The 56,285-nt window shown below is 66.7% G+C and carries 57 protein-coding genes and 2 tRNA genes (2 of these 59 only partly in view); 14 read left to right on the forward strand and 45 right to left on the reverse strand.

Annotated features, from left to right (window positions below):
* The 11 genes from LRQ07_RS10210 to LRQ07_RS10260 form a co-directional block, all read right to left on the reverse strand.
* Nucleotides 1-199 carry the beginning of an NUDIX hydrolase gene (locus tag LRQ07_RS10210; protein WP_256534514.1) on the reverse strand. The gene continues 215 nt to the left of window position 1, outside the view, so 199 of the gene's 414 nt are visible here — the first part of the coding sequence; it begins with the start codon at nucleotides 197-199; its stop codon lies off the left edge, out of view.
* 120 nt (nucleotides 200-319) lie between these two features.
* Entirely contained in the window at nucleotides 320-1,588 is a 1,269-nt protein-coding gene (clpX, locus tag LRQ07_RS10215) for an ATP-dependent Clp protease ATP-binding subunit ClpX (protein ID WP_047524015.1), read from the reverse strand.
* A 169-nt stretch (nucleotides 1,589-1,757) separates the two neighbouring features.
* Complete coding sequence (locus LRQ07_RS10220) at nucleotides 1,758-2,609, reverse strand: aldehyde dehydrogenase family protein (RefSeq protein ID WP_256534515.1); 852 nt, start codon at nucleotides 2,607-2,609, stop codon at nucleotides 1,758-1,760.
* Entirely contained in the window at nucleotides 2,606-4,048 is a 1,443-nt protein-coding gene (locus tag LRQ07_RS10225; RefSeq protein ID WP_232761667.1) for an aldehyde dehydrogenase family protein, read from the reverse strand. Before LRQ07_RS10225 ends, LRQ07_RS10220 begins: the two co-directional genes overlap by 4 nt.
* 13 nt (nucleotides 4,049-4,061) lie before the next feature.
* The gene (deoC, locus tag LRQ07_RS10230) at nucleotides 4,062-5,063 is read right to left on the reverse strand and encodes a deoxyribose-phosphate aldolase (protein WP_153244346.1); all 1,002 of its coding nucleotides are present in this window, start codon (nucleotides 5,061-5,063) and stop codon (nucleotides 4,062-4,064) included.
* Nucleotides 5,060-5,995 (reverse strand): sugar-binding transcriptional regulator, encoded by a 936-nt coding sequence (locus LRQ07_RS10235; protein ID WP_047524019.1) that lies wholly within the window; start codon nucleotides 5,993-5,995, stop codon nucleotides 5,060-5,062. The genes deoC and LRQ07_RS10235 overlap by 4 nt, the downstream gene beginning before the upstream one ends.
* Nucleotides 5,996-6,151: 156 nt before the next feature.
* Nucleotides 6,152-6,793, reverse strand: a complete 642-nt coding sequence (locus tag LRQ07_RS10240; RefSeq protein WP_047524020.1) for an ATP-dependent Clp protease proteolytic subunit — start codon at nucleotides 6,791-6,793, stop codon at nucleotides 6,152-6,154.
* Nucleotides 6,794-6,813: 20 nt separating this feature from the next.
* Nucleotides 6,814-7,410, reverse strand: coding sequence for an ATP-dependent Clp protease proteolytic subunit (locus tag LRQ07_RS10245; protein WP_017830295.1), 597 nt, complete (start codon nucleotides 7,408-7,410; stop codon nucleotides 6,814-6,816).
* Nucleotides 7,411-7,491: 81 nt separating this feature from the next.
* Nucleotides 7,492-7,989 (reverse strand): tetratricopeptide repeat protein, encoded by a 498-nt coding sequence (locus LRQ07_RS10250; protein ID WP_256534516.1) that lies wholly within the window; start codon nucleotides 7,987-7,989, stop codon nucleotides 7,492-7,494.
* Nucleotides 7,990-8,057: 68 nt separating this feature from the next.
* Nucleotides 8,058-9,533 carry a trigger factor gene (gene tig / locus LRQ07_RS10255; protein ID WP_256534517.1) on the reverse strand — a complete coding sequence of 492 codons (1,476 nt, stop codon included), beginning with the start codon at nucleotides 9,531-9,533 and terminating at the stop codon, nucleotides 8,058-8,060.
* 62 nt (nucleotides 9,534-9,595) lie between these two features.
* Nucleotides 9,596-9,669, reverse strand: a tRNA-Pro gene (locus LRQ07_RS10260).
* 108 nt (nucleotides 9,670-9,777) lie between these two features.
* Here LRQ07_RS10260 and LRQ07_RS10265 point away from each other — a divergent pair.
* Nucleotides 9,778-9,848, forward strand: a tRNA-Gly gene (locus LRQ07_RS10265).
* A 124-nt stretch (nucleotides 9,849-9,972) separates the two neighbouring features.
* A complete protein-coding gene (locus tag LRQ07_RS10270; protein WP_256534518.1) occupies nucleotides 9,973-11,199 on the forward strand; it encodes a hypothetical protein in 1,227 nt (408 codons plus the stop codon).
* 72 nt (nucleotides 11,200-11,271) lie between these two features.
* Here the strand turns inward: LRQ07_RS10270 and LRQ07_RS10275 are convergent, their stop codons facing one another.
* The 11 genes from LRQ07_RS10275 to LRQ07_RS10325 all read right to left on the reverse strand — a co-directional run bounded on the left by LRQ07_RS10275 (nucleotide 11,272) and on the right by LRQ07_RS10325 (nucleotide 23,189).
* Entirely contained in the window at nucleotides 11,272-11,625 is a 354-nt protein-coding gene (locus LRQ07_RS10275; protein ID WP_017830291.1) for an RNA polymerase-binding protein RbpA, read from the reverse strand.
* A complete protein-coding gene (secG, locus tag LRQ07_RS10280) occupies nucleotides 11,625-11,873 on the reverse strand; it encodes a preprotein translocase subunit SecG (protein WP_047524024.1) in 249 nt (82 codons plus the stop codon). Before secG ends, LRQ07_RS10275 begins: the two co-directional genes overlap by 1 nt.
* Before the next feature lie 81 nt (nucleotides 11,874-11,954).
* Nucleotides 11,955-12,746, reverse strand: a complete 792-nt coding sequence (tpiA, locus tag LRQ07_RS10285; RefSeq protein WP_047524025.1) for a triose-phosphate isomerase — start codon at nucleotides 12,744-12,746, stop codon at nucleotides 11,955-11,957.
* A complete protein-coding gene (locus tag LRQ07_RS10290; RefSeq protein WP_047524026.1) occupies nucleotides 12,737-13,951 on the reverse strand; it encodes a phosphoglycerate kinase in 1,215 nt (404 codons plus the stop codon). Before LRQ07_RS10290 ends, tpiA begins: the two co-directional genes overlap by 10 nt.
* Before the next feature lie 10 nt (nucleotides 13,952-13,961).
* Nucleotides 13,962-14,972 carry a type I glyceraldehyde-3-phosphate dehydrogenase gene (gap, locus tag LRQ07_RS10295; RefSeq protein WP_047524027.1) on the reverse strand — a complete coding sequence of 337 codons (1,011 nt, stop codon included), beginning with the start codon at nucleotides 14,970-14,972 and terminating at the stop codon, nucleotides 13,962-13,964.
* A 116-nt stretch (nucleotides 14,973-15,088) separates the two neighbouring features.
* Nucleotides 15,089-15,715, reverse strand: coding sequence for a superoxide dismutase (locus LRQ07_RS10300; protein WP_017830287.1), 627 nt, complete (start codon nucleotides 15,713-15,715; stop codon nucleotides 15,089-15,091).
* A gap of 185 nt (nucleotides 15,716-15,900) precedes the next feature.
* Nucleotides 15,901-16,878, reverse strand: coding sequence for a DNA-binding protein WhiA (whiA, locus tag LRQ07_RS10305; protein ID WP_017830285.1), 978 nt, complete (start codon nucleotides 16,876-16,878; stop codon nucleotides 15,901-15,903).
* 67 nt (nucleotides 16,879-16,945) lie between these two features.
* Nucleotides 16,946-17,818, reverse strand: coding sequence for an RNase adapter RapZ (gene rapZ, locus LRQ07_RS10310; RefSeq protein WP_047524029.1), 873 nt, complete (start codon nucleotides 17,816-17,818; stop codon nucleotides 16,946-16,948).
* A gap of 34 nt (nucleotides 17,819-17,852) precedes the next feature.
* Nucleotides 17,853-19,760 (reverse strand): excinuclease ABC subunit UvrC, encoded by a 1,908-nt coding sequence (gene uvrC, locus LRQ07_RS10315; RefSeq protein ID WP_232761662.1) that lies wholly within the window; start codon nucleotides 19,758-19,760, stop codon nucleotides 17,853-17,855.
* Nucleotides 19,760-22,648, reverse strand: a complete 2,889-nt coding sequence (uvrA, locus tag LRQ07_RS10320; RefSeq protein WP_047524031.1) for an excinuclease ABC subunit UvrA — start codon at nucleotides 22,646-22,648, stop codon at nucleotides 19,760-19,762. Before uvrA ends, uvrC begins: the two co-directional genes overlap by 1 nt.
* 97 nt (nucleotides 22,649-22,745) lie before the next feature.
* Nucleotides 22,746-23,189, reverse strand: a complete 444-nt coding sequence (locus LRQ07_RS10325; RefSeq protein ID WP_256534519.1) for a MarR family winged helix-turn-helix transcriptional regulator — start codon at nucleotides 23,187-23,189, stop codon at nucleotides 22,746-22,748.
* 45 nt (nucleotides 23,190-23,234) lie between these two features.
* Here LRQ07_RS10325 and LRQ07_RS10330 point away from each other — a divergent pair, with 45 nt between their 5' ends.
* Complete coding sequence (locus LRQ07_RS10330) at nucleotides 23,235-23,477, forward strand: hypothetical protein (protein WP_081997077.1); 243 nt, start codon at nucleotides 23,235-23,237, stop codon at nucleotides 23,475-23,477.
* Between the two features lie 2 nt (nucleotides 23,478-23,479).
* Here LRQ07_RS10330 and LRQ07_RS10335 read toward each other — a convergent pair whose 3' ends face one another.
* From LRQ07_RS10335 to rpsA, 11 genes are all read right to left on the reverse strand, one after another.
* Nucleotides 23,480-23,830, reverse strand: a complete 351-nt coding sequence (locus LRQ07_RS10335; RefSeq protein ID WP_256534520.1) for a TfoX/Sxy family protein — start codon at nucleotides 23,828-23,830, stop codon at nucleotides 23,480-23,482.
* 15 nt (nucleotides 23,831-23,845) lie between these two features.
* Nucleotides 23,846-25,918 carry an excinuclease ABC subunit UvrB gene (gene uvrB, locus LRQ07_RS10340; RefSeq protein WP_153244353.1) on the reverse strand — a complete coding sequence of 691 codons (2,073 nt, stop codon included), beginning with the start codon at nucleotides 25,916-25,918 and terminating at the stop codon, nucleotides 23,846-23,848.
* Nucleotides 25,919-25,996: 78 nt separating this feature from the next.
* Nucleotides 25,997-27,214 carry an MFS transporter gene (locus tag LRQ07_RS10345; protein WP_256534521.1) on the reverse strand — a complete coding sequence of 406 codons (1,218 nt, stop codon included), beginning with the start codon at nucleotides 27,212-27,214 and terminating at the stop codon, nucleotides 25,997-25,999.
* Entirely contained in the window at nucleotides 27,211-27,810 is a 600-nt protein-coding gene (gene coaE, locus LRQ07_RS10350; protein ID WP_256534522.1) for a dephospho-CoA kinase, read from the reverse strand. Before coaE ends, LRQ07_RS10345 begins: the two co-directional genes overlap by 4 nt.
* Nucleotides 27,811-27,841: 31 nt before the next feature.
* Nucleotides 27,842-28,426, reverse strand: a complete 585-nt coding sequence (locus LRQ07_RS10355) for a CoA-binding protein (protein WP_256534523.1) — start codon at nucleotides 28,424-28,426, stop codon at nucleotides 27,842-27,844.
* Nucleotides 28,423-29,727 carry an O-acetylhomoserine aminocarboxypropyltransferase/cysteine synthase family protein gene (locus LRQ07_RS10360; RefSeq protein WP_232761656.1) on the reverse strand — a complete coding sequence of 435 codons (1,305 nt, stop codon included), beginning with the start codon at nucleotides 29,725-29,727 and terminating at the stop codon, nucleotides 28,423-28,425. The genes LRQ07_RS10355 and LRQ07_RS10360 overlap by 4 nt, the downstream gene beginning before the upstream one ends.
* Entirely contained in the window at nucleotides 29,724-31,733 is a 2,010-nt protein-coding gene (acs, locus tag LRQ07_RS10365; RefSeq protein ID WP_256534524.1) for an acetate--CoA ligase, read from the reverse strand. Before acs ends, LRQ07_RS10360 begins: the two co-directional genes overlap by 4 nt.
* A complete protein-coding gene (locus LRQ07_RS10370) occupies nucleotides 31,724-32,575 on the reverse strand; it encodes an ABC transporter permease (RefSeq protein ID WP_372491392.1) in 852 nt (283 codons plus the stop codon). The genes acs and LRQ07_RS10370 overlap by 10 nt, the downstream gene beginning before the upstream one ends.
* A gap of 2 nt (nucleotides 32,576-32,577) precedes the next feature.
* On the reverse strand, nucleotides 32,578-33,618 hold the full coding sequence (locus LRQ07_RS10375; RefSeq protein WP_248540629.1) for an aliphatic sulfonate ABC transporter substrate-binding protein: 1,041 nt from the start codon (nucleotides 33,616-33,618) through the stop codon (nucleotides 32,578-32,580).
* Nucleotides 33,615-34,463, reverse strand: a complete 849-nt coding sequence (locus LRQ07_RS10380) for an ABC transporter ATP-binding protein (protein WP_256534525.1) — start codon at nucleotides 34,461-34,463, stop codon at nucleotides 33,615-33,617. The genes LRQ07_RS10375 and LRQ07_RS10380 overlap by 4 nt, the downstream gene beginning before the upstream one ends.
* A gap of 144 nt (nucleotides 34,464-34,607) precedes the next feature.
* Nucleotides 34,608-36,062, reverse strand: a complete 1,455-nt coding sequence (gene rpsA / locus LRQ07_RS10385; RefSeq protein WP_047524042.1) for a 30S ribosomal protein S1 — start codon at nucleotides 36,060-36,062, stop codon at nucleotides 34,608-34,610.
* Between the two features lie 236 nt (nucleotides 36,063-36,298).
* Between rpsA and LRQ07_RS10390 the strand changes: the two genes are divergently transcribed.
* Nucleotides 36,299-36,847 carry a hypothetical protein gene (locus tag LRQ07_RS10390; RefSeq protein ID WP_256534526.1) on the forward strand — a complete coding sequence of 183 codons (549 nt, stop codon included), beginning with the start codon at nucleotides 36,299-36,301 and terminating at the stop codon, nucleotides 36,845-36,847.
* Between the two features lie 5 nt (nucleotides 36,848-36,852).
* On the opposite strand, the gene LRQ07_RS10395 is transcribed toward LRQ07_RS10390, so the two are convergent.
* Nucleotides 36,853-37,008, reverse strand: coding sequence for a hypothetical protein (locus LRQ07_RS10395; protein WP_256534527.1), 156 nt, complete (start codon nucleotides 37,006-37,008; stop codon nucleotides 36,853-36,855).
* 78 nt (nucleotides 37,009-37,086) lie between these two features.
* Between LRQ07_RS10395 and LRQ07_RS10400 the strand changes: the two genes are divergently transcribed.
* Complete coding sequence (locus tag LRQ07_RS10400) at nucleotides 37,087-37,587, forward strand: hypothetical protein (protein WP_256534528.1); 501 nt, start codon at nucleotides 37,087-37,089, stop codon at nucleotides 37,585-37,587.
* A gap of 59 nt (nucleotides 37,588-37,646) precedes the next feature.
* Nucleotides 37,647-38,585: a 5'-3' exonuclease gene (locus LRQ07_RS10405; RefSeq protein WP_256534529.1), complete on the forward strand. Its 939-nt coding sequence runs from the start codon at nucleotides 37,647-37,649 to the stop codon at nucleotides 38,583-38,585.
* A gap of 21 nt (nucleotides 38,586-38,606) precedes the next feature.
* Here the strand turns inward: LRQ07_RS10405 and LRQ07_RS10410 are convergent, their stop codons facing one another.
* Together LRQ07_RS10410 and trpD are read right to left on the reverse strand one after the other, a co-directional pair.
* A complete protein-coding gene (locus LRQ07_RS10410; protein ID WP_205802293.1) occupies nucleotides 38,607-39,593 on the reverse strand; it encodes a PHP domain-containing protein in 987 nt (328 codons plus the stop codon).
* 2 nt (nucleotides 39,594-39,595) lie between these two features.
* Entirely contained in the window at nucleotides 39,596-40,666 is a 1,071-nt protein-coding gene (gene trpD, locus LRQ07_RS10415) for an anthranilate phosphoribosyltransferase (protein WP_232761647.1), read from the reverse strand.
* 287 nt (nucleotides 40,667-40,953) lie between these two features.
* On the opposite strand from trpD, the gene LRQ07_RS10420 reads away from it, so the two are divergent.
* From LRQ07_RS10420 to LRQ07_RS10450, 7 genes are all read left to right on the forward strand, one after another.
* The gene (locus LRQ07_RS10420) at nucleotides 40,954-41,511 is read left to right on the forward strand and encodes a heme-copper oxidase subunit III (protein ID WP_226533298.1); all 558 of its coding nucleotides are present in this window, start codon (nucleotides 40,954-40,956) and stop codon (nucleotides 41,509-41,511) included.
* A 20-nt stretch (nucleotides 41,512-41,531) separates the two neighbouring features.
* Nucleotides 41,532-42,332 carry a c-type cytochrome gene (locus LRQ07_RS10425; protein ID WP_047524047.1) on the forward strand — a complete coding sequence of 267 codons (801 nt, stop codon included), beginning with the start codon at nucleotides 41,532-41,534 and terminating at the stop codon, nucleotides 42,330-42,332.
* A 36-nt stretch (nucleotides 42,333-42,368) separates the two neighbouring features.
* On the forward strand, nucleotides 42,369-43,445 hold the full coding sequence (locus LRQ07_RS10430) for a ubiquinol-cytochrome c reductase iron-sulfur subunit (RefSeq protein ID WP_134351499.1): 1,077 nt from the start codon (nucleotides 42,369-42,371) through the stop codon (nucleotides 43,443-43,445).
* Entirely contained in the window at nucleotides 43,442-45,256 is a 1,815-nt protein-coding gene (locus LRQ07_RS10435) for a cytochrome b (RefSeq protein ID WP_256534530.1), read from the forward strand. Before LRQ07_RS10430 ends, LRQ07_RS10435 begins: the two co-directional genes overlap by 4 nt.
* 81 nt (nucleotides 45,257-45,337) lie before the next feature.
* Nucleotides 45,338-45,745, forward strand: coding sequence for a RidA family protein (locus LRQ07_RS10440; RefSeq protein WP_256534531.1), 408 nt, complete (start codon nucleotides 45,338-45,340; stop codon nucleotides 45,743-45,745).
* A gap of 2 nt (nucleotides 45,746-45,747) precedes the next feature.
* Nucleotides 45,748-46,263, forward strand: coding sequence for a GNAT family N-acetyltransferase (locus tag LRQ07_RS10445; RefSeq protein WP_256534532.1), 516 nt, complete (start codon nucleotides 45,748-45,750; stop codon nucleotides 46,261-46,263).
* 89 nt (nucleotides 46,264-46,352) lie between these two features.
* A complete protein-coding gene (locus LRQ07_RS10450; RefSeq protein ID WP_248540638.1) occupies nucleotides 46,353-46,772 on the forward strand; it encodes a rhodanese-like domain-containing protein in 420 nt (139 codons plus the stop codon).
* A 66-nt stretch (nucleotides 46,773-46,838) separates the two neighbouring features.
* On the opposite strand, the gene LRQ07_RS10455 is transcribed toward LRQ07_RS10450, so the two are convergent.
* The 5 genes from LRQ07_RS10455 to LRQ07_RS10475 form a co-directional block, all read right to left on the reverse strand.
* Nucleotides 46,839-47,273: a cytochrome c oxidase subunit 4 gene (locus LRQ07_RS10455; RefSeq protein WP_047524053.1), complete on the reverse strand. Its 435-nt coding sequence runs from the start codon at nucleotides 47,271-47,273 to the stop codon at nucleotides 46,839-46,841.
* Between the two features lie 3 nt (nucleotides 47,274-47,276).
* Nucleotides 47,277-49,010, reverse strand: coding sequence for a cytochrome c oxidase subunit I (gene ctaD, locus LRQ07_RS10460; RefSeq protein WP_047524054.1), 1,734 nt, complete (start codon nucleotides 49,008-49,010; stop codon nucleotides 47,277-47,279).
* A gap of 3 nt (nucleotides 49,011-49,013) precedes the next feature.
* Complete coding sequence (coxB, locus tag LRQ07_RS10465; RefSeq protein ID WP_248540639.1) at nucleotides 49,014-49,916, reverse strand: cytochrome c oxidase subunit II; 903 nt, start codon at nucleotides 49,914-49,916, stop codon at nucleotides 49,014-49,016.
* A 143-nt stretch (nucleotides 49,917-50,059) separates the two neighbouring features.
* A complete protein-coding gene (erpA, locus tag LRQ07_RS10470; RefSeq protein WP_017830247.1) occupies nucleotides 50,060-50,422 on the reverse strand; it encodes an iron-sulfur cluster insertion protein ErpA in 363 nt (120 codons plus the stop codon).
* A gap of 70 nt (nucleotides 50,423-50,492) precedes the next feature.
* On the reverse strand, nucleotides 50,493-51,896 hold the full coding sequence (locus LRQ07_RS10475) for a dipeptidase (RefSeq protein ID WP_256534533.1): 1,404 nt from the start codon (nucleotides 51,894-51,896) through the stop codon (nucleotides 50,493-50,495).
* Between the two features lie 46 nt (nucleotides 51,897-51,942).
* Here LRQ07_RS10475 and LRQ07_RS10480 point away from each other — a divergent pair, with 46 nt between their 5' ends.
* Nucleotides 51,943-52,515, forward strand: coding sequence for a DUF3043 domain-containing protein (locus LRQ07_RS10480; RefSeq protein ID WP_232761640.1), 573 nt, complete (start codon nucleotides 51,943-51,945; stop codon nucleotides 52,513-52,515).
* Here LRQ07_RS10480 and LRQ07_RS10485 read toward each other — a convergent pair.
* The 4 genes in view from LRQ07_RS10485 to LRQ07_RS10500 are tightly spaced (at most 10 nt apart) and all read right to left on the reverse strand, a layout consistent with a single transcriptional unit that may run on beyond the window.
* Nucleotides 52,490-53,527 carry a quinone-dependent dihydroorotate dehydrogenase gene (locus tag LRQ07_RS10485; RefSeq protein WP_256534534.1) on the reverse strand — a complete coding sequence of 346 codons (1,038 nt, stop codon included), beginning with the start codon at nucleotides 53,525-53,527 and terminating at the stop codon, nucleotides 52,490-52,492. The genes LRQ07_RS10480 and LRQ07_RS10485 overlap by 26 nt on opposite strands.
* A 10-nt stretch (nucleotides 53,528-53,537) precedes the next feature.
* Complete coding sequence (gene nrdR, locus LRQ07_RS10490; protein ID WP_047524059.1) at nucleotides 53,538-54,008, reverse strand: transcriptional regulator NrdR; 471 nt, start codon at nucleotides 54,006-54,008, stop codon at nucleotides 53,538-53,540.
* Nucleotides 54,009-54,018: 10 nt separating this feature from the next.
* Complete coding sequence (hisD, locus tag LRQ07_RS10495; protein ID WP_232761638.1) at nucleotides 54,019-55,323, reverse strand: histidinol dehydrogenase; 1,305 nt, start codon at nucleotides 55,321-55,323, stop codon at nucleotides 54,019-54,021.
* A gap of 1 nt (nucleotide 55,324) precedes the next feature.
* Nucleotides 55,325-56,285, reverse strand: partial view of a hypothetical protein gene (locus LRQ07_RS10500; protein WP_256534535.1) — the 3' portion only. Its footprint extends 230 nt past the window's final position; the window shows 961 of its 1,191 coding nt (coding positions 231-1,191); the start codon falls outside the window, past its right edge; the stop codon is at nucleotides 55,325-55,327.

Consider the following 56,285-nt stretch of genomic DNA (forward strand, 5'->3'; position numbering starts at 1 on the left):
TGAGCTCTTCGGAGACGAAACCGGTCTCTTCGAGCAGCTCACGCGCGGCTGCATCGCGGGGCGATTCCCCAGGATCGACTCCCCCACCGATCGTGCCCATCGCGACGATCCCCGCGCCATGCCGATACTCCTCGACGAGAATCGCATCGTCGTTCTCGTCGAGAGCCAGTACCGAGATCCAGTCGCCGTATTCCAGCACGTAGAAAGGCGCTATCCGTCGACCGCTCACGTCTTCGCAGGTATCAGCCCGCACGTGAATCCATCGGTCCTCGACGATGGTCTCGATCCGACGGCGTCGTCCAGGGCACCGGGCGTCCGGTCACGCGCTCTTGCGCTTGCGCTCCATCACGATGGTCGGCGGCGCGCCCTCTTCGACGGCCGCCCGAGTCACGATGACCTTGGCGACGTCTTCCGCCGACGGGATCTCGAACATGATGGGTCCGAGGACATCCTCGAGGATCGCGCGGAGACCACGCGCGCCGGTCTTGCGCTCCACGGCGAGGTCGGCGATCGATCGCAGTGCATCCTCTTCGAACTCGAGCTGCACACCGTCGATCTCGAACATGCGCTGGTACTGCTTCACCAGCGCATTGCGAGGCCCCGTGAGGATGTCGATCAGGGCGTCCTGGTCGAGGGGCGAGACGTTCGTGACGACGGGGAGACGCCCGATGAACTCGGGGATCAGGCCGAACTTGTGCAGGTCTTCCGGGAGCACCTCGCTGAACAGATCGAGGTCTTTGCCCTTGTCGTGCAGCGGGGCACCGAAACCGATGCCGTGCTTGCCGACTCGTGCCGACACGATGTCTTCCAGGCCGGCGAAGGCTCCCGCGACGATGAACAGGACGTTCGACGTGTCGATCTGCAGGAACTCCTGATGCGGATGCTTGCGTCCACCCTGCGGGGGCACCGAGGCGACCGTGCCCTCGATGATCTTGAGCAGTGCCTGCTGCACACCCTCGCCCGAGACATCACGCGTGATCGACGGGTTCTCCGCCTTGCGGGCGATCTTGTCGACCTCGTCGATGTAGATGATGCCCTGTTCGGCGCGCTTGACGTCGTAGTCGGCGGCCTGGATGAGCTTGAGCAGGATGTTCTCGACGTCTTCACCGACATAGCCGGCCTCGGTCAGCGCCGTGGCATCCGCGACGGCGAAGGGAACGTTGAGGCGCTTGGCGAGCGTCTGCGCGAGATAGGTCTTCCCGCAGCCTGTCGGGCCGATGAGGAGGATGTTGCTCTTCGCGATCTCGACCTCTTCGGCGCGCTGCTCCGCCGTCTGAAGTGTGCCGTGCGCGCGGACGCGCTTGTAGTGGTTGTAGACCGCGACCGAGAGAGCGCGCTTCGCGGGCTCCTGGCCGACGACGTACTCCTCCAGGAAGGAGAAGATCTCACGAGGCTTGGGCAACTCGAATTCCGCTGCCCCATCGGCGGACGACTCCGCCATCCGCTCCTCGATGATCTCGTTGCACAACTCGACGCACTCGTCGCAGATGTACACGCCGGGGCCGGCGATGAGCTGCTGGACCTGCTTCTGACTCTTTCCGCAGAAAGAGCATTTGAACAGGTCAGCGCTTTCACCGATGCGTGCCATGCGCGTCCTCCTATGGGGGGATCAGAGATCGTCCTTCGAGCCTAACCGCTGCATGTGACACAGGGCCGCATTGGCGCGGACACGTCGGATGCCGGACGACGCTGCGGCGTCTCGGCCGGTGCGCACCGGTCGAGACGCCGCAGCATTCGGAGAGATCCGCGGATGCGGATCAGACCATGCTCTTGGTGTGCCAGACAGTCTTCACCTCGGTGAAGGCACCGATCCGCTCCGGGGAGGCGATCACTTCACCCGGTGTGAGCACGCGCTTGAGCGTGTCGGCGGCCGCGATCTGCATGTCGACCCAGTCGAGGTCACCCGCGCCGGCCAGATCGAGGGCGTTCACGTCCTGATGCGAGGCGAGCCACGGGGCGATCTCGGCCGGCGAACCGGTGAGCACGTTGACGACGCCGCCGGGGACGTCGCTCGTGGCCAGAACCTCCGCGAGGCTGATGGCCGACAGCGGGTGCTGCTCACTCGCGACGACCACGACGGTGTTGCCCGCGACCAGAGCAGGCGCGACGACCGAGACGAACCCGAGCAACGACGAGTCCTGCGGGGCGACGATGGCCACCACACCGGTCGGCTCCGGTACGGAGATGTTGAAGTACGGACCGGACACCGGGTTCGCATTGCCCGCCACCTGGGCGTACTTGTCGCACCATCCGGCGTACCAGACCCACAGATCGATCGCCTCGTCGACCTGAGCGGCAGCAGCGGACGACGAAGCCCCCTCCTGCGCCACGATCTCGTCGATGAACTGCGCCCTGCGGCCTTCGAGCACCTCGGCGACACGGTACAGCACCTGCCCGCGGTTGTAGGCGGTCGTACCCGACCAGCCCTTCACCGCGGCACGCGCGGCGACCACGGCATCGCGGGCGTCCTTGCGTGAGCCCTTGGCGGCGTTCGCGAGGAACGCACCCTTGGGCGAGAGCACCTCATAGGTGCGTCCGGACTCACTGCGCGGGAAGGCGCCGCCGATCGCCAGCTTGTACGTCTTCGGAACGGTCAGACGCTTGCTCATGCTGCGGCTCCCTTGAGGTAGGCGGTGAGTCCCTGACGTCCGCCCTCGCGGCCGTACCCGGATTCCTTGTAACCGCCGAACGGGCTCGACGGGTCGAATCGGTTGAACGTGTTGGCCCAGATCACACCGGCGCGCAGTCGGTCGGCCACCGCGAGGATGCGCGATCCCTTGTCCGACCAGATGCCGGCGGAGAGGCCGTACGGTGTGTTGTTCGCCTTCGCGATCGCCTCTGCCGGGGTGCGGAAGGTCAGCACCGACAGCACAGGGCCGAAGACCTCATCGCGGGCGATGCGGTGCGACGCCTCGACCCCGGTGAAGATCGTCGGAGCGAACCAGAACCCCTGTTCGGGGATGGCGCAGTCAGCGGTCCATCGCTCCGCACCCTCCGCCTCACCGATGTCGCTGAGCTCGCGGATCCGCGCGAGCTGCGCGGCGGAGTTGATCGCACCGATGTCGGTGTTCTTGTCGAGGGGATCCCCCAGCCGCAGCGTCGACAGGCGAGTCTTGAGTCGGTCGACGACCTCGTCGTGGATCGACTCCTGGACCAGCAGACGGCTTCCGGCACAGCACACATGGCCCTGATTGAAGAAGATGCCGTTCACGATGCCCTCGACGGCCTGGTCGATCGGCGCGTCGTCGAACACGATGTTCGCCGCCTTGCCGCCGAGCTCCAGGGTGACCTTCTTGGCGGTTCCTGCCACGGCCCGGGCGATGTCACGACCGACCCCCGTGGAACCGGTGAAGGCGACCTTATCCACGTCGGGGTGTCGCACCAGCGTCGATCCGGTCGCGCCGGCTCCGGTCACGATGTTCACGACACCGGCCGGAAGGTCGGCCTGCTGCAGGATCTCCGCGAAGAGGAGCGCCGTCAGCGGGGTGGTCTCGGCGGGCTTGAGCACGACGGTGTTCCCGGCCGCGAGAGCGGGCGCGATCTTCCACGCGAGCATCAGCAGGGGGAAGTTCCACGGGATGATCTGTCCGGCGACGCCGAGCGCGCGCGGGTTCGCCCCGAGTCCGGCGTGATCGAGCTTGTCCGCCCACCCTGCGTAGTAGAAGAACCAGGAGGCGACGAGGGGCACGTCGACGTCGCGGCTCTCCTTGATCGGCTTTCCGTTGTCGAGGCTCTCGGCGACCGCGAGTTCACGGGCGCGCTCCTGCACGAGGCGAGCGATACGGAAGAGGTACTTCCCGCGGTCGCGTCCGCTCATCTTCGACCACGTCTTGTCATAGGCGCGGCGCGCAGCGGCGACCGCACGGTCGACGTCCTCATCGCTGGCGGAGGCGATCTCGGCGATGTGCTTCTCGCTCGCCGGCGAGATCGTCGAGAAGGAGGAACCGGAGCCGTCGACGAACTCGCCGTCGATGAACAGACCGTAGCTGTCCTTGAGGTTCAGGATCGCGGTGGACTCCGGTGCCGGAGCGTATTCCAGAAATGACATGTTCGTCTTCCCGTCAGTCGATCGTGACATAGTCGGGGCCCGAGTAGTGGCCGGAAGTGAGCTTCTGACGTTGCAGGAGAACGTCGTTGAGGAGGCTGGAGGCCCCGAAACGGAAGAGGTGCGGCTGCAGCCACTCCTCGCCCACCGTCTCGGCGACGGTGACCAGGTACTTCACCGCGTCCTTCGAGGAGCGGATGCCACCGGCGGGCTTCACACCGATCTTCTCCCCGGTCCCGCGATACCAATCGCGGACGGTCTCGAGCATGAGCAGCGTCGTTGGGAGCGTCGCGGCAGGCTGGACCTTGCCGGTCGAGGTCTTGATGAAGTCGCCGCCCGCAAGGATGCCGAGCCAGGACGCGCGCTTGATGTTGTCGTACGTGTTCAGCTCACCGGTCTCGAGGATCACCTTGAGAGAGGCGTACGAGCCGTCCTCGCGCCGGCAGGCTTCCTTGACCTGGGCGATCTGGTCGAACACGAGCCCGTAGCGGCCGGAGAGGAACGCCCCGCGGTCGATGACCATGTCGATCTCGTCAGCTCCGGCGGCGACCGCCTCAGCGGTGTCGGCGAGCTTGATCGCGAGCGACGAGCGCCCACTCGGGAATGCCGTGGCCACCGCCGCGACCGAGATCAGACCGTCGTCGGGGTCGCCGTGCAGACCGCCGAGCGCGCTCACCGCGTCGCCGACCATGTCGCCGTAGACGCAGACCGCCGCAACGCGAGGTGTCGACGGATCGGCGGCATCGGGGGTCTTGGCCTTCGCGACGAGCGAGCGCACCTTGCCGGGGGTGTCCGCTCCCTCCAGCGTCGTGAGGTCGATCAGCTTGATGATGGTGTCGAGCGCCCAGGCTTTCGACGTGGTCTTGATCGAACGCGTGCCGAGTCCGGCTGCGCGCTGTTCCAGACCGACGGCGTCCACTCCCGGAAGTCCGTGCAGGAAGCGCCGGAGAGTGGCGTCGTCCGGCTCGGCGCCGAGAACATCCACCGCCGTCCTGCGGCTGAGTTCTTTGGTCGTCACTGTTCCTCCAACAATGCTCGTGCTGTGGTCTCATCGGTCACCAGAACGCCGCACAGGCCACTGGTCACGACTGTACGTGCGATGTCGTGCTTGGCGGGACCCGCCGTCACGAAGATCGCATGGGTGGCTCCGCGAAGACGGTCGAGCGAGACGCCGACCGTCCGGGCGTCGAGTTGCGAGTCGACGATGTTGCCCTCCGCGTCGACATAGCGGCCGAGAACGTCGCCGACCGCGCCTCGGCGTGCGAGTTCCTCCACGTCCTCCGCACGGAGGTATCCGTTCTCGACATGGGCGGACGAGGCGTCGCAGGGGCCTGCGGTGAAGAGGAACGCCTGCGCCTCCGCAGCCTCTTCGAGCACGGCCGCGACCGTGCGGTCCGACTCGATGGCCTGCTTGGTCTCGACTCGCTCGAGGATGGCGGGACTGGGGAGCAGCGATACCTGACCCGAGGCCCTCTGGGCGATCGTGACGGCCAGCCCCGCGGCGCCACCCGAACGGCGGTTCAGGCTCACTCCCCCATTGAGCTGCACCACGGTGACGCCGTTGGCCCACCCGTCGGGAAGAGCCTCCGCGACGGCGCGCAGGGTGCGACCCCAGCTCACGCCGAGGGTGCGGGGAACCGGTCGCAGAGCGGTGAGGAAGTCGGCCGCGGCTTGCGCGACGCGCTCCAGCGTCCCGTCGTCACCCTCCGGCGAAGGAACGACGACGGCGTCCGTCAGTCCGAACCTCTCGACGAGGAGCCGTTCGAGGCCGAGGCGCCGGGCCCGAGGATGCACGATCTCGATACGCACGATTCCGCGTTCCCTCGCCTGAGTGAGCAGACGACCGACCTTCCAGCGGGAGATCTTGAGAAGTCCGCCGATCTCGTCCTGGGTCTTGTCCTCGTCGTAGTACAGCTCGGCGACGCGGACCATGAGCAGATCTTCTTCCACGGCATCCTCCTTCCTCCTCCAGGGTAGGCCCAATACTGCGTACGCGCACCTGTGTGCTCATATGCGCAGATCGAGTGAAGGAGGTTGCACATCCGCCGGAGACGACGAAAGGACGCCCGTCAGATCCGACGGGCGTCCTTTCGATGTCTGAGACGCTCAGACGCGCTTGCGCGTGGTGAGCACCTGGTCGACGATGCCGTACTCGAGTGCCTGCGTGGCGGAGAGGATGTTGTCGCGATCGATGTCGCGGTTCACCTGCTCCGGGGTGCGGTTCGTGTGCCCGGCCAGGGTCTCCTCGAGCCAGGTCCGCATGCGGAGGATCTCCGCGGCCTGGATCTCGATGTCGGAAGCCTGTCCGTGACCGGCTTCGCCCATCGCGGGCTGGTGGATGAGCACGCGAGCGTTCGGAAGCGCGAGTCGCTTGCCCGGCGCACCGGCCGCGAGCAGCACGGCGGCCGCCGAGGCCGCCTGCCCGAGGACCACGGTCTGGATCTGCGGCGCGACGTACTGCATCGTGTCGTAGATCGCCGTCATCGCGGTGAACGAGCCACCGGGCGAGTTGATGTACATCGTGATGTCGCGCTCGGAGTCCTGGCTCTCCAGGACGAGGAGCTGAGCCATCACATCGTCGGCAGACGCATCGTCGACCTGCACGCCGAGGAAGATCACGCGGTCTTCGAACAGCTTGTTGTACGGGTCCTGACGCTTGAAGCCGTAGGCGGTGCGCTCCTCGAACTGCGGGAGCACGTAGCGGCTGGAGGGCAGGTCACCGGATGAGCGGAAGGTGGGTGTGTACATGAGCGTCCTTTCGCTTTCCGTTACTCGGTGTCCTGGTCGGTTCCGCCGCCGCCGATGACGTCGGAGGCCGATTCGCGGATGTGGTCGACGAAGCCGTATTCCAGCGCTTCCTCGGCGGTGAACCAGCGGTCGCGGTCACCATCGGCGTTGATCTGCTCGACCGACTTGCCGGTCTGGGCCGCGGTGATCTCCGCGAGACGATTCTTCATCGACATGATGAGCTGCGCCTGGGTCTGGATGTCACTCGACGTCCCGCCGAAGCCACCGTGCGGCTGGTGAAGCAGCACACGCGCGTTCGGGGTGATGTAGCGCTTGCCCTTGGTGCCCGCGGTGAGGAGCAGCTGCCCCATCGATGCGGCCATACCGATTCCAACCGTGACGATGTCGTTCGGCACGAACTGCATCGTGTCGTAGATCGCCATGCCGGCGGTGATCGAGCCTCCGGGCGAGTTCACGTAGAGGTAGATGTCTCGCTCGGAGTCCTCTGCGGCGAGAAGAAGGATCTTCGCGCAGATCTCGTTCGCGTTCTCGTCTCGCACCTCCGAGCCGAGCCAGATGATGCGGTCCTTCAGCAACCTGTCGAAGACGCTCGTTGCGAGGAGGGGTTCTGCAGCCATGTCAGCTCCTGATTCCGTGTTTCAGTGATTCGAATCTACCGGCGCAGGCGCGGCACCCAGGCCGTGTTCGCCGTCGGCATATCAGGTGTCGGCGTCAGCGATCTCGAGGGCGTATGCCGTCATCGACCGGTGGTAACGCGGAAGGTGGGGCACCAGGGCGAGCAACGCCACGGAGAGGCCCTGTGCCGGCCGACCCACGCTCGCGAGGATGAGCGCGTGCACCGTGGCGACGGCATCGCGGTACGGACCGTCGGCCGACCGTTCCTCCTCCGCGCGGATGACGGCGAGGGCGTCGTCGTACTCACCGAGGTTCCGCAGCGAACTCGCCAACTGGATCACGCACTGCGGACGGTGCTCCTCGTCGAGCCCCAAAGTGAGAGCCCGTCGATACAGCGCGACCGCTTCGGCCGGCAACCCCGCGGAGTCGCGGGCACCGGCCCGTTCGAACTCCGCACGGGCGTCATCGGGTCCGCGCTCCGCGGCCAGTGCGTCGATGCGCGCGATCGTGTCGGCTCCGACCTCCTCGCCGGAGGCCTGCGCCCACACCTCATCCACGCGCTCGTCCCAGCTCTTCGTCATGGTTGTCCCCTCGATAGGAAAAGAGGGCGGATGCCGCAGCATCCGCCCTCTTCACTGGATCGTGTCGATCACTCGGCCTTGTCGGCAGCCTTCTTGGCCGGAGCCTTCTTGGCAGCCGGCTTCTTGGCGGCCGGCTTCTCGGCCTCGTCAGCCTCGTCGGCCTTCTTGGCCGGAGCCTTCTTGGCGGCCGGCTTCTTGGCCGGCGCCTTCTTGGCGGGCTTCTCCTCGGCCTCGGCGGTCTCACCCTCAGCCTCAGCGGCCTCGTCATCGGTCACGATGAAGTCGGACAGGTCGACGGCCTTGCCGTTGCTGTCGACGACCTTCACCTTGCCGAGCGCGATCGCGAGGGCCTTGTTGCGGGCGACCTCGCCGACGAGCGCGGGGAGCTGGTTCGAGGACTGCAGAGCCTCGACGAACTCCTGCGGCGCCATGCCGTACTGCGCAGCCGACTGGATGAGGTACTGGCTGAGCTCCTCCTGCGAGACCTGCACGTCGGCCTGCTCGGCGATCGTGTCGAGCAGCACCTGCGTGCGGAACTGCTTCTCGCTCGCCTCGGTGACCTCGGCACGGTGCACGTCGTCCTCGAGACGGCCTTCGCCCTCGAGGTGGTTGTGGACCTCGTCTTCGATGAGCTGCGGCGGAACCGGGATCTCGATCTGCTCGAGAAGCACCTCGACGAGCTTGTCGCGCGCCGCGGAGCCCTGCGTGAAGACGCCCTGCTGAGCGACACGCTCGGCGAGGCTCTCGCGGAGTTCCGCGATCGTGTCGAACTCACTCGCGATCTGAGCGAAGTCGTCGTCCGCCTCGGGCAGCTCGCGCTCCTTGACGGCCTTGACCGTCACGGAGACCTCGGCCTCGGAGCCGGCGTGGTCGCCACCGACGAGAGCCGAGCGGAACGTGGTGTCCTCCCCCGCGGTGAGGGACTCGATCGCGTCGTCGATGCCCTCGAGCAGCTCGCCGGAGCCGATCTCGTAGGAGACGCCCTCGGCGCGGTCGATCTCGGCGCCGTCGATGGTGGCGACGAGGTCGAGGTCCACGAAGTCACCCTTCGTGGCCGGACGGTCGACCGGGACGAGCGTACCGAAGCGGGCACGCATGTTGTCGAGCTCAGCGTCGAGCGCAGCGTCATCCGCCTCGACGGCGTCGACGGTCACCGTGATGCCGTCGTAGGAGGGGAGCTCGATCTCCGGCCGGACGTCCACCTCGATGTCGACGAGCAGATCGCCCGAGAAGTCCTTCTCGCTCGGCCACTGGGTGATGTCCGCCGAGGGACGACCGACGACACGCAGCTTGTGCTCGACCGTGGCGTCGCGGAAGAACTTGTCCAGGCCCTCGTTCACCGCGTGCTCGATGACGGCGCCGCGGCCGATGCGCTGATCGATGATGGGCGCCGGAACCTTGCCCTTGCGGAAGCCGGGGATCTGCACGTCCTGAGCGATGTGCTCATAGGCGTGCGCGATGCTGGGCTTGAGGTCGTCCGGGGTGACCGTGATGGTGAGCTTGACCCGGGTCGGGGTCAGCTTCTCGACGGTGCTGTTCGCCATGCTGGTGTGTTCTCCTTGTGATTTCCGCGCGGTATCGCGGCTGTAAGGTCCGTGGGGCCGTGTCGGGGCGACAGGAGTTGAACCTGCGACCTCCCGCTCCCAAAGCGGGCGCTCTACCAAGCTGAGCTACGCCCCGGGGAATCCGCACGCAGATTCAGCCCCACCGAGTCTAACGGACCGGAGCATGCGCCAGAGTCCGGTATAGTCGTTGAGTCGGTACCGAGACTTCCGGAGTCTCGGATCCGGGGCTGTAGCTTAGTGGTAAAGCCTTAGTCTTCCAAACTAATGATGCGGGTTCGATTCCCGTCAGCCCCTCCGCTCCAGAAGGCCCCCACCCCCGCGGTGGGGGCCTTCTCGTCTCTCCGCCCGGCAGTCGAATACTCTGACAGCATCGATGCAGGCAGCCACCGGCCGGAAGGCCCCACCGAATGGGCACGATGTGACAATCCCGACCCCGCCACCTCTCGACACGCCGACGCCTTCTTCCGGCGAGCATCGACTACCCGTCGCGTTCTGGTCCACCCCGCCTCCCCTCTCCCCTCCCGCACAGCGGAAGAACCGCCGTGGGCTGATCCTGGGACTGGTCGGCGGCGTCGCTGTGATCGCCGCTCTCTCGATCACGCAGGTGGCTGCGAACCTCGGCTACGACAACGCCGCATCGCGGTACGCCGAGGCCGCGGAGACGGCGTCCACGGCGAAGACGGAGGTCGGCAGCGACATCACCGAACTGCGCGATGTCACCGATGCGGCGGAGCAGATCCTCTCCGTCGAGAAGCCGGCTGTCGCCGTGGATGCGGAGCTGGGGGCCGCGCTGACCATTGCGACCGAGGACGCGGAGATCGTCGCCGTCTCCGCCGAGGAGATCGTGGCGACCGAGGTTCCCTCATCCGGCGAGAAGCCGGTGTGGTTCTGGGAGCTCTTCGGATCGACGACGCTTCTGGAGCAGCACCTGGCATCGACAAGCCGCCTCTCCGACGATCTGCGCACGGTGACGACCGAGATCGCCACCGTCGGTGACGGTGTCTCCCGGAGCGGGGTGGCCCTTCTCGCGACAGCGGGCGAGGCCGCCGCCGGCTTCGAGAAGGCGCATCTCTCCGCGAGGAACGATGCCGTGATCGCGTTGCGGAACGCCGCTGCAGACGCCGCCGCGACGACCACCCTGGACGCCGCTGCGGCGACGACGTACCTGTCCCTGCAGGGGGCCGCGTCCGAGGTCGTCGCCACCGAGGCCCAAGAACTGGCGGAGAAGGCGGGGCCCCTGCAGAACGCGAGACTGGAGATCGAGGCCTTCGCGCGGTCACTCGCCCCCGGAGTCCTGCTGGAGTTCGACTGGGCTCCCGTGGTGAACGGCGCTGGGTACAACGGCAGCATGGGCGGCTACACGACGTGGTGGTGGGACGACCCGGATCGCGCGATCATCGAGTTGTCGAACTCGGTCGCCGAACAGTGGCCCGCCGAGCGGAGCAAAGCACTCGTCGCACACGAGGTGGGCCACGCGATCAGCGTGAAGTGCGAGGACATGTACGACGCCTCCACGCAGGACAGCATCGAGAAGTGGGCGACCGCCTGGGCGATCAGCATGGGATACACCGATGACGCCAACGGAGTCTGGGCATACGGCTACCCGCCGCAGGAGTACATCGACGCCGCTGCCGGGTGCCGCTGAGTCTCGCACCCGGGCAAGACGAGAGAAGCCGCCGCGAGTGATCGCGGCGGCTTCTTCGATGTCAGGTCGAGGTCACTGACCCCGACGCTCACGCAGCTGCGTGAGCGCGTCGTCGAGCAGCTGGACCGCTTCCTCGTCTGTACGACGCTCCTTCACGTACGCGAGGTGCGTCTTATAGGGCTCCGCCTTCGCGAGCGCAGGCGGATTCTCCTTGTCGCGTCCGGCAGGCAGACCGGACTGCGGGTGGTCGATCGTCTCCGGGATCTCCTCTTCCGGGAGACCGGCTGCGAAGTAGCGCACGGTCTCGTTGCCGAGCCCGTCCCAGTACGAGACCGCGATGCGGTCGGCGTGATAACCGTGGTCCTGCTCCCCCATCGGGCCGGAGCCCACGCGGGTGCCGCGGATCGCGTTTCCACCGGTAGCCATCAGATGACCTCGAATTTCGTGATGAGGCCCAGCGCGACGATGGAGATGAACCACGTCAGAGCCAGGACGACGGTGAAGCGGTTCAGGTTCCGCTCCGCAAGGCCGGAGGAGCCGACGGCAGACGTCATGCCGCCACCGAACATGTCGGACAAGCCACCGCCGCGACCTTTGTGCAAGAGGATGAGGAGGGTCAGCAGGACGCTGGTGATACCCAGCACGACCTGCAGGACGAACTCAAGAATTGCCACGAGAAAGAGCCTTTCGATGGGGCCGGAGCGCCCCCGTAACGGTCAAGTATACGGTGCAGCGGGGCCGCAGCCCCGCTGCACTCACACGCCGACGTGCTTCTCGAAGCGGATGATCGCCGCGAACTCGTCCACGACGAGGCTCGCCCCGCCGACGAGAGCGCCGTCCACATCGGGCTCACGCATGAAGCTGGCGATGTTCGCCGCCTTCACGGATCCGCCGTAGAGGATCCGCGTGCGCGCGGCGGCCTCGTCGCCCAGAACCTTCGCGATGACCCCACGCAGTGCGGCACAGACATCCTGCGCCTGCTGCGGAGTCGCCGCCTGACCGGAGCCGATGGCCCACACCGGCTCGTACGCCACGACGATGTCCGCCTGCGCGGAGACGCCCTGGAGTGCGGCCTCGAGCTGACCGGCGGGAACCGCGCTCGCACCGAACTTCTCGAGGTCCTCTGCCGTCTCACCGACGCAGATCACCGGAACGAGGCCATGCTTGAGGGAAGCCTGCACCTTGGCCGCCACGACGTCGTCGCCTTCGGAGTGGTACTCGCGACGCTCGGAGTGGCCGATGATGACGTACTTCGCGTCGAGCTTCGCCAGGAATGCGCCCGACACCTCGCCGGTGTACGCACCGGAGTCGTGCGCCGAGACATCCTGCGCGCCGAGAGCGAAGGGGATCTTGTCCGCATCGATGAGCGTCTGCACGCTGCGGATGTCCGTGAAGGGCGGGAAGACCGCCACCTCGACGGACCCGTCTTCGTGCTTCGCATCCTTCAACGTCCAGTGCAGCTTCTGCACGAACGCGACCGCCTGAAGGTGGTCGAGATTCATCTTCCAGTTTCCCGCGATCAGCGGGGTACGGGAGTTCACGCCCATCCGAGGACCTCCAGCCCAGGTAGTTTCTTGCCCTCGAGGAATTCGAGGCTCGCGCCGCCGCCGGTCGAGATATGACCGAACTGTTCATCGGAGAAGCCCAACTGACGCACCGCGGCAGCGGAGTCGCCCCCGCCGACGACGCTGAGACCGTCGACCTCGGTGAGCGCCTGCGCGACGGCCTTGGTCCCCGCTGCGAAGGCGGGGAACTCGAACACGCCCATCGGGCCGTTCCAGAACACCGTCTTCGAGCCGCGGATCACCTCGGCGAATCGCGCCGCCGTCTCGGGACCGATGTCCAGGCCGATGCCCGATGCGCCGAACGGCGTGGATTCGATCGCGTCGGCCGCAGCGACCTCGTGTGCGGCGTCCGCGCCGAAGGACGCGGCGACGACGACGTCGGTGGGGAGCACGAGCTCCACACCGCGCTCGGCGGCCTCGGCGATGTAGCCACGAACGGTGTCGAGCTGATCCTCTTCCAGGAGGCTCGATGCCACGGCGTGGCCCTGTGCCTTGAGGAAGGTGAACAGCATCCCGCCGCCGACGAGGATCTTGTCGACCCGCGGAAGCAGATGCGAGATGACGCCGAGCTTGTCGCTGACCTTCGAGCCTCCGAGCACGACCGCGTAGGGACGCTCCGGATTCTCGGTCAGACGGTCCAGCACATCGAGCTCGGCTGCGATCAGCAGACCGGCAGCGGAAGGCAGCAACTCGGCGAGTTCGTAGACGCTCGCCTGCTTGCGGTGCACCACCCCGAACCCGTCGGAGACGAGCACGTCGCCGAGCTTCGCGAGCTCTGCCGCGAAGGCCGCACGCGTCGCCTCATCCTTCGAGGTCTCCCCCGGGTTGAACCGCAGGTTCTCGATGACGACGACTCCACCGTCCTCGAGCGACTCGACGGCATCCGTCGCCGACTCGCCGACCGTGTCGCGTGCGAACGCGACCGGGGAGCCGAGGAGTTCGGAGAGGCGTTGCGCCACCGGCTCCAGGCTGTACTGCGGGTCGGGCGCGCCGTCCGGGCGTCCGAGGTGGGAGCACACGATCACGCGGGCGCCCGCGTTGATCAGTGTGTTGAGGGTCGGCAGCGAGGCGCGGACACGGCCATCGTCCGTGATGATCCCATCCCGCAGGGGGACGTTGAGATCACAACGGACGATGACACGCTTGCCCTCGAGCGACCCCAGAGTGTCCAGGGTGCGCAGAGTCATGTTTCTGAGTTTAGAGGCGCTCGGCCACGTACTCGGTCAGGTCGACCAGACGGTTGGAGTAACCCCACTCGTTGTCGTACCAGCTGGACACCTTGATCAGGTTTCCGCTGACGTTGGTGAGGGTGGAGTCGAAGATCGACGAGTGCGGGTTGTGCACGATGTCGCTCGAGACGATCGGGTCCTCGTTGTACTGGAGGAAGCCCGCGAGGCGACCCTCGGCCGCAGCCTTCTTGTAGGCCTCGTTGACCTCGTCGACCGTCAGGTTCTCGCGGTCGGTGATGAGGGTGAGGTCGACGATCGAGCCGGTGGGAACCGGGACGCGGTAGGACGAGCCGCTGAGCTTGCCCTGGAGTTCCGGGAGCACCTCGCCGATCGCCTTGGCAGCGCCGGTCGACGCGGGCGTGATGTTGATCGCGGCGGCGCGTGCACGACGGAGGTCGCTGTGCGGGCCGTCCTGCAGGTTCTGGTCTGCGGTGTACGCGTGCGCGGTCATCATGAAGCCGCGGTCGATGCCGAACGCGTCGTTGAAGACCTGTGCCAGCGGCGCGAGGCAGTTCGTGGTGCACGACGCGTTGGAGATGATGTGGTCCGTCTCCGGGTTGTACGTGTCCTCGTTCACGCCCATCACGAACGTGCCGTCGACACCGGTACCCGGAGCCGAGATGAGGACCTTCTTCGCGCCGGCCTCGATGTGCTTCTTGGCGAGTTCGGCCTTGGTGAAGAAGCCGGTCGACTCGATGACGATGTCGACGCCCAGCTCACCCCACGGAAGACCGGCGGGGTCGCGCTCGGCGAAGGCCTTGATGGTCTTGCCGTTGACGGTGATGCTGTCGTCGTCGTAGCTGATCTCGGCGTCGAGGACGCCGCCGACCGAGTCGTACTTCAGCAGGTGCGCCAGGGTCTTGTTGTCGGTGAGGTCGTTGACGGCGACGATCTCAAGGTCTGCTCCCTGCGCGAGAGCCGCGCGGAAGTAGTTGCGTCCGATGCGGCCGAAGCCGTTGATACCGATCTTGACAGACACTCAGGTCTCCCTGTTTCTCGTGCGCAGCACGCCACTTTCCAGCATGCGTGATGCGCGGGGGTTTTTTGGCTGAGAGAGCGTCCCGACGAGCCGAGGCCCGCCGGGACGCAACCCGATTACGACAGTACCAGCAGGCCGTTCGTCTGCTTACGGGCGACCTCGAGACGCTGGGCGACGTTCTCCCAGTTCGCGATGTTCCACGCCGCCTTGACGTAGTCCGCCTTGACGTTGAGGTAGTCGAGGTAGAACGCGTGCTCCCACATGTCGAGCTGGAACAGCGGAATCGTGCCCTGCGCGGTGTTCGACTGCTGGTCGAACAGCTGCTGGATGATCAGACGCGAGCCGATCGAATCCCAGCTGAGCACGGCCCATCCGGAGCCCTGGATGCCGGTGGCGGCAGCCGTGAAGTGCGCCTGGAACTTCTCGAACGAGCCGAAGTACTCGTCGATGGCGGCCTTCAGCTCACCCTCGGGCTGTCCCCCGCCGTTCGGCGACAGGTTCGTCCAGAAGATCGAGTGGTTCACGTGACCACCGAGGTTGAACGCGAGGTCCTTCTCGAGCTTGTTGACGTTCGCGAGGTTGCCGCTCTCACGGGCCTCGGCGAGCTGGTCGAGAGCAGTGTTCGCGCCGGCGACGTAGGCCGCGTGGTGCTTGTCGTGGTGCAGCTCCATGATCTTGCCGCTGATGTGCGGCTCGAGCGCTGCGAAGTCGTAGGGAAGGTCGGGGAGCGTGTAAGTCGCCATATCGCTTTCATCCAATCCGCGCCGCGCCGCGGCGCTTGCCGATCCTCCGCGCCGCCGATGTGCGGCGTAGAGCGGACATGATTCATCCTACTGACGACAACGCGGATGCGCCCTCGAACCTTCCGCCACATGACGAAGACCCGCGCCCTCATCATGGGCGGCGGGTCTTCGTCGAAGGACAGGGATCAGACGTCGAGTCCGACGGGGACGGCGGCTTCCGTCCCGGGGATGCCCTCCTGCTGCGCGCGCTTGTCTGCCATCGCGAGCAGACGACGGATGCGGCCGGCGACGGCATCCTTCGTCAGGGGTGGATCGGCGTGGTGACCGAGCTCGTCGAGGCTGGCGTCGCGGTGCGCGAGACGAAGCTCACCGGCGACCTTCAGGTGATCGGGCACCTCGTCGGCCAGGATCTCCAACGCCCGCTCGACACGCGCGCACGCGGCCACGGCAGCCTGAGCCGACCGGCGCAGGTTGGCGTCGTCGAAGTTCACCAGGCGGTTGACACCGGCGCGGACCTCGCGTCGCTGACGGAGCTCTTCCCACGCGATGGCGGTCTTCTGCGCGCCCATCTCGTTGAGGATCGTGCGAATCGCCTCGCCCTCACGCACCACGACCCGAGGCATGCCCCGCACTTCGCGCGCCTTGGCGGCGACACCGAGACGGTGGGCAGCGCCGACGAGTGCCATCGCCGCTTCCGACGAGGGGCAGACGACCTCGAGCATCGCGGATCGACCGGGCTCGCTCAGGGACCCCGCCGCCAGGAACGCGCCGCGCCAGAGACCGGCGACCTCGGCACGAGAGCCGGTGGTGAGGCGGTTCGGAAGCCCGCGCACGGGGCGACGGCGCTGGTCGAGGAGACCGGTCTGGCGCGCGAGGGTCTCGCCCTGGGCGATCACACGGACGGCCCACCGCGCTCCGTCGTTCGCGGTGCTCGACTGCACTTGCGCGATCTCGGGGCGCACTCCGTAGATCTCGGCGAGGTCTCGTGCGACGCGACGTGCGAGCGTCTCAGCGTCCACCTCGGCTTCCACGGCCACGCGACCGGCGATCGAATGCAGACCACCGGCGAACCGGAGGATCGCGGTGACTTCCGCAACCCGCACCGTCGGGGGTGCGTTGCGGATGCTGACCAGCTCGGCCTTGACGTCGGTGGTTAGTGCCACGACACTCCTTCACGTTCACGCGTCGGATCGCGACGCAAACGTCCAGCTTACTCGGCCGGGAGGCTCGCTACTCTCGGCCGAGGTCCCGGTGACGGACGCTCACGGCGACACCCGGGACGGCGGCGAGCCTGCGCGCAAGCTCTTCCGACATCGCGACCGAGCGGTGCTTCCCCCCGGTGCAGCCGATGGCGATCGTCGAGTGACTCTTGTTCTCGCGCTGGTATCCCTCCAGCACCGGCACCAGCGCCGACGAGTAGGCATCCAGGAACTCCGTCGCACCCTCGCGGGAGAGGACGTACTCCCTGACCCGTTCGTCCTGGCCGGTGAGACCGCGCAGCTCCTCATTCCAGAACGGATTCGGCAGGAACCGCATGTCGGCGACGATATCGACGTCGGTCGGCAGCCCGTACTTGAAACCGAAGCTCAGCAGGGTGACGCGGTGACGGGCTTCCCCCTCTTCCGAGAAGATGTCCGAGACCTGGGTCGCCAGCTGATGGATGTTCAGCGTGGACGTGTCGATCACCATGTCGGCGCCCTCGCGGATCGGGGCCAGCCGGGTCCGTTCGACACGGATGCCATCGAGCAGGGTACCTTCGCCCTGCAGCGGGTGCGGGCGTCGGACGGACTCGAACCGTCTCACCAGCACATCGTCGGAGGCGTCGAGGAACAGGACCCGCACGGAGCCGCGCGAGCGCAGGGCACGCGCCACGCCGGGGAAGTCGTCGAAGAGATTGCGGCCTCGCACATCGACGACGGCAGCGACCTTCGGCAAAGCGGTGCCGCCCATGTCGGTCAGGTCGAGCAGAGGGCGCAGGATCTGCGGCGGGAGGTTGTCGACCACGTACCAGCCGAGATCTTCCAAAGCGTTCGCCACGGTGGTCCGACCCGCGCCAGACATCCCTGTGACGATGAGGAACTCGCCCTTTTCCTCGTCAGCCATTACTCAGTGCTCCCTCTCCCCCTCGGACTCCAGCCTAGCGAGTGGACAGGTGCGTGTGGATGTTCTGGGCGAGCACGGGGCCGATTCCCTGGACTTCTTCGATCTCCGCTGGTGCGGCCGCACGGAGCGCGGTCACCGAGCCGAAATGCTTGAGCAGCACTTTGATCCGTGAACTGCCGAGTCCCGGCACTTCTGCGAGCACCGAACTGATGTCGTTGCGCCGTTTCTTGCGCTGATGCGTGATCGCGAATCGGTGTGCCTCGTCACGCAGTCGTTGCAACAGATAGAGGGCCTCGCTCGTGCGAGGCAGGATGACGGGGAAATCATCTCCGGGCAGCCAGACCTCTTCGAGGCGCTTCGCGATTCCACAGACCGCGATCTCCGTGTGCCCCGCGTCGCGGAGTGCTCGTGCTGCGGCCTCCACCTGGGGCTGCCCGCCATCGACCAGCAGAAGCTGGGGTGGGTAGGCGAAGCGGGGCTTGCGACGCACCGTCGCTGCGCCGACGTCCTCGGACACGACCTCTTCGGTCGTCGGGTCGACCACCTCGGACTCCTCTTCGGGACGGTCGAGATAGGCCAACCGCCGACGGAGCACCTGGTACATCGAATCGGTGTCGTCCGTGGTCTCGGCGATGTTGAACGACCGGTACTGGTCCTTGCGAGGCAGCCCGTCTTCGAAGACGACCATCGACGCGACGACATTCGTCCCTCCGAGGTGCGAGATGTCGAAGCACTCGATCCGCAGCGGGGCTTCGTCCATGCCGAGCGCTTCCTGCAGGTCGGTGAGGGCCTGGGTGCGGGCGACATAGTCTGTCGTGCGTCGAGTCTTGTGCCGGATCAGCGCCTGTTGCGCGTTCAATGTCGCCGTGCGCATCAGGTCGGCGCGCTGGCCGCGCTGGGCGACGGCGATCTCGACTCTCTTGCCGCGTCGCTCGCGCAACCACGTCTCGAGTTCCGCGGCGTCGTCGGGCAGTGTCGGAACCAGGATGCGACGAGGGACGTCCTGCGCTTCACCGTATGCCTGCTGCAGCACCTGCTCGACGAGCTCGCCACTGGAGATGTCGATCTCCTTCTCGATGGTCAGCGCGCGCACACCTCGCACTCGGCCGCCGCGGATCACGAAGTGCTGCACCGCGGCGGAGAGCTCGTCCTCCGCGATGCCGAACAGATCCGCGTCCTCGTCCGCGGGCAGCACGAGCGCACTCTTCCCCAGCACAGCCTCGATCGCGGAGAGCTTGTCGCGGTACTTCGCCGCGGCCTCGTAGTCCATCGCCGCGGACGCAGCCAGCATCCGCTTCGTGAGTTCCCGGGTGAAGCGCTCGTCACCGCCGGCCATGAACGCGACGAAGTCGTCGACCATCGCGCGATGCTCCTCGATGCTCACCGTCATCGAGCACGGGCCACCGCACTTGCCGATCTGTCCGGGGAAGCAGGGTCTGCCCGTCTGCATGGCGCGCCGGTAGCTGGAGTCGCTGCAGGTGCGGATCGGAAACGCCTTGATCATCAGATCGATCGTCTCGTGCACCGCCCAGACCTTCGGGAACGGACCGAAATACCGCGCTCCAGGAATCTTCCTGTTTCGGGTGACGATCACGCGAGGTGCCTCGTCCGCGAGCGTCACCGCCATGAAGGGATAGGACTTGTCGTCCTTGTAGCGCACGTTGAAGGGTGGATCGAACTCCTTGATCCACATGTACTCGAGCTGCAGGGAGTCGACATCCGTGGAGACGACGGTCCACTCGACGGAGGCCGCCGTGGTGACCATCCGTCGAGTGCGCTCATGCAGCGTCCGCAGGGGCGCGAAGTAGTTCGAGAGCCGTTGACGCAGGTTCTTCGCCTTGCCGACGTAGAGCACGCGCCCGGCGGCATCCCGGAAGCGATACACACCGGGGTCGGTCGGGATCTCCCCCGGGCGCGGCTTGTACGGCAGCACGTCGGCCATCAGCTGGCCTTCCGCGCAGCGCGCCCCTCACCCAGGATCTCGCCGAGGAACAGGCCGGTGTGGCTCTCCTCGACACGCGCGATCTGCTCCGGGGTGCCCGTGGCCACGATCTGACCGCCGCCGGAACCGCCCTCGGGGCCGAGGTCGATCACCCAGTCGGCGGACTTGATGACATCGAGGTTGTGCTCGATGACGATCACGGTGTTGCCCTTGTCGACCAGACCGTTGAGGACCTCGAGGAGCTTGCGAACGTCTTCGAAGTGCAGGCCCGTGGTCGGTTCGTCGAGCACGTAGATGCTGCGTCCGTTGCTCCGGCGCTGCAGCTCGGTGGCGAGTTTGACACGCTGCGCTTCCCCGCCCGAGAGCGTCGTCGCCGACTGCCCCAAACGCACGTAGCCGAGCCCGACGTCGACGAGGGTCTTCATGTAGCGGTGGATGGCCTGGATCGGCTCGAAGAACTCCGCCGCCTCCTCGATCGGCATCTCGAGGACCTCGGCGATGTTCTTGCCCTTGTAGTGCACCGCCAAGGTGTCGCGGTTGTAGCGCTTGCCGTGGCAGACCTCGCAGTCGACGTACACGTCGGGCAGGAAGTTCATCTCGATCTTGATGGTGCCGTCGCCGGAACAGGCCTCACAGCGGCCACCCTTGACGTTGAAGCTGAAGCGGCCGGGGAGATACCCGCGGACCTTCGCCTCGGGCGTCTCACTGAACAGGGTGCGGATGCGGTCGAAGACGCCGGTGTACGTCGCCGGGTTCGATCGCGGGGTGCGGCCGATCGGCGCCTGGTCCACGTGCACGACCTTGTCGAGGTTGTCGAGTCCCGTCACGCGCGTGTGCTTTCCCGGAACCGTGCGGGCACCGTTCAACCGAGAAGCGAGCACCTGGTAGAGGATGTCGTTGACGAGCGACGACTTTCCGGAACCGCTCACGCCGGTGACCGCGGTCAGCACGCCCAACGGGAAGTCGGCCGTGACGTTGCGGAGGTTGTTCGCCCGCGCACCGACGACACTCAGCATCCGCTTCTTGTCGATCTTGCGACGCTTCGTCGGCATCGGGATCTCGCGGCGGCCGGAGAGATACTCCCCCGTCATTGACGCGCTGTCGTTGAGCAGAGCCGAGTAGGGGCCCGAATGCACGACTTCGCCGCCGTTGACGCCGGCACCGGGTCCGATGTCGACGACCCAGTCTGCCGCTTCGATCGTCTCCTCGTCGTGTTCCACAACGATGAGCGTGTTGCCGAGATCGCGCAGCGTGAGCAGGGTCTCGATCAGGCGACGGTTGTCACGCTGGTGGAGTCCGATGGAGGGCTCGTCGAGCACGTAAAGCACGCCGGTGAGGCCGGAACCGATCTGCGTGGCCAACCGGATGCGCTGCGCCTCACCACCCGAGAGCGACCCCGCCGAGCGGCTGAGATTGAGGTACGAGAGCCCGACCTGCAGCAGGAAGTCGAGACGAAGCCGGATCTCACGCAGAACCTGCGCAGCGATCTTCGCCTCGCGGTCGGTGAGGGTCAGCGTCTCCATGAACGCGCGGGCGTCGGCGAGGCTCAGGTGCGAGACCTCTGCGATCGAGTGGCCGTGGACCTGGACGGCGAGCACCTCGGGCTTGAGCCGGTCGCCGTCGCAGACCGGGCACGGCACCTCGCGGAGGTATTCGCCCCACCGGTTGCGCTGGTTATCTGACTCCGCCTGCAGGTACTGCCTCTCGATGTAGGGCACCACGCCCTCGAAACCGGAGGCGTAGCGCATCTCACGCCCGTAACGGTTCTTCCACTTGACGGTGACCTTGTAGTTCTCCCCCCGCAGCACGGCGTCCTGCACATCGGAGTGGAGCTCGCGCCAGGGCGTGTCCAACGAGAAGTCGAGGTCACGCGAGAGCCCTTCGAGAAGGCGCTCGTAGTACTGGAACAGACCCTTGCCCTGGGTGGTCCACGGGATGATGACGCCCTCACGGATCGAGAGGTCTTCGTCGCCGAGCATCAGGTCGACGTCGACGGACATCCGGGTGCCGAGGCCGGAGCACGCGGGGCAGGCACCGAACGGCGCGTTGAAAGAGAACGTGCGGGGCTCGATCTCGGTGAGAGTGAGCGCGTGCCCATTCGGACATGCCAGCTTCTCGGAGAACGTCTGCCACGCGTCGTCGCCCTCGCCGTCGACGTAGTTGATCTGCACCACTCCCCCGGCGAGCCCGAGTGCGGTCTCGACGGAGTCGGTGACGCGACCGAGGATGTCATCGGAAGCGACGAGGCGGTCGACCACCACGGCGATGTCGTGCTTGTAGCTCTTCTTGAGCGTCGGCGGCTCAGCGAGCTGGATCAGTTCCCCGTCGACGATCGCCCGGGAGTACCCCTTGGCACCGAGTTCGCGGAACAGGTCGACGAACTCGCCCTTCTTCTGCGAGACGATCGGGGCGACGACCTGGTACCGGGTGCGCTCGGGCAGCTCCATGAGCTGATCGGCGATCTGCTGCACCGTCTGACGCTGGATCCGCTCACCGCACTCGGGACAGTGCGGGACGCCGATGCGCGCCCAGAGGAGACGCATGTAGTCGTAGATCTCGGTGATGGTGCCGACGGTCGACCGCGGGTTGCGGTTGGTGGACTTCTGGTCGATCGAGACCGCCGGGCTCAGCCCCTCGATGAAGTCGACGTCTGGACGGTCGACCTGACCGAGGAACTGGCGCGCATAGGCGCTCAGCGATTCGACATAGCGACGCTGCCCCTCGGCGAAGATCGTGTCGAACGCGAGACTGGACTTCCCCGACCCGGACAGGCCGGTGAACACGACCAGGGAGTCGCGTGGGATGTCGATGTCGACGTTCTTGAGATTGTGGACGCGGGCACCGCGGACACTGAGTTTTCCTGAGGAAGCAACGGGGACGATGGGCACCCGACAAGTCTACGAGGGGCCACCGACATCGGCTCCGCTGGAGCCTCTCGCGATCTCTTCCGCCTCCGACGCGGGTCGAGGCGAAAGCGCTGACGAGTCAGCCGAGCTCGGGACGCCGCCCTGCGAACGGGCTGAGGCCGTCCCTGAGTGCCGCGATCTCGTCGACGTCCATGCCCACCGCCGCCATGACTCGACGAGGGACGTCGACGGCTTTCTCGCGCAGGGCCGCCCCCGCCGTCGTCAGCGTGATCTCGAGGCGCCTTTCGTCCTCAGTGCTGCGCTGTCTGGCCACAAGCCCCTCAGCTTCGAGCCGCTTGACCAGAGGCGATGCCGTGGCCGGTTCGAGGGCGAGGTCGACCGCGAGCTCATTCAACGTGCGCGGGGCCCTCTCCCAGAGCGCGAGCATCACGAGGTACTGCGGATGCGTGAGACCCAACGGCTCCAGGATCGGTCGGTAGAGGGCGACGACATTGCGCGCCGCGGTCACCAGCGCGAAGCACAGCTGGTTCTCCAACTTGAGCAGGTCATCGGTCGCCGTCACAAGGGAAACTATACATCCGCGCTAATCATTAGTACACTAACCAACATGGCAAAGGATTCCGACCGCCCACCTCTCCGTACGCGCATCCGCGAGGCAGGGGGCGTCTACTCCTGGGTAAACACGAACCTGATCCGGTTCGCGGGCCCCGCCTCGGTCGGTCCATACGAGAAGACTCCTCCGCCGAGCCCTGCGGAACGAGCCGAACGGGCATGTCCGCTCTGCGGGGCACCCATGACGCTGCACACGATCGACCGTTCCGGGCCGAAACCGCTCGTGCACTGCCCCTGATGTCAGTCCGTCTCCGGCGCCGCCACGGCTGACCCTGTCGACTCCCGCGCGACGTCGAGCCAGAACATCAGCTCGTCGTCGTCTTCGATCACACCGGGCACGACGTCGAGCCAGCCTGAGCTCATCGTGCGTGATCCCATCACCGCGCGCGCGACTCCCGGTCGGGTGAGCAGCGTCGCCCCGCTCTCGTCATCGACCCGCACCAGGAGGACGCCGCCCGGTCGCGCTCCCAAGAGAATGTGGCCGTCGTCGAGGAAGGCCCGCGTGCCGAACATGCGCCGCTCCTCGATCTCGACGTCGGCGCTCAACAGTGCTCTGATCCGGTCGGCGAGTTCGTCTCCTGCTGCATCCATCGATCCCCGCCTCGCTTACGCGTGTCCCGCGCGCTCCATCGCGCGAAGCTCCTTCTTGAGGTCCTGCACCTCGTCGCGCAGTCGCCCCGCGAGCTCGAACTTCAGCTCGGATGCGGCCGCGAGCATCTGATCCGAGAGATCCTGGATCGTGGCCTCGAGCTGCTGGGCCCCTTCGGCGGCGATGCCGGTCCGGCGAAGGCTCGGCGTCGGCGACTTGCCCTTGCCCGACGCGCGACCACGACCCGACAGCATCTCTGCAGTGTCAGCACCTTCGCGTGCCAGCACCTCGGTGATGTCCGCGATGCGCTTGCGAAGCGGCTGTGGGTCGATCCCGTTCTCCTTGTTGTACGCGATCTGCTTCTCGCGACGACGGTCGGTCTCCTCGATGGCCTTCGCCATCGAGTCGGTCATCTTGTCGGCGTACATGTGCACCTCGCCCGAAACGTTACGAGCGGCACGCCCGATCGTCTGGATCAATGAGGTTCCCGAACGGAGGAAGCCTTCCTTGTCGGCGTCGAGGATCGCCACGAGCGAGACCTCGGGAAGGTCGAGACCCTCTCGGAGCAGGTTGATGCCCACGAGCACGTCGTAGACCCCGGACCGCAGCTCGCTGAGCAGTTCCACACGACGCAACGTGTCGACGTCGGAGTGCAGGTAGCGCACCCGCACACCGTGCTCGCCGAGGAAGTCGGTGAGCTCCTCGGCCATCTTCTTCGTCAGAGTGGTCACGAGCACGCGTTCGTCGCGCTCGACACGGAGGCGGATCTCTTCGAGCAGGTCGTCGATCTGCCCCTTCGAGGGCTTGACCACGATGTGGGGATCCACCAGCCCGGTCGGACGGATGATCTGCTCGACGACGCCGTCCGCGATTCCCATCTCGTACTTGCCGGGGGTGGCCGACAGATACACGGTCTGACCGATCCTGTTCTTGAACTCGTCCCAGCGCAGCGGACGGTTGTCCATCGCGCTCGGGAGTCGGAACCCGTGGTCGACGAGGGTGCGCTTGCGGGAGGCATCTCCCTCGTACATCGCCCCGATCTGCGGCACCGTCACATGCGACTCATCGATCACCATGAGGAAGTCGTCGGGGAAGAAGTCGAGCAGCGTGTGCGGCGGCTCCCCCGGCTCGCGACCGTCCATGTGCCTCGAGTAGTTCTCGATCCCCGAGCAGAACCCCAGCTGCTGAAGCATCTCGAGGTCGAAGGTGGTCCGCATGCGCAGGCGCTGCGCCTCGAGGAGCTTGCCCTGCCGTTCGAACTCCGCCAGACGCTCTTCCAGCTCGGCCTCGATGGTGCCGATCGAACGCTGAATCACATCGGTCCCGGCCACATAGTGCGAAGCGGGGAAGATCGGCACGGAGTCGAGCTTCTCGATGACTTCACCCGTGAGCGGGTGAAGTGAGTACAGCGCTTCGATCTCGTCTCCGAACAGCTCGATCCGGATGGCGTGCTCTTCGTAGACGGGGATGATCTCGATCGTGTCGCCGCGGACACGGAAGTTGCCGCGGGAGAAGTCGACGTCGTTGCGGTTGTACTGCATGGCGATGAACTGCCGGATGAGTGCATCACGGTCGTAGCGCTCTCCCACCTGCAGCGCCACCATCGCCCGGAGATACTCTTCGGGCGCACCGAGACCGTAGATGCACGAGACCGTGGAGACCACGATGACGTCGCGTCGGCTGAGCAGCGAGTTCGTCGTCGAGTGCCGGAGCCGCTCGACTTCGGAGTTGATCGACGAGTCCTTCTCGATGAAAGTGTCCGTCTGCGGCACATAGGCCTCGGGCTGGTAGTAGTCGTAGTAGGACACGAAGTACTCGACCGCGTTGTTCGGCATCAGCTCACGGAACTCGTTCGCGAGCTGCGCGGCCAGGGTCTTGTTGTGCGCCAGCACGAGCGTCGGACGCTGCACCTGCTCGACGAGCCACGCGGTGGTCGCCGACTTTCCGGTACCCGTCGCTCCGAGCAGCACGACGTCGGTCTCCCCCGCATTGATACGTGCCGCGAGCTCGGCGATCGCTTGCGGCTGGTCTCCGGCCGGCGCGTACTCGCTGATGACCTCGAAGGGGCGGACGCTGCGCGTGGGTTGCATGACTCCAGCGTATGCCGCCCCTCCGACATCGAGGCCGTGAGCGGCGGACTCGACCTCGAACGGAGAGAGACGCGGGGATCAGGAAGACCGGTGAACGCCCGGAGCGCCACGAAGTGCCGAGATGGCAGCGAGAGCCGCGACCGCGCACATCACGATGACGGCCGCCACGAACCATCCCCAGCTCGCGCCCACGAACACGAGGCCGAGCGTCCATCCGAACAGGCTGGATCCGGCGTAGTAGGCGAAGTAGTACAGGGACGACGCCTGGGCCCTGCTGCCGGGGGTGGCCGCGACCGGTGTCCACCCCGAGGCGATGGCATGGGCTCCGAAGAAGCCGCCCGTGAAGAGCACGAGCCCCAACAACACCAACACCGCGACCTGCGCCAGCAGCAGCACGGCCCCCACAGCCATGACGCCGATCGAGGCGAGCAGCACGGGGAAGCGTCCGATCCGCGAAGCGAGCACGCCGGCCCAAGGCGAGGACACCGTGCCCGCGAGGTAGGCGAGGAAGAGCATCGTCACCAGCCACGCCGGCAGGTCGAACGGCTCTGCCGCGAGGTGGAAGCCGAGGTAGTTGTAGACCGCGACGAACGCTCCCATCAACAGGAACCCCTGCGCGTACAGCGCCCACTGGCGCGGTGAACGCAACGGATCACGGAGCTTCTCGAGGATGCCCGGGCCCCGGTCCGTACGCAGTCGACCGGGGACGAATCCTCGGGCGCGGGGAGTGAGCCAGAGGAAGAGCACCGCGGCCACCGCGCACATCACGGCGACGGCCAGGACCCCGGCCCGCCATCCGGCCACTTCGCCGACGATCCCCGCGCCGATCCGGCCGAGCAATCCCCCCACTGTGGTGCCCGCGATGTAGCTGCCGGCCGCGGCAGCAGCATAGCCCGCCTCGACCTCCTCACTGAGATATGCGAGAGCGACTGCCGGGACCGCCCCCAACGCCACTCCCTCCACGAACCGCAGGGCGAGCAGAGCGAAGATCTCGTTGCTCAGCGGCGCCGAGAGACCGACGGCGGTCGCGGTGAGCACACCTGTGGCCATAGCAGGTACGCGACCGATACGGTCCGCCACCATCGACCATGGGACCACGGCCAGCGCCAGGCCGAGGGTGGCAGCCGACACGCTGAGGGCCGCCGTCGCCGGGCTGACCGAGAGGTCGGATGAGATCTGCGGCAGCACGCCCTGCGCGGAATAGAGCTGCGCGAAGGTCGCGATGCCCGCGAAGAACAGGCCGACGATGAGACGCCGATACTCACGTGAACCACGCGCGTGACCAGAGAAGGTCACTGCGCGCTGATCCGCTCCCAGAGAGCGTCCGTCTGCTCATGAGTCCGCTCGAGGGTATCCGACGTGTCGATCACGACGTCAGCGATGGCGAGTCGCCGATCATCGGACACCTGGGCATCGATGCGGTCCTGCGCCGCACGTTCGTCCAAGCCTCGCAGTTCGACGAGTCGACGGCGTCGGACGGCCGAAGGCGCGTGGGCGACCACGATGAGATCCCACGGATCGTCCACTCGGGCCTCGACCAGGAGAGGCACGTCGTACACGACGACGGCGTGCGGATCACCGGCGAAGGCATCGTCGAATCGACGCTGAGACTCCTCGCGGACGGCGGGATGCACGATCGCGTTCAGCTGAGAGAGGAGCTCGGGCTCTCCGAAGACCCTCGAACCGAGGGCAGTGCGATCGAGCGCGCCGTCCTCGCCGATGACCTCGGGGCCGAAGGTCTCCGCGATGCGATCGAGCACCGCTGAGCCCGGAGCCTGCACGTCGCGCACGATCTGATCGGCGTCGACGACGATCGCGCCGTGCTCCGCCAGACGCCGGGCGATGGTCGACTTCCCGGAGGCGATACCACCGGTGAGCGCGATGAGAGGCATGACGCCAGTCTAGGGTTCGCCCGAATGCGGTTCAGCGTGCGAGCAGCTGCCGCCGTGAGCTGATCACGCCCGTGTCGAAACCTGCGAGGTGGAGCCCGCCGTGGAAGCGTGCGTGCTCGATCTTGATGCACCGATCCATCACGACCGACAGTCCCGCCCCCTCCGCGATCGCTGCCGCCTCCTCGTTCCAGGAACCCAGTTGCAACCAGAGCGTCCGCGCGCCGATGTCGATCGCCTCCTGCGCGACGCCGGGGAGGTCATCGTGCCGGCGGAACACATCGATGATGTCGGGGACGACGGGCAGATCGCTCAGCGATGCGTGGACGGGCTGCCCGAGGATCTCCTTCTCGCGCGGGTTGACGAGATACACGTCGTACGCCGTGCTGGAGAGCAGATACGTCGCCACGAAAAAGGAGGCGCGCGCAGGGTTGTTCGATGCCCCGACGATCGCGATCGACGTCGCGCGCCGGAGCAGCGAGAAGCGCGCCTGCTGATTCGGTCCCCGCCAGCTCCGCTCCGGATGTGCGGCCGCGGTGCCGGGGAGTGCGCAGGAAACGGCCTCCGTCGTCGACGGCAGGCTGCACGCCTCGCCGCCGGTGGTCTGCGTCGCGGTCATCTGTTCGCTCCCGTCGCGATCGTGAGTGCCTGGTCGAGGTCCCAGATGATGTCCTCGGGGTCTTCCAGGCCCACCGAGATCCGGATCAGGTCGGGGCGCACGCCGGCGCCGGCGAGCTGCTCCTCGGTGAGCTGGCGGTGCGTGGTCGACGCGGGATGGATGACCAGCGTGCGGGCATCCCCGATGTTCGCAAGATGAGAGGCGAGCTGCAGATTCTCGATCACGCTCTCCCCCGCGCTCCGGCCGTCGTCCGCTGCGACGCCGAACGCGAAGACGGAACCCGGTCCGAGAGGCAGGTACTTCGCCGCACGCTCGTGGTGCGGGTGTCCCTCGAGTCCTGCCCAGGTGACGTACGCGACCCGGGGATCGGTGGCGAGCCAGTTCGCGACGACCCGTGCGTTCGCGAGGTGCGCATCGATCCGCTGCGGCAGCGTCTCGATCCCCTGCAGCAGATTGAACGCCGCCTGCGGGCTGAGCGCCGGGCCGATGTCGCGGAGCTGTTCGGAGCGGAGCTTGGTGAGGAAGCCGTACTCGCCGAAGTTGTCCCACCACTTGATGCCGCCGTACGACTCGACGGGCTCGGTCATCTGCGGGAACTTGCCGTTTCCCCAGTCGAACGTGCCCTTCTCGATCACGACACCGCCGAGAGTCGTACCGTGACCGCCGAGGAACTTCGTGACGGAGTGGATCACGATGTCTGCGCCGTGTTCCAGCGGGCGTGCGAGGTACGGCGTGGCGAGCGTCGCATCCACGACGAGCGGCACCCCCGCCTCGTGCGCGACGGCGGAGAGCCCCTCGATATCGGCGATCTCGCCCGACGGATTGCCGATCATCTCGACGTAGACGACCTTGGTCTCCGGACGGATCGCCGCAGCGAAGTCAGCGGGGTCGGTCGAGGCGACGAACGTGGTCTCGACGCCGAACCGCCGCAGGGTCACGTCCAGTTGCGTCACCGTCCCGCCGTAGAGCTGGGCTGCAGCGACGACGTGGTCGCCGGCACCGACGAGCGCAGCGAAGGTGATGAACTCCGCGCTCATGCCGGACGCGGTCGCCACCGCTCCGATGCCGCCTTCGAGCGAGGCCAGACGCTCCTCGAGTGCCGCGACGGTCGGGTTGCCGATGCGGGAGTAGATGTTGCCGTACTTCTGCAGGGCGAAGAGATTGCCCGCATCCGCGGCGTCATCGAAGACGAAGGACGTCGTCTGATAGATCGGCACCGCCCTCGCGCCGGTCGACGCGTCGGGGGTTCCCCCGGCATGCAGGGCTCGGGTGCGGAATCCGAAACGGTGTTCTTCCGTCATGCTGTCCTCAGTTCGGCGTCGGTGAGCGCGTCGGCGATGTCGTCGACGGCCCAAGGGTTCTGCAGCGAAGTGGTGTCGCCGAGCGGAAGCGGCTCGCGCCCCGCGCGGCGGTCCTGCTCGGCCTCCCACAACTGTGCCAGGAGTCGGCGCATGATCTTGCCCGAACGCGTCTTCGGCAGATCGGGGACGACGACGATGTGCTTCGGCTTGGCGACGGGGCCGATCGCCTGAGCGACCTGGGTGCGCAGATCGGACGGGCTCACGTCTGCACGCCCGGACGGGGTCACGAAGACCGCCACGGCCTGCCCCGTGACCGGGTCGGAGACTCCGGCAGCCCCGGCCTCTCCGACCGTGTCGTGAGCGACGAGCGCCGATTCGATCTCGATCGTGGAAAGCCGATGACCGGAGACGTTCACGACGTCATCGAGACGACCGAGGATCCAGATGTACCCGTCGGCATCCCGCGTCGCGCCATCGCCGGCGACGTAGAAACCGCCGAACTCACCGAGTCCGGCGAACGTGGACCAGTACGCGTCCCGATAGCGCTGCGGATCTCCCCACACGGTGCGGGCCATCCCCGGCCAGGGACGTCGGACGACGAGTGTCCCGGAACGGCCGGGCGGTACCTCGCGTCCGTCCGCATCGACCACCGCGACATCGATCCCCGGAAGCGGCACCGACGCCGACCCCGGTTTGAGGCTCGTGATCCCCGGGAGCGGAGCGATCATCGCGGCACCGGTCTCGGACTGCCACCACGTGTCGATCACCGGCAGTTCGTCGCGACCGAAGTTGCGACGGAACCAGACCCACGCTTCGGGGTTGGTCGCCTCGCCGACCGTGCCGAGGAGTCGAAGAGTCGACAGGTCGTGACCGGCGGGAAGCTCGGCGCCGAACCACGTCATGAAAGTACGGATCAGCGTCGGCGCCGTGTAGTAGACCGTCACCCCGTAACGCTCGATGATCTCGAGATGGCGTTCGCGATGCGGGGTGTCCGGCGTCCCCTCGTAGATCACCTGTGTGAGTCCGTTGGAGAGCGGGCCGTAGATCTCGTAGGTGTGCGCGGTAACCCACGCGAGATCGGCGGTGCACCAGTGCACATCATCGGGTTTGGCATCGAAATGCGCCCAATGCGCCCAACTCGCCTGGGCGAGGTATCCGCCCGAGGTGTGCACGAGCCCCTTGGGCTTTCCGGTGGTGCCGGAGGTGTAGATGATGAAGAGCGGATGCTCGGCGTCGAACGAGTCCGCCTCATGCACCGGGGAGGCCGAGTCGACGACGTCGTGCCACCACACGTCACGACCGGAGGTCCACGGCACGTCCTGGCCCGTGCGGCGGAGCACGAGAACGTGCTCGAGCCCGGGAAGACCGGCGGCGGCGACATCGGCCGTGGACTTGACCTCCGTGGCGACGCCGCGTCGGTACTGACCGTCGCTCGTGACGAGGAGCTTCGCCCCGGTGTCCGAGAGCCGGAACCGCACCGCCTCCGCAGAGAACCCGCCGAAGACGAGAGAGTGCACGGCACCCACCCGAGCGCACGCGAGCGTGATGACGATCGTCTCCACGAGCACGGGGAGGTAGATCACCACGCGGTCACCCGGTCGGATGCCGAGTGCGAGCAAGGCGTTTGCCGCGCGGGCGACACGCTCCTGCAGCTCGGCGTAGGTGACGGCGCGGCGATCGCCGGGTTCGCCTTCGAAGTGCAGTGCGACCTTGTCGCCCCGTCCGGCGTCGACATGCCGATCGACACAGTTGACGGCGACATTGAGACGCCCGCCGACGAACCAGCGCGCGGCAGGGACGGCGTCCCCGACCGGCGGATCCCACTCGTGCGCCGTCTCCCACGGGACAGACCAGTCGAGCCGACGCGCTGCCTCTTCCCAGAACGCGATCGGATCCGCCGCGCCCCGTGCATATGCTTCCTCGGTGACGTTCGCGTCGCCGAACCCGGACGCCGCCGCGTACACCCGCGACTCCTGCAGTCGCGCCTCGGTCACGCTCACACCCATCGGCGGAGCAGGTACTTCTCCAGCAGCGCGAGGATGCCACTGGTCAGCGTTCCGAGCAGTGCGAGCAGCACGATGGAGAGGAGGATGCGGTCGATGCGCCCCGTGCTCTGCGAGTCGGTCAGCAAGAAGCCGAGGCCCATGGATGAGGCGATCAGCTCCGCAGCGACGAGGAACAGCCACGCCTGCGCGAGCGCGAGACGAAGGCCGGACACGACCGAGGGGACGACGGCGGGAAGCTGCACCGTGCGGAACAGAGACCATCCGCGCAGGCTGAACGAGCGTCCGGCTTCGACCAGATGCGGGTCGACGTGCCGGAGAGCCGAGGCCACCGTCGTGTAGACCGGGAAGAACGCGCCGATCGCGATCAGTGTGACTTTCGACTCCTCGCCGATCTGCATCCACAGGATGAGAAGCGGCACCCAGGCGAGCGACGGCACCGCCCGGGCCGCAGCGAGTGTCGGGCTGAGGAGCACATCGCCCCAGCGGGACAGCCCCACGATGCCCGCCGCGGCGAGCCCGATCACCGATCCGATCGCGAACCCGAGGAGGACGCGCTGCACCGAGATCGCGATGTGCGTCCAGAGCTGCCCGCTCTCGGCCAGCTCGACACCCGCCTGATAGACCGAGGCGGGCGTCGGCAGACGATAGGACTCGACGAGACCGGACGTCGTCGCGAGTTGCCACACGAGGAGGATGACCGCCGGCAGCAGAAGCCCGCCGAGTACCCGCACCGCGGGACGATCCCACGTGCGGCGACTCGCGCTTTCCGAGCTCGCGAGCTTCCCCGTGGCGAAGTCGAGGGCGTCCTGCGAGTCCGCAGGGACGATCAGCCGATCCGGAATCGTCACTCGCCGCCGACCGCCTTCTTCGCGAATGTGTCGTTCACGATGGATGCCAGTGCCTTGTCGACGGACTCCTTGCCGCCCTGGACGTCGCCGGATTCGACGAGCACGGGAGCGATCTTCTCGAGCACCGCGATCTGGTCGTCGCCCGGGATCCCGCTGACGTCGAGGTTCGAGCGCTCCTGGATCACCGTCGTCGCGACCTCGGAATCGATACCTGCGACCTCGGCGAGCAGCGCCGCGGTCTCCTCGGGGTGCTCGAGCGCCCACTCGCGCGCCTCCTCGTAGGCGTCCACGACGGCCTGCGCGAGGTCGGGGTGGTTGGTGAGGAAGTCCTCGGTGGCGTTGAGGAAGCCGTAGGTGTTGAAGTCCACGTTCCGGTAGATCAGCTTGTCCCCCGACTCGACCTCGGCCGCGGCCATGATCGGGTCGAGTCCGGCCCATGCGTCCACCGAGCCGCCGTCGAGCGCGGCCCTGCCGTCGGCGTGCTGCAGGTTCTGCACTTCGACGTCGGAGAGAGACAGCCCGCCCTCTTCGAGCGCCTGCAGCAGGAAGAAGTACGGGTCCGTGCCCTTCGTGGCCGCGATCGAGGCGCCCTTGAGGTCTTCAAGCGAAGCAATGTCGCTGTCCGGGCCGACGACGATGGCCGACCATTCCGGCTGCGAGTAGATGTCGATGACCTGGATCGGAGAACCGTTGGCACGCGCGAGCAACGCAGCCGATCCGGCTGTCGAGCCGACATCCACCGACCCCGAACGAAGCAACTCGTTGGCCTTGTTCGAGCCGGCCGACTGCACCCACTCGACGTCGACGTCGTCCCCGAGGATGTCTTCGAGAAGCCCCTGGTCGCGGACGACGAGGCTGAGCGGGTTGTATGTCGCGAAGTCGACGGACAGCGTGTCGGACGACCACTCCGTGGACCCCGAGGTGCTCCCGGTGTCGGATGCGGTGGCGTTCTCGCCGGCGACGCAGCCGGTCGCGACGAGCATCATCGTCCCGGCGACCGCGATCGCAGGGATGATTCGGCGGGTGGTGATGCTCATCTGGACTCCTCGGTGATGCGGTGGTGGGTGTCGACGCCGAGGCCTTCGAGAAGCTCGGCGCGCAGGTCGGCGAGTCCGCGATCGGCGCGGTCGCGAGGACGGGTGCCCGGCACGAGGATCGTGCGCGAGATGGACGGCTCGTCGACGTCTGCACCGCTCAGCGTTCGCAGCAACAGCACTCGGTCGGCGAGATAGAGGGCCTCTTCGACGTCGTGCGTGACGAGGAGGACGGTGGTGGGCTCGGCCGCATGGATCTTGAGGAGCAGATCGTGCATGCGCAGGCGCGTCAGAGCGTCGAGCGCGCCGAAGGGCTCGTCGAGCAGCAGCACACCAGGGTTCCGGGCGAGAGCGCGGGCGAGCGAGGCACGCTGGGCCATTCCGCCGGAGACTTCGCGCGGACGCTGATCGGCGGCCTGTTCGAGGCCCACCAGGTGCAGCAGCTCCCGCACGCGCTCACGTCCGGCACGACGGGCCGTTCCCCGGGGCAGGCCGAGTTCGACGTTCTGGGCGATCGTGCGCCACGGCAGCAACCGGGGCTCCTGGAAGGCGATGGCGGTGCGCTCGTCGACATCGGTGACGCCGACGGCATCGAGGCGGATGTTGCCACGGGTCGGGGTGTCCAGCCCGCCGACGAGGCGCAGGAGCGTCGACTTGCCGCAGCCGGACGGACCGACCACCGCGAGGATCTCGCCGGCGCTGATGTCGAGGTCGATCCCCCGGAGCACGTCGCGTCGCCCGTGCGGCAGCGGGAAGGAGCGTTCCACGCCGTCGAGCCGCACGCTCTGCGCCGACCCGGCCGCGGTCGATGCGTCGGCGAGGCGCGGCGAGGGCAACAGCGTGGTCATACCCTCATGCTGGCCGACGGGCTCCGATGTTACGAATGGGGCCGTAATGTTCCGTCACGCAAGACGTGGAGGGAACAGCGGGTACGCGAAACGGGCCGCCGCACCCGCCCGAAGGCGAGGCGACGACCCGTTTCAGAGACGTGCTTAAGCGTTGCCGCCCGAGAGCTTCTCGCGCAGAGCCGCGAGAGCCTCGTCGTCCGCCAGGGTGCCGGCGCCGGCAACCTCGGTGGCGAAGGCCTGGCCACCGAAGTCTTCTCCGGCTGCGGCCTCGGCCTCGGCCGCCTTGACGACCTGAGCCTTGTGCGCTTCCCAGCGAGCCTGGGCTGCAGCGTACTCCTGCTCCCATGCCTCGCGCTGGGCGTCGAAGCCTTCCTTCCACGCACCGGTCTCGGCGTCGAAGCCCTCCGGGTACTTGTACTCGCCGTTCTCGTCGTACTCGGCGAGCATGCCGTACAGAGCCGGGTCGAACTCGGTGCCGTTGGGGTCGACCGACTCGTTGGCCTGCTTCAGCGACAGCGAGATGCGACGACGCTCGAGGTCGATGTCGATGACCTTGACGAAGACCTCTTCGCCGACGGAGACGACCTGCTCAGCCAGCTCGACGTGCTTGCTGGAGAGCTCGGAGATGTGGACGAGGCCCTCGATGCCGTCTGCGACGCGAACGAACGCACCGAACGGAACGAGCTTCGTGACCTTACCCGGCGTGACCTGACCGATCGCGTGGGTGCGGGCGAAGACCTGCCACGGGTCCTCCTGCGTCGCCTTCAACGACAGGGAGACGCGCTCGCGGTCGAGGTCGACCTCGAGGATCTCGACGGTGACCTCCTGGCCGACCTCGACGACCTCGGAGGCGTGCTCGATGTGCTTCCAGGACAGCTCGGAGACGTGCACGAGGCCGTCCACGCCACCCAGGTCGACGAACGCACCGAAGTTGACGATCGACGAGACGACACCCTTGCGGACCTGACCCTTGTGCAGGTTGTTCAGGAACGTGGTGCGCGACTCCGACTGCGTCTGCTCGAGCAGCGCGCGGCGGCTCAGGACGACGTTGTTGCGGTTCTTGTCGAGCTCGAGGATCTTCGCCTCGATCTCCTGGCCGAGGTACGGCGTGAGGTCGCGGACGCGACGCAGCTCGATGAGCGAAGCCGGGAGGAAGCCACGGAGGCCGATGTCGACGATGAGTCCACCCTTGACGACCTCGATGACCGTACCGGTGACGACGCCGTCGTTCTCCTTGATCTTCTCGACGTCTCCCCATGCACGCTCGTACTGAGCACGCTTCTTGGAGAGGATCAGGCGGCCTTCCTTGTCCTCCTTCTGGAGGACGAGTGCCTCGACCAGATCGCCGACAGCGACGACCTCGTTGGGGTCGACGTCGTGCTTGATCGAGAGCTCGCGCGAGGGGATGACACCCTCGGTCTTGTAGCCGACATCGAGGAGGACCTCATCGCGGTCGATCTTGACGATCGTGCCTTCGATGATGTCGCCGTCGTTGAAGAACTTCAGGGTCTTCTCGACCGCGGCCAGGAAGTCCTCAGCAGATCCGATGTCGTTGATGGCGACCTGCTTGGTGGCCGGGGCGGTCGTTGCGGTAGTCATGTAGTGGGTTGTCCTTGTTGAATGGAGACTCGGGCTGAGAGTCAACGACCGCGCACGGCCGACAGCATGCTTCTCAGCAGTTGGATTTTGGTTTTCTCGTCACGAGGGCATGCGCATGCACGCCACGAGTGACGGTTAAGGCTATCAGAAGTTCGCGCACCGCAGGAGTCGGATCCGAAGGCCCTCCCTGTGGATAACTCGAACCGGCCGAGGCCCATTACTCCTACGGTGGCGGGGTGACACCGGCTACTCCCCTGACCCCCGCCCTTCCGACGCGACTCGCGATCCTCGTGGCCGCCGTCGCGCTGCTCACGGGGTGCGCCCCCGACCCCGTGCCGACCCCGACCCCGACCGCCGCCTTCGCGTCCGAGGAAGAAGCGTTCGCCGCCGCCGAGGCCACCTACCGCGCGTACAACGACGCGTTGAATTCTGTTGACCTTAGTGATCCAGCTACGTTCGACGCGGCATTCGCCCTCTCCAGCGGCAACTTCAATGCGTCTGACCGGCGCACGCTCTCGAAACTCCACGCTGACGGTGACTCAATGGTGGGGTCCGTGACCGTGAGTAAGTTCGTCGGCGTAAACAGCGCGCCGCCGTTCCGAGAAGTTGTGGCGTACGCCTGTGTAGATGTGAGCGCATCGGATGTCCTGAATAGCTCCGGAGCCTCGGTAGTCGATCCAGCACGTCCCGACATGAACTCGCTTCGGGTGACGTTTATCTTGTCTGGCGATCAGCTGCTCATCGACCACGCCGCACGGGATGAGAACGCCGAATGTCCCGCCTAGTCCCGTCAATCTTGCTGGTCGCTCTCCTCATGCAGGCCGGAGGATCCCCGGACGGCGTCGGCGGCGTCGATGTCGTCGTTGGCAGCGATCAAGGAAGCGTCGTGGTGTCCGGCACCCAGACTCAACCGTCCAGAGAGCCGGAGCATGGTTCTCGTACTCATCCAGACACCCCCGACGCACCGCGGCCGTGTGTTCCCGATCCAGTCCGGACCACGAGTTGTGGGATCTCGGCGGAGCGCGTGACGAACGACGACGGCGCGCCGCTCACGATCACCGATGTCGCGCAGTTCGCGCCCGCGCCCGTGACGACAGTGGGCGAGCCCGGCAACGTGGGCGTCGCAGGGCTGCCGATGAACTTCGTGGCTTCGGCATCGGCGCAGACTCGCAGCGGCACTCTCCTGGGCCGACCGGTCAGCGTGCGGTTCTCCCCCGCTCGTTTCGTCTTCTCCTATGGGGATGGGAGCACGGCGACCGCAGCAGGCGGTGGCCAGACGTGGACTGCACTCGGGCAGGCGCCGTTCACTCCGACGCCGACGAGCCATACCTATCGCACACGCGGAACCTTCCTCACCCACGTCACGGCGTACTACACGGCAGAGGTCGATATCGGTGGAGGCTGGTTCCCGGTGGTCGGCGGACTCGCCATCGAGGGTTCCGCGCAGCGGATCCGTATCTACGAGGCCGACACCGCTCTCGTCGCTCGCACCTGTGCCGAACAACCCCGCGCCACGGGATGTTGAGCGCCAGGACAGTCCGCTCTCCGCACCCTGCGTCGGACCGCCGTGCCAGACTGTCGTTCGTGACCGATCGACTGATGCTGCTCGACACCGCCAGCCTCTATTTCCGCGCGTTCTACGGCGTCCCCGACAAGGTGACGGCACCCGACGGCTCCCCGATCAATGCTGCTCGCGGTCTCCTCGACATCATCGCCAAGCTCGTCACCCTTTACGAGCCCACGCACGTGATCGCCTGCTGGGACGACGACTGGCGACCGCAGTGGCGCGTCGACCTCATCCCCACCTACAAGACCCACCGTGTCGTGGAGGTGGTCGCCAGCGGCCCCGATGTCGAAGAGGTACCCGACCCCCTCGAAGCGCAGATCCCCCTCATCCGTGAGACTCTGGCGGCCATCGGCATTCCCATCATCGGTGTCGCCGAGCACGAGGCCGACGATGTGATCGGCACCCTCGCCACGAAGGCCACGATGCCCGTCGACATCGTCACCGGCGACCGTGACCTGTTCCAGCTCGTGGACGATGCACGCGACGTCCGCGTCATCTACACCGCCCGCGGAATGAGCAACCTCGAGGTCGTGACCGACGCCACCGTCGTCGCGAAGTACGGGGTACTCCCTTCGCAGTACGCCGACTTCGCGACCATGCGCGGCGATGCTTCGGACGGCCTGCCCGGAGTCGCCGGCGTGGGTGAGAAGACCGCGGCCACCCTGTTGCAGACGCACGCAGACCTGGAGGGCATCCGTGCCGCGGCGAAAGCGGGCGAAGGGATGAGCGCCGGAGTACGGGCGAAGCTGCTCGCCGCGTCCGACTATCTCGACGTCGCCCCGACGGTGGTCGCGGTCGCGACGTCGCTGCCGATCACGGTCCCCGACGTCCCCCTGCGCGCGCTCGACCCCGCGGAGGCGGATGCCGCAACGGCTCTCGCCGAGAAATGGAACCTCGGCGGCTCGATGACGCGTGCCCTCACTGCCGTGTCGAACGCCGCCCTCGCCGCAGACTGACGGCCGGGGTTCGACGGCGAATCACTCCGCCCAGGCGAGCAGCCGCTCGAGACCCCAGGTCGTGACGATCCGCGCTGACGGGACGCCGGCGCGCTCTGCACGTTCTGCTCCGTGGTCGAGCAGCGAGAGCTGGCCGGGCGCGTGCGCATCCGAATCGATCGAGAACAGGCATCCCTCAGCGAGAGCGATCGCGATCAGATCGTCCGGCGGATCCTGCCGCTCCGGTCGCGAGTTGATCTCGACCGCCACGCCGTTCTCCGCGCAGGCGGCGAAAACGGCCTGGGCATCGAACGTCGACGGAGGGCGCGTTCCTCGGTCGCCCTGCACGAGGCGTCCGGTGCAGTGCCCGAGCACGTTGACCCGAGGGTGCGCGACCGCGGCGATCATGCGTGCGGTCATCGCCCGCGCATCCATGCGCAGTTTGGAATGAACCGACGCCACGACGATGTCCAGCTCGGCGAGCAGACCGTCCTCCTGATCGAGGCCCCCGTCTTCCAGGATGTCGACCTCGATGCCCGCGAGCAGGGTGAAGCCGTCACCGGATTCCGCGCGGACCAGCGGCATCTGCTCCCGAAGGCGCTCGGCCGACAGTCCCCGAGCGACCCGGAGGCGCGGCGAATGATCGGTGATCGCCTGGTACTCATGTCCGAGCGCCCTGGCAGCGGCAGCCATCACCGAGATCGGTGTGGTCCCGTCCGACCAGTCCGTGTGAGCGTGCAGGTCGCCGCGGAGCTTCCCGCGGAGCTCCGACATGCGCTCGGGCTCGACATCACCGCGCAACTCGACGAGGTAGTCGGGGACCTGCCCGGCCTGCGCCTGACGAATCACCGCGAAGGTGGACTCGCCGATACCTTTGGCTGCACGCAGCCGCGTGGGATCGCGCTGAACGTCGTCGGGCAGATCCCGCAGCGTCGCAGCTGCCTGTCGGAAGGCCTTCGCGCGGTACCGCGACGCACGCTCACGCTCCAGCAGGGAGGCGATCTCGAGCAGCGCGTCGACGGGATCCACGGTCACTCCTTCGGTGACGAGAGCTCGCGACTCACACCGATCCACTGGTCGAGCTTCGCGAGCGCGCGCCCATCGTCGATCGCTGCCGACGCCTTCTCGTAGCCCTCGCGCAGTCGCTCCAGAATCGGGCGCTGCACCTGACCTGCATCCTGAGACAGCTCGAAGGCCACGATGCCGGCAGCGGCATTCAACAGCACGATGTCGCGCACCGCGCCGGGCTCCCCCGCCAGCGTGCGCCGGAGCACCTCCGCGTTGTGCTGGGGCGAGCCACCGATCAGATCGGCGAGATCGGCGATCGGGATGCCGAGGTCGCGCGGGTCGAGGTCATGCTCGTGGATGTCGCCGCGCGTGACCTCCCAGATCCGGCTGTGCCCGGTCGTGGTGAGTTCGTCGAGGCCGTCGTCCCCACGGAAGACGAGCGCTGTGGCGCCGCGGGTCCGGAAGACACCGGTGATGAGAGGAACGCGCTCGATCTGCGCGACACCTACGGCATTGGCTTCGGCACGTGCGGGATTGCAGAGCGGCCCGAGCATGTTGAAGACGGTGGGGACACCCAGCTCGGCGCGCACGGCGCCCGCGTGCTTGAAACCGGGGTGGAATGCGCCCGCCCACGCGAACGTGATGCCGGTGCGGTCGAGGATGGTCGCGACGGCCGCCGGATCGAGGGAGAGCTCGAGTCCCAGCGCCCCGAGGACGTCGGACGAACCCGAAGCCGAGCTTGCGGCCCGATTCCCGTGCTTGACCACTGGAACGCCAGTCGCACCGATGACGATCGCCGCCGTGGTCGACACGTTCACCGTGCCGACGCGGTCGCCGCCCGTTCCCACGATGTCGAGCACATCCGGCGACACCGGCAGCGGAACGGCCGCCTCGAGGATCGCATCACGGAAACCGACGATCTCGTCGATCGTCTCGCCCTTCGCCCGCAACGCGATGAGGAAACCTGCGAGCTGGGCTTCGCTGACGTCTCCCCGCATGATCTGGCGCATGGCCCATGTGGACTCCCAGACGCTGAGATCGCGACGCTCCAGCAGAGAAGTGAGCACGTCGGACCAGGTCAGCGAATCAGCCATGTGTGCGATCCTATCGGCGCGGAGAAAACATGCAGATCCTTCCCGTCGGAGCTCCGATCCGCGGCCGACCGCTGTTTCCCGCGGATTCACCAGGTATTCGCAGGGTTTTCTTAGGGTCCCCTAAGTCGCGGACGGGTGAATCGAAGGGCGCTGGTGCAAGAATCACGCCCGAGATCGGCCATAATGGAGGGGTGACGACCTCAGCGACGTATGCCCCGGCGGCGAGAACGATTAAGCGGCCCAACCCGGTAGCTGTCGGCACCATTGTGTGGCTCGGCAGTGAGGTGATGTTCTTCGCGGGACTCTTCGCGATCTACTTCACCCTCCGCAGCACCTCACCGGAGCTGTGGGCTGACCGGACCGAGCTGCTGAACGTCCCGTTCGCCGCAGTGAACACTGCGATCCTGGTCCTGTCCTCGTTCACGTGCCAGATGGGCGTGTTCGCGGCAGAAGACCTGCAGCCCTACAAGATCGGCAAGGGGCAGAAGAACGGCGCCGGCCGCCGTCGTCTGTTCGGCTGGGGAATGGTCGAGTGGTTCTTCCTCACCTTCGCCCTCGGCGCGATCTTCGTGTCCGGCCAGGTCTGGGAGTACGCGCAGCTGGTCGCTGAAGGCATGCCGATCGGTGCCGACTCCTACGCCTCGGCGTTCTACCTGACGACCGGCTTCCACGCCCTGCACGTCACCGGTGGGCTCGTCGCGTTCCTGCTCGTCATCGGCCGCGCCTACGCCGTCAAGAACTTCCGGCACAAGGAGGCGACCTCCTCGATCGTGGTGTCCTACTACTGGCACTTCGTCGACGTCGTCTGGATCGTGCTGTTCCTCGTTATCTACTTCCTGAAATAAGAGCGGAGCTGATCCCCGAGATGGCACGAGAGAAGAAGCGCCGTTCCAGCGGTCGTCGCAGCCCTTTGGCGGCGGCCGCGCTCATCGGAGCAGGCCTCATGATCACCGGCGCGGTCTATGCCGGTGCAACCGCCGCATTCGCAGCGTCCGACACGCAGGCTGCCACGACCCAGCTGACCGTCGAAGACGGCGAGAAGCTGTTCACGGCGAACTGCGCCACCTGCCACGGTCTCGACCTGCAGGGAACCGCCAACGGCCCCAGCCTCTACGGCGTGGGCGAGCTGGCGACCGAATTCCAGCTGTCGACCGGTCGCATGCCTCTGCAGATGCAGGGACCGCAGGCGCCGCAGAAGGAGCCGCAGTTCACCGAAGAGCAGATCCTCGCGATCTCCTCGTTCGTGCAGTCCACGGCCCCCGGCCCGACCTTCCCGGACGAGCGCATCCTCGACGGGGAAGGCGACGTCTCGCACGGAGCCGAGTTGTTCCGCGTGAACTGCGCCATGTGCCACAACGTGGCCGCAGCCGGTGGTGCACTCACCGAGGGCAAGTACGCCCCCGCCCTGACCGAGACCAGTGCCCTGCACATCTACGCGGCCATGGTCACCGGCCCGCAGAACATGCCGGTCTTCGGTGACATGAACCTGTCGGACGAGGACAAGCGCGACATCATCTCGGCTCTGCTCTTCCAGCAGCAGTCCGTGCAGGTCGGCGGCTTCTCGCTCGGCTCTCTCGGGCCGGTCTCCGAGGGACTGTTCGTGTGGATCTTCGGTATCGGCGCGCTCGTCGCCGCCACCGTGTGGATCACGGCGAAGTCCAACTGACGCTTATTCATCGAAGAGGAACGTACGAGGAGCACCATGGCACACGACGACGACTCGCAGGCTCTTGACAGGGCCTACCAGCCCTCTCCGGGGCTGGGTGTCGCAGTCAGCGATCCCGTGCAGAACCCCGGGCTTCCGCCGCATCGCGAGCGGATGACCGATAAGGACCCGCGCGCTGAGAAGGCCGCTGTCCGCACTGTCTACACGCTGTTCTACCTTTCGCTCGCGGGAAGCATCTGGGCGGTCGCCGCTTACATGCTGTTCCCGATCGAGAGCGGCGCGCTCATCGACATCCGGCAGAACAACCTCTTCATCGGTCTCGGGATCGCTCTCGCGCTCCTGGCCCTCGGAATCGGTGCGATCCACTGGTCCAAGGCGCTCATGTCCGACAAGGAGTTCATCGAGCACCGTCACCCCACGCGCGGCAAGGACTCGACGCGCGAGGCTGCGATCAAGGCCTTCTCCGACGCGAACGAGGAGTCGGGCTTCGGGCGCCGCTCCATGATCCGCAACTCGCTGTTCGCCGCGATCGTCGCCTCGATCATCCCCGGAGTCACGCTGTTCCGTGGCCTCGCACCGCACTCCACGCCTGACGACCCCATCGCCGGTGACCCGGTCGCACTCCTCAAGCACACGATGTGGGAAGAGGGCAGCCGCCTCGTCCGCGACCCCGACGGCACCCCGATCCGCGCTGCGGACGTGACCCTCGGATCCGCGTTCCACGTGATCCCCGAAGAGCTCGCCACGCTCAGTCACCACGACGGCTACCTCGAGGAGAAGGCGAAGGCCATCGTCCTCATGATGCGCCTGCGTCCCGAGCAGCTGATCGAAGCTGAGGACCGCAAGGACTGGTCCTACGACGGCATCGTCGCCTACTCCAAGGTCTGCACGCACGTCGGCTGCCCCGTGGCCCTCTACGAGCAGCAGACCCATCACCTCCTGTGCCCGTGCCACCAGTCGCAGTTCGACGTCACGGACCACGCCAAGGTCATCTTCGGCCCTGCGGCACGTCCGCTGCCGCAGCTGCCCATCACCGTCGATGACGAGGGCTACCTGGTCGCACGCAGCGACTTCAAGGAACCCGTCGGCCCGAGCTTCTGGGAGCGCCATTGAGCACCGCAACGCTGTCCAAAGACGACAACGACACCAAGGCACCCCTCGGCGGTCGCTTCGTCGGTGCCGCGTCGAACTACATCGATGAGCGCACCAGCATCTCCGGTTTCGTCAAGGAACTCGGACGGAAGATCTTCCCCGACCACTGGTCGTTCATGCTCGGCGAGATCGCGCTGTGGAGCTTCGTCGTCGTGTTCCTCTCCGGAACCTTCCTGACGTTCTTCTTCGACGCGTCGATGGTCGAGACCCACTACACCGGCGCCTACGCCCCGATGCGTGGGATCGAGATGTCGGCGGCTCTCGAATCGTCGCTGCATATCTCCTTCGATCTGCGAGGCGGCCTCCTGGTCCGTCAGATCCACCACTGGGCCGCTCTGGTGTTCATCGCCGGAATCGGCGTGCACATGCTCCGCGTGTTCTTCACCGGCGCATTCCGCAAGCCGCGCGAGCTCAACTGGGTCATCGGTTTCGTCCTGTTCATCCTCGCGATGGCAGAGGGCTTCACCGGCTACTCGCTCCCCGACGACCTGCTCTCGGGTAACGGCCTCCGCATCATCGACGGCATGATCAAGGGTCTCCCCCTGATCGGCACGTGGACCTCGTTCCTCCTCTTCGGTGGCGAGTTCCCGGGAACCGACATCGTCGGACGTCTGTACACCCTCCACATCCTGTTGCTCCCGATGCTGGTCATCGCGCTGATCGTCGTGCACCTGATGCTGATGATCGTCAACAAGCACACGCAGTTCGCCGGCCCCGGCCGCACGAACGACAACGTCGTGGGCTACCCGATGATGCCGGTGTACATGTCGAAGATGGGCGGCTACCTGTTCATCGTGTTCGGCACCATCGTGCTGATCGCGACGTTCTTCCAGATCAACCCGATCTGGAACTACGGCCCCTACGACCCGTCGCCCGTCTCCGCCGGCACCCAGCCCGACTGGTACATCGGGTTCGCCGACGGTGCGCTGCGCCTGGCTCCGTCGAACTGGGACATCGTGTTCCTCAACCACACGTGGTCGTTCGGGATCATCGCCCCGGTCCTCGTACTCGGTCTGTTCATCGTGATCGTCGCGATCTATCCCTTCCTCGAAGCATGGGTCACCGGAGACAAGCGCGAGCACCACATCGCTCAGCGTCCCCGCAACGCGGCGACGCGTACGGCGATCGGTGCCGCCGGCGTCATCTTCTACGCGGTCCTGTGGGCAGCGGCTTCGTCCGACCTCATCGCGACGCACTTCATGCTCACGATGGAAGGCGTGATCCACACGCTGCAGGCGCTCCTGTTCCTCGGCCCGATCCTCGGATACTTCGTCACAAAGCGCATCTGCATCGCGCTGCAGAAGAAGGATCGTGAGATCGTCCTGCACGGATACGAGTCCGGACGCATCGTCCGCCTCCCCGGTGGTGAGTTCATCGAGGTGCACCAGCCCGTCGACAAGTACGACCGCTGGAAGCTCATCGACGTCGACAGCTACGAGCCCCTCGTGGTTCGCCCGAACGCCAAGGGCCGCATCCCGTGGACGGAGAACCTCCGTTCCTCGATCTCCCGCTGGTTCTTCGAGGACCGCCTCGCTCCGCTCACGCAGGCCGAGGTCGAGGCAGCCGACGCCCATCAGCATCACGTCACGGCTCACAACGAAGAGACCGAGGCCGCAGAGATCCAGGGCGCCCACGAGCGCGCCGGCTTCCCTGACGCCCCGCTCACCGTCGATGAGACGCACGTCGATGAGACGCCGAACACCCCCAGCACGGTGATCGCCACGGAGCCGGTGAAGAAGCCTCGGAAGAAGAAGTCGGAGGACGGCGAGTAGTCGCCACTCCCCCCATCGAAGAAGGCCCCGCTCACACGAACGGGGCCTTCTTCGTCACCTGCCCGATGAAAGGATCGAACCATGTCATCCGTCGTCCGCCTGATCCGTGCCGACAACCTCGCGGAAACCCCCTACGCCTACGCTGCCACCGCGCCGGCCGGATCCCGCCTCATCTTCCTCGCCGGCGCGTGCCCGCTCAACGATGACGGCTCGACCGCTGCGCCCGGAGACTACGCGGCCCAGGCGGCACGCTGCGTCGAGACGCTCAAGGGCGCACTGGAGGTCGCGGGCGCCGACCTGACCGACGTGATCAGCACGCGCGTGCTCGTGGCGTCCACGTCGCAAGCAGACCTCGTCACGGCGTGGGACGTGGTCCATGCCGCGTTCGGCGCGCACGATGTGCCCAGCACCCTGCTGGGCGTGACGGTCCTCGGCTATGACGACCAACTCGTGGAGATCGAGGCGATCGCCGCCGTCGCGGACGCGTGATCATGGAGGTCTTGATCCGCGAGGCACGTCCCGCCGATGAGGCAGCCACGGAGCGCATCGAGATCGCCGCGGATACCCTGCTGGTCGAGAGATTCGGTGCCGTCGATTGGCCGCCGCCCACGCCCCCGCACGAGCGTGCCACGGCGCCAGGGTTCGTGCTCGTGGCCGAGCACGGCGGCGATGAGTCCTCGTCACCGGGCCTCATCGGCTTCGCGCATGTTCTGGAAATCGAGGGAGGCACTCACCTCGAGCAGCTCTCGGTGCTTCCGGAGTTCGGGCGACGCGGTATCGGACGCCGACTGCTGGCGGCTGCGATGGCGGAGGCCCGACGCCGAGGCAGCTCGAGGATGACGCTTCGTACATATGCGGATGTCCCCTGGAATGCGCCGTTCTACGCGTCCTGCGGTTTCGCCGTGACGACGCCGGACACTCCTCTGCTGCGCAGCCTGGTCCAGGTCGAGGAGGAGCTCGGTCTCCTGCGCCACGGGCCCCGCGTGCAGATGACGGTACGCCTCTGACCGCGGCGGCGGTATCGCTGACCGTTTTCGCACGCCGATCGGCAGGAACACGAAGGACGCCGCGGAGCTCGGCGAAATAGGCTGGGCACATGATCGACCGTGCCGACTACTACGCCGCCAAACTCGCTTACGAGACCGACGCCAGCGATGTCCATGCCGCCCGTCAGGCTCAGACCGACATCGTCGTGATCGATGTACGGTCTGAAGAGGCATGGGCACAGGGGCGCGTGGCCGGTGCGATCCATATGCACTACAGCGAGATCGCGGCGAGAGCACCGCGTGAGATCTCCCCCGACGCCGAGGTCGTGGTGTACTGCTGGAGCCCCGGCTGCAACGCCGGTGCCAAGGGCGCACTCGAATTCTCCCGACTGGGCTACAAAGTGCGTGAGATGATCGGCGGCTTCGAGTACTGGGTGCGCGAAGGCTATCCGGTCGAAGACGCCGACGGGACGCACCGACGTCCGGTCGACCCACTGACCGGGATCGCACGCATCCGAACCCGCGCCTGATCGCCTCGCGCTGAACATGAAGAAGGCCCCCGGACGGATCCGGGGGCCTTCTCGACGTCAGTCGCGTCAGCGAGCGAAGTTGCCGCGGTAGTACTCGTACACCCAGCCGACGATCGCGACGACGAAGATCGCGAGGCCGATCGGGAGCAGGAAGTGCCCCACAGCCAGGCCGACGACGAAGACTCCCGCAGAAGCGGCGAGCACGATCGGCCACCAGGACCACGGGCTGAACTCGCCGAGCTCGGGGTCACCGTCGTCGATATCCGCGGTGAGGATGTCTTCGGGGAGCTCACCGCTCTGCGCCTTGTGCGTGCGGTCCAGGTAGAACGCGATCATCGCGGCCATGAACGCCGAGAAGAACAGAGCGACCGTACCGACCCACTCGATCCGCATGGCGAAGTTGTCCGCCGGCGTGGCCAGGATGTGCCAGCCGGTGTAGATGACACCGACGAGGGCGAAGAACGCCGTCAGGATCCACCAGAGAATGACATTGTCGCGCATGACTTAGTGGGCCTCTCGCTCGCCGGGTGCCGTGGTCGCGAACTCGGCGGCCTCCGGGTGGTTCAGGTCGAACGCAGGACGCTCGCTGCGAATGCGCGGGATCGACGTGAAGTTGTGACGCGGCGGCGGGCAGGACGTCGCCCATTCGAGCGAAGCGCCGTACCCCCACGGGTCGTTGACCGTGACCTTCGGTGCCTTGCGAGCCGTGATCCAGACGTTCAGGAAGAACGGAAGCATCGAAGCGCCGAGGATGATCGCACCGATCGTCGACACCTGGTTCTGCCAGGTCCAGCCGTCGGCGGCCGAGTAGTCCGCGTAGCGACGGACCATTCCGTCGACACCCAGCCAGTGCTGGATGAGGAACGTCATGTGGAAGCCGATGAAGAGCAACCAGAAGTGCACGTAGCCGAGACGCTCGTTGAGCATGCGCCCGGTCCACTTGGGCCACCAGAAGTAGAAGCCGGCGAACATGGCGAACACGACTGTACCGAACACCACGTAGTGGAAGTGCGCGACGACGAAGTAGGAGTCGGAGAGCGCGAAGTCCAGCGGCGGGGCTGCCAGGATCACACCGGTCAGACCACCGAAGACGAACGAGACCAGGAACCCGAGGGCGAACACCATCGGCGTCTCGAAGGTCACGGACCCTCGCCAGAGTGTTCCGATCCAGTTGAAGATCTTCACGCCGGTCGGCACCGCGATGAGCATCGTCATCAGAGCGAAGAACGGCAGCAGGACCGAGCCGGTGACGTACATGTGGTGAGCCCACACCGCCACCGAGAGCGCGGCGATCGCGATCGTGGCGTAGACGAGCGTCTTGTACCCGAAGATCGGCTTGCGGCTGAAGACCGGGAAGATCTCCGACACGATGCCGAAGAACGGCAGGGCGATGATGTAGACCTCAGGGTGCCCGAAGAACCAGAACAGGTGCTGCCAGAGCAGGACACCACCGTTGGCCGGATCGTAGATGTGAGCGCCCAGGATGCGGTCCGCGGCCGCGGCGAAGATGGCCGCAGCGAGAACCGGGAACGCCATCAGGATCAGGAGGCTCGTGATCAGCGTGTTCCACGAGAAGATCGGCATACGCCACATCGTCATACCGGGAGCACGCATCGTGATGATCGTGGTGATGAAGTTGACGGCACCGAGGATCGTTCCGAAACCGGAGATTCCCAGCCCCACCATCCACAGGTTCCCACCGGCACCCGGCGAGAAGGACGCTCCGGCGAGTGGCTGATACGCGAACCATCCGAAGGAGGCCGCACCCTGCGGCGTGAGGAAGCCTGCGACCGCGATGGTCGAGCCGAAGAGGAAGAGCCAGAAGGCGAAGGCGTTCAGACGCGGGAAGGCGACGTCGGGCGCACCGATCTGCAGCGGAAGGATCGCGTTGGCGAAACCTGCGAACAGCGGCGTCGCGAACATCAGCAGCATGATCGTGCCGTGCATCGTGAACAGCTGGTTGTACTGCTCCTTCGTCGGGATGATCTGCATGCCCGGCGCGAACAGCTCAGCACGGATGACGAGGGCCATCACACCGCCGAGGAGGAAGAACATCACCGAGGCGATCAGGTACATGTACCCGATGGTCTTGTGGTCGGTGGACGTGATCCACTTGACGACGATGTTGCCCTTCTGCTCCACGCGCGAGGAGCTCATGAGAGCGGCCTGGCGGGCGGGCAGACTGGTGGGACGAGATCTGGGAGCCTCGTCGGTACGGGGAGCTTCAGTGGTCGACATGGCTTACTCCCCTCCTTCCTCGGTGTCGGTCGTCGGGGTCGTTCCCGGGAAGTTCGAGAGACGGTCGTAGGCGTCGGTGATGTCGCCCGTGTTGCCCTTCTCTTCGAGCGTCTGGAGGTAGGCCTCGTAATCGTCCTCGGAGACGACCTTCACGTTGAAGAGCATCATCGAGTGGTATTCACCGCAGAGCTCGGCGCACTTGCCGGCGTACTCGCCCTCGCGGGTCGGGATGAAGGACCACGAGTTGTCCTTCCCGATGTACATGTCCTTCTTGTAGAGGAAGTCGATGATCCAGAAGGAGTGGATGACGTCACGCGACTGAAGGTTGATCGTGACCTTCTTGTCGACGGGCAGCACCAGCGTGGGCAACTGCGCTTGGTCGATGTTGCCGTCTTTGTCGGGCTGAGCCTGGATGCCCATCGTCCACACGGCGTCGGAGTTGTCCTCCTTGTCGCCGTCGTACTGGAAGTCCCACGCCCACTGCTTGGCGATCGCGGTGATCTCGACGTCGGGTTCGTCCCACTTGGCTTCGATCGCGGTCTGGTCACGAGCCGTGAAGAAGAACATGCCCAGCACGAGGATGAGCGGCACGATCGTGTAGAAGATCTCGATCGGCATGTTGTAGCGCATCTGCACCGGCAGGCCGGTCTGGCCCTTGCGACGGCGGTACGCGATCGCAGCCCAGGCCATCAGGCCCCAGGTGATGATTCCGACGGCGAGGAGCACGATCCACGAGTTCACCCAGAGCGACGAGACGCGCTCGGTCTGATTGGTGGCTGCGGGGCCACCCTCCACGAAGCCCGGAAGAAAGCCGTTCAGCTCGGTGGGAGAGCATCCCGCCAGGGCCAAGGCTGCCGCAACTCCCACAGGGAGGGCGGCCCAACGAAGGCTGCGTTTCGAGGGCACGATGCACCTTTCAGATCGCGAACAGAGCACACCCAAGTCTAGGGCAACCTCACACCTGATTCATGCCATCCACGCAGGTTGCCGGATGCAGAACGGCCGCCGTCACCGATCGGTGACGGCGGCCGTGGTCCGAGAAGCGAGGATCAGTGGAAGCTGTCGCCGCACGCGCAGCTACCCGCCGCGTTGGGGTTGTCGATCGTGAAGCCCTGCTCGGAGATCGTGTCCTTGAAGTCGATCGCCGCACCATCGAGGTACGGGACGCTCATGTTGTCGATGATCACCTCGACGCCGTCGAAATCGACGGTCTCATCGCCTTCGAGGTAGCGCTCGTCGAAGTACAGCTGATAGATCAGGCCAGAGCAGCCACCGGGCTGCACGGCGACGCGGAGGCGCAGATCGTCGCGCCCCTCCTGTTCGAGGAGGTTCTTGACCTTCGTGGCGGCAGCGTCGGTCAGGGTGACGCCGTGTGCGCGGGTGGTCTCTGGGGAGAGGGTGGTGTCGCTCATGTCGCTCCTTGTGACGGGCCGCAGGTGCACGGCTTCTCGGACGATTCTACCGCCGCACACGCTGTGAGGCTCAGAGTTCGGTGGCATTCATCCGAGCCAGGAGCAGAGCCTCGCTCGCGACGGCATGGCGGAACGTGTCCAGGTGCAGCGACTCGTTCGGGCTGTGGGCCCGCGAGTGGGGGTCTTCGACACCCGTCACCAGGATCTGCGCGGCAGGGAACTCCCGCACCAGATCCGCGATGAAGGGGATGGATCCGCCCACGCCGAGGTCGACCGGAGCGACTCCGTAGCCGTCGCGCATCGCGTCACGGGTCAACGCCACGGCCCACCCGCTCGTGTCGACCAGGAAGCCGTCGCCGAGATCGACGTCGGAGAACGTGAGCTCGGCGCCGAACGGTGCATGGGCGCGGAGGTGGGCTTCGAGCGCCTCGTAGGCTTCCTGCCCCGTCTGGCCCGGTGCGACTCGAGCACTGATCACCACGGTGACCTCGGGAAGGAGCGTGTTGGAGGCTGCGGCGACGGTCGTGGAATCGATACCGATGACGGTGACCGCGGGCTTGTTCCAGATCCGGCTGAGGATCGTCCCGTTGCCGATCGGTGTGGTGGCGGGAAGCAGTCCGGCCTCATCTCGCAGCGTCGCCTCGGTGTAGTCCGGAGTCGCCGCATCGCGCGCGGTCATCCCCTCGACCGCGACCGCCCCGTCCTCATCCCAGAGCGTCGCGAGCAGCGTGACGGTGGCCATCATCGCGTCGGGCACCGCACCGCCGAACATCCCCGAGTGCGACGCGTGGTCGAGTGTCCGCACACGCAGCGTAAAGCGCGCGTTGCCGCGCAGCGAGACCGTAAGTCCCGGCGTCACGGAGTCCCAGTTGCCGGAGTCCGCCACGACGATCGCGTCTGCGCGCAGAGCCTCCTTGTTGTCGGAGAGGAACTGCGCGAAGGAGCGGGAACCGTACTCCTCCTCCCCCTCGATGAACATCGCGATACCCAGGTCGAGATCGTCCCCGAGGACCTCGCTGACCGCCCGGATCGACGCGATGTGCGCCATGACCCCCGCTTTGTCGTCCGCCGCACCACGCCCGTAGAGACGTCCGTCCCGCACCGTCGGCTCGAACGGCGGCGTCTCCCACAGGGCGTCGTCCCCTGGAGGCTGCACGTCGTGGTGCGCGTAGAGGAGGATCGTCGGCTTCCCATTCCGCGCCGCACGGGTGGCGAGGACCGCCGGCTGCCCCTGCTCGTCGGTGCCGGGGATCGCTGAGCGCAGCACACGGACCTCATCGAAGACACCGGTGTCCTCGGCCAGTGACGCGACAGCGGCCGCGCTGCGCTCCAGTTGCGTCTGATCGAACGCCGGCCATGCCATCCCGGGGATCCGCACGAGGTGTCCGAGATCCGACAGCGCAGCAGGGATTCCTGTGGCCACGGCTTCGAGAACGGCGGCATCGGGCTCAGGGGGAAGAACAGGAGAGGTCATGCGAGTAATCTTAAGGTGATCCCCCGCCAGCGAACCGAGGAACTCCGTGTCCACTAACCCCGCCTCCCCTTCGACGAACGACGACGCCTCCGAGACGACTGCCGTCGGCAAGGGGCGCGCGACGCCGACCCGCGCGGAGCAGGAGGCAGCACGTCGCCGCCCCCTGGTCGCCAACACCAAAGAGGCGAAGGCGGCTGCCAAAGCCGAGCTCAACGAGCGTCGTGCTCGCGCCCAGGCAGGCATGGCCGCCGGCGAGGAGAAGTACCTCCCGGTCCGCGACAAGGGCCCGCAGCGCCGCTGGGTGCGCGACTACGTGGACGCGGGGTGGCACCCGGCCGAGTTCGTGATGGGCGTCATGGTGCTGGTCATCCTCGCCTCACTCCTGCCGACGAACATGATGATCTCGTTCTACGCCTACATCGTCATGATGGGGTATCTCGTGATCGCCATCGGCGGCATGGTGCTGCTCGGGATGCGGGTCAAGCGGAAGGCCGCAGCGAAGTTCGGCAAGGATCGCCTCGAGCGCGGCCTCGGCTGGTACGCGGCGATGCGCGCGCTGCAGATGCGCTTCATGCGACTGCCGAAGCCGCAGGTCAAGCGCGGCCAGTACCCCGACTGACCAGTCCTCTGTTGATCTCGCGGCCCCAGAACGGACCGCGGTACAGGAATCCCGTGTAACCCTGCACGAGAGTGGCACCGGCCTGCAGACGCTCCTGCACATCGGCCGGAGTCTCGACTCCACCGACCGCGATCACGCAGAACTCTGCCGGTACCGCGTCACGCACGATCCGGAGCACTTCGAGCGAGCGCTTCTTCAGCGGCGCCCCCGACAGTCCGCCCGCGCCCGCGGCTTCGATCGACGCCGCGTCCGTGAGCAGTCCGTCTCGACTGATCGTGGTGTTGTGCGCGATGATTCCGGCGAGCCCCTCGGTCACGGCCAACTCCGCGATGGCGGTGATCTCGTCATCCGGGAGATCCGGGGCGATCTTGACGAGCAGCGGCGTGGACCCCGATGCTTCCTTGACCGCCCGGAGCAACGGTGCCAGCGTCTCCACTGCCTGCAGCCCGCGCAGTCCTGGGGTGTTCGGAGAGGACACGTTCACCGCGAGGTAGTCGGCGAGCGGGGCGAGGCGGGTTGCCGAGGCCACGTAGTCGGCGGTCGCATCCTCGACGTCCACGATGCGGCTCTTGCCGATGTTGACGCCGATCACCGTGTCCGGTGCGCCACGGCGCAGTCGAGCGAGGCGACGGGCGACCGCATCAGCGCCGTCGTTGTTGAACCCCATCCGGTTGACGACGGCGCGGTCCGCCAACAGACGGAACAGACGCGGCTTGGGATTCCCCTCCTGCGGGATCGCCGTCACGGTACCGATCTCCACGTGGCCGAACCCGAGGGCCGCCAGTCCGCGGACGCCGACGGCGTTCTTGTCGAAACCGGCCGCGATGCCGAAGGGCGACGGGAAGCGGAGTCCGAGTGCATCGACACGCAAGGACGGATCCGGCGCGGTCAGGGCACGGGTCGCCCAGGAGAACGGCGGCGCTCCGAGGACGCGGATCACCGCCATGCCGGCGTGATGGGCGAACTCGGGATCGAAGCGCGAGAGGACAGCGCGGAAGAGCAGCGGATACATCCCTGCCAGATTACCGCTCCTCGGCCTCCTGCTTCGTGTGGTCGGCCCGGAGGTCGGTGATCGCCGCCTCGAAGTCCTCGAGCGAGTCGAACGCCTGGTAGACGCTGGCGAAGCGGAGGAACGCGACCTCATCGAGATCACGCAGCGGACCGAGGATGGCCAGACCGATCTCATTCGTGTCGAGCTGCGACACCCCCGTCTGGCGAACAGCCTCCTCCACGCGCTGCGCGAGGATGGCGAGGTCGGCCTCGGTCACCGGCCGTCCCTGACACGCCTTGCGCACGCCGGAGATGACCTTCTCCCGACTGAAAGGCTCCATCACGCCCGAACGCTTGATGACGTTGAGGCTCGCGGTCTCGGTGGTCGTGAAACGGCCCCCGCACTCCGGGCACTGACGACGCCGCCTGATCGAGAGCCCGTCGTCGCTCGTGCGGGAATCGATGACGCGGGAGTCGGGATGACGGCAGAAGGGGCAGTGCATCTGACCGATCCTACGCGGTGAAGCGCGCCTCGATCGCCTCACCGTGCGCCGGCAGCGCCTCGGACTCGGCGAGAGCGACGACCCCCGCTCGGACGGCGGCCAGTGCGGCCCTGTCGTAGGAGATCACCTGCTGAGGACGCAGGAACGTGTACGCGCCGAGTCCCGGTGCATACCGCGCCTGACCGCCGGTCGGGAGCACGTGGTTGCTCCCCGCCATGTAGTCCCCCAGGCTCACCGGCGTCTGGTCTCCGACGAAGACCGCTCCGGCGCTCGTGAAGGCCGACGCGGCGCTCTCGGCATCGGCGAGGTGGAGTTCGAGGTGCTCGGGCGCGTAGGCGTTGCTGAAAGCGGTCGCCATGGCGCGATCGTCGACGAGGACGATCGCCGACTGCGGTCCTCCCAAGGACGCGGCGACACGCTCGCTGTGACGGGTGAGGACGGAGATCCGCTCGACCTCGGTGGCGACGCGTGCAGCGAGCTCCGCGGCGTCCGTGACCAATACCGCGGAGGCCTGTTCGTCGTGCTCCGCCTGGCTCACGAGGTCGGCTGCGATGAGGCGCGGATCGGCATCGGCATCGGCGACGACCAGGATCTCGGTCGCGCCGGCCTCCGAGTCCGTCCCGACGACGCCGGCGACCGCGCGCTTGGCGGAGGCGACGTAGTTGTTGCCGGGCCCGGAAACGACGTCGACGGGGTCGAGCCCGAGCGAGGCGACACCGTGCGCGAACGCCCCGATCGCCCCCGCTCCGCCCATCGCATAGACCTCGGTCACGCCCAACAGAGCGGCCGCGGCGAGGATCGTCGGGTGGATTCGCCCTCCCTGGTCCGCCTGCGGCGGCGATGCCAAGGCGATCTGCTCCACACCTGCCACCTGAGCCGGCACGACGTTCATGATCACGCTGGACGGGTAGACCGCTTTCCCACCGGGAATATACACACCCACGCGGTGGACGGGCTGCCAGCGCTGCGTGATGACGGCACCGTCGCCGATGCGGGTGACCTGCGCGGCCGGAACCTGGGCTGCGGAGGCCAGTCGCACGCGGCGGATCGCCTCCTCGAGAGCGGTACGCACTTCGGGGGCGAGCTCGGCCAGCGCCTCGTCGATGTGGGCGGCGGGAACCCGGACGGAGTGTCCGGCGACCCGGTCGAAGCGTTCCGCCTGCTCACGGAGAGCGGCCTCACCGCGGTTGCGGACGTCGTCCACGAGGCGGGCGGCGGTGTCGAGCGCCTCGGCACGCGCCTGTGTGGCTCGCGGTACGGCGGCGAGCATGTCAGCGGGCGAGAGCTCGCGCCCCCGCAGATCGATCGTGCGCATTTCAGCCTTTCGTGATGTCGGAGATGTCGTGGAGGTAGCCGATCCGCCCGTCGTCATGTCGCACGACGTAGGCACCTCCACGGTCTTCGATCACGAGCGCCCAGGCATTCGGGCCGATGCGGAACAACGCCTCGCCGCGCTCGTCGTGGACGTCACGCTCAGAGGGCGCGAGGATCCAGAACGGCTGCGCGACGGGAGTCGACTCGCGCGGGTTCGTCGCATCGAGGTCCGCGTCGGCGAAACCCTCCACGATCGGAGCTTCCGTGTCGTCCGGCACGACAGCGGTCTCGTATGTCGCAGCGGTCTCGAGGAGGGACTCGATGCTCCCGGTGTCCGAGACGATCTCGGGCTCCTGCCCCCGAGAACGCCGAGAGTACGTGGGCACGTACTCCTCGTCATCCGTGCCGTGCACGGTGCCGATGTCACCACCGGACGCGTGTGCCGTGAGGGGCACCTGCGCGGCGAGGTCGACGCGCTCGACCTCGTCCGTGGCCTGGCTCCCGGAATCCCGGCTGTCGGCGTCTGCGACCGGAGGAAGCGCGGAAGCATCCACGCTCACATCCGTCCGGTCGCCGTCGGCGGCGGTCTGTGGCTCGGGCCCCGTGAGGACCGGTTCGGGTCGCGGTCGCGCGATGACGGGGCGCACCGGATTGGCATTGCGGTGGGCCAGGGTGACCAGACGTCCGTGGAAGTCCTCTTTCAGCCCCGGGATGAGTGGCGCGAAGACCGTGAGCACGACCAGGGCCAGAGCGGCGACGGCCATCACCACCCCGCTCCACGGAAGTGACCAGAACCCGGTGGCGATCAGCCCTGAGATCGTGAGCCACACGTTCCCGGCCCAGACGACGGCTGCGACCGAGAAGGCCACAGAGGCGAATTGGTCGATGCCGAGCGACCCGACGCGACGGATACCGTCAGGCGAGAAGCGACGGAGCACGAGCAGGAACACGGCGACCGTGGGG

The organism is Microbacterium sp. J1-1 (genome assembly GCF_024498615.1).
Taxonomy (GTDB): Bacteria; Actinomycetota; Actinomycetes; order Actinomycetales; family Microbacteriaceae; genus Microbacterium; species Microbacterium aurugineum.

Excerpts from the sequence above, each read along its gene's own strand:
- clpX (WP_047524015.1), bottom strand. The coding sequence starts at position 1,588 with ATGGCACGCATCGGTGAAAGCGCTGACCTGTTCAAATGCTCTTTCTGC.
- trpD (WP_232761647.1), bottom strand. The coding sequence starts at position 40,666 with ATGGCTGATTCGCTGACCTGGTCCGACGTGCTCACTTCTCTGCTGGAG.
- LRQ07_RS10450 (WP_248540638.1), top strand. The coding sequence starts at position 46,353 with ATGATCGACCGTGCCGACTACTACGCCGCCAAACTCGCTTACGAGACC.
- LRQ07_RS10355 (WP_256534523.1), bottom strand. The coding sequence starts at position 28,426 with ATGACCGCGACGCAGACCACCGGCGGCGAGGCGTGCAGCCTGCCGTCG.
- LRQ07_RS10445 (WP_256534532.1), top strand. The coding sequence starts at position 45,748 with ATGGAGGTCTTGATCCGCGAGGCACGTCCCGCCGATGAGGCAGCCACG.
- LRQ07_RS10225 (WP_232761667.1), bottom strand. The coding sequence starts at position 4,048 with ATGTCATTTCTGGAATACGCTCCGGCACCGGAGTCCACCGCGATCCTG.
- ctaD (WP_047524054.1), bottom strand. The coding sequence starts at position 49,010 with ATGTCGACCACTGAAGCTCCCCGTACCGACGAGGCTCCCAGATCTCGT.
- LRQ07_RS10420 (WP_226533298.1), top strand. The coding sequence starts at position 40,954 with ATGTTCTTCGCGGGACTCTTCGCGATCTACTTCACCCTCCGCAGCACC.
- LRQ07_RS10275 (WP_017830291.1), bottom strand. The coding sequence starts at position 11,625 with ATGGCTACCGGTGGAAACGCGATCCGCGGCACCCGCGTGGGCTCCGGC.
- LRQ07_RS10430 (WP_134351499.1), top strand. The coding sequence starts at position 42,369 with ATGGCACACGACGACGACTCGCAGGCTCTTGACAGGGCCTACCAGCCC.
- LRQ07_RS10475 (WP_256534533.1), bottom strand. The coding sequence starts at position 51,896 with ATGACCTCTCCTGTTCTTCCCCCTGAGCCCGATGCCGCCGTTCTCGAA.
- LRQ07_RS10220 (WP_256534515.1), bottom strand. The coding sequence starts at position 2,609 with ATGAGCAAGCGTCTGACCGTTCCGAAGACGTACAAGCTGGCGATCGGC.
- nrdR (WP_047524059.1), bottom strand. The coding sequence starts at position 54,008 with ATGCACTGCCCCTTCTGCCGTCATCCCGACTCCCGCGTCATCGATTCC.
- LRQ07_RS10245 (WP_017830295.1), bottom strand. The coding sequence starts at position 7,410 with ATGGCTGCAGAACCCCTCCTCGCAACGAGCGTCTTCGACAGGTTGCTG.
- erpA (WP_017830247.1), bottom strand. The coding sequence starts at position 50,422 with ATGAGCGACACCACCCTCTCCCCAGAGACCACCCGCGCACACGGCGTC.
- uvrC (WP_232761662.1), bottom strand. The coding sequence starts at position 19,760 with ATGGCCGACGTGCTGCCGTACAAGCCGCGCCCGGGGGAGATCCCGACC.
- LRQ07_RS10425 (WP_047524047.1), top strand. The coding sequence starts at position 41,532 with ATGGCACGAGAGAAGAAGCGCCGTTCCAGCGGTCGTCGCAGCCCTTTG.
- LRQ07_RS10360 (WP_232761656.1), bottom strand. The coding sequence starts at position 29,727 with ATGACGGAAGAACACCGTTTCGGATTCCGCACCCGAGCCCTGCATGCC.
- LRQ07_RS10380 (WP_256534525.1), bottom strand. The coding sequence starts at position 34,463 with ATGACCACGCTGTTGCCCTCGCCGCGCCTCGCCGACGCATCGACCGCG.
- coaE (WP_256534522.1), bottom strand. The coding sequence starts at position 27,810 with ATGCCTCTCATCGCGCTCACCGGTGGTATCGCCTCCGGGAAGTCGACC.
- LRQ07_RS10395 (WP_256534527.1), bottom strand. The coding sequence starts at position 37,008 with ATGAGTACGAGAACCATGCTCCGGCTCTCTGGACGGTTGAGTCTGGGT.
- LRQ07_RS10335 (WP_256534520.1), bottom strand. The coding sequence starts at position 23,830 with ATGGATGCAGCAGGAGACGAACTCGCCGACCGGATCAGAGCACTGTTG.
- hisD (WP_232761638.1), bottom strand. The coding sequence starts at position 55,323 with ATGCGCACGATCGATCTGCGGGGGCGCGAGCTCTCGCCCGCTGACATG.
- uvrB (WP_153244353.1), bottom strand. The coding sequence starts at position 25,918 with ATGCAACCCACGCGCAGCGTCCGCCCCTTCGAGGTCATCAGCGAGTAC.
- LRQ07_RS10290 (WP_047524026.1), bottom strand. The coding sequence starts at position 13,951 with ATGACTCTGCGCACCCTGGACACTCTGGGGTCGCTCGAGGGCAAGCGT.
- rpsA (WP_047524042.1), bottom strand. The coding sequence starts at position 36,062 with ATGACTACCGCAACGACCGCCCCGGCCACCAAGCAGGTCGCCATCAAC.
- LRQ07_RS10440 (WP_256534531.1), top strand. The coding sequence starts at position 45,338 with ATGTCATCCGTCGTCCGCCTGATCCGTGCCGACAACCTCGCGGAAACC.
- LRQ07_RS10485 (WP_256534534.1), bottom strand. The coding sequence starts at position 53,527 with ATGTATCCGCTGCTCTTCCGCGCTGTCCTCTCGCGCTTCGATCCCGAG.
- LRQ07_RS10300 (WP_017830287.1), bottom strand. The coding sequence starts at position 15,715 with ATGGCGACTTACACGCTCCCCGACCTTCCCTACGACTTCGCAGCGCTC.
- LRQ07_RS10250 (WP_256534516.1), bottom strand. The coding sequence starts at position 7,989 with ATGACGAAGAGCTGGGACGAGCGCGTGGATGAGGTGTGGGCGCAGGCC.
- LRQ07_RS10455 (WP_047524053.1), bottom strand. The coding sequence starts at position 47,273 with ATGCGCGACAATGTCATTCTCTGGTGGATCCTGACGGCGTTCTTCGCC.
- tig (WP_256534517.1), bottom strand. The coding sequence starts at position 9,533 with ATGGCGAACAGCACCGTCGAGAAGCTGACCCCGACCCGGGTCAAGCTC.
- acs (WP_256534524.1), bottom strand. The coding sequence starts at position 31,733 with ATGGGTGTGAGCGTGACCGAGGCGCGACTGCAGGAGTCGCGGGTGTAC.
- LRQ07_RS10240 (WP_047524020.1), bottom strand. The coding sequence starts at position 6,793 with ATGTACACACCCACCTTCCGCTCATCCGGTGACCTGCCCTCCAGCCGC.
- LRQ07_RS10330 (WP_081997077.1), top strand. The coding sequence starts at position 23,235 with ATGGCAAAGGATTCCGACCGCCCACCTCTCCGTACGCGCATCCGCGAG.
- tpiA (WP_047524025.1), bottom strand. The coding sequence starts at position 12,746 with ATGGGCGTGAACTCCCGTACCCCGCTGATCGCGGGAAACTGGAAGATG.
- rapZ (WP_047524029.1), bottom strand. The coding sequence starts at position 17,818 with ATGGCTGACGAGGAAAAGGGCGAGTTCCTCATCGTCACAGGGATGTCT.
- LRQ07_RS10375 (WP_248540629.1), bottom strand. The coding sequence starts at position 33,618 with ATGAGCATCACCACCCGCCGAATCATCCCTGCGATCGCGGTCGCCGGG.